53 protein-coding genes and 2 tRNA genes (2 of these 55 cut by a window edge) are annotated in these 57,671 nt (G+C 51.0%); 34 read left to right on the top strand and 21 right to left on the bottom strand.

Annotated elements, in window-relative coordinates; translation table 11 throughout:
* From AB8516_RS07770 to AB8516_RS07815, 10 genes are all read left to right on the top strand, one after another.
* Window positions 1–1,208, top strand: the 3' portion of a protein-coding gene (locus AB8516_RS07770) for a tetratricopeptide repeat protein (RefSeq protein ID WP_369159590.1). It extends 634 nt beyond the left edge of the window; the window shows 1,208 of its 1,842 coding nt (coding positions 635–1,842); the start codon falls outside the window, past its left edge; the stop codon is at window positions 1,206–1,208.
* Entirely contained in the window at window positions 1,205–4,039 is a 2,835-nt protein-coding gene (locus AB8516_RS07775) for a tetratricopeptide repeat protein (protein ID WP_369159592.1), read from the top strand. Before AB8516_RS07770 ends, AB8516_RS07775 begins: the two co-directional genes overlap by 4 nt.
* Window positions 4,026–4,673 (top strand): tetratricopeptide repeat protein, encoded by a 648-nt coding sequence (locus AB8516_RS07780; RefSeq protein WP_369159594.1) that lies wholly within the window; start codon window positions 4,026–4,028, stop codon window positions 4,671–4,673. Before AB8516_RS07775 ends, AB8516_RS07780 begins: the two co-directional genes overlap by 14 nt.
* Window positions 4,674–4,685: 12 nt before the next feature.
* Complete coding sequence (locus AB8516_RS07785; protein ID WP_369159596.1) at window positions 4,686–4,973, top strand: hypothetical protein; 288 nt, start codon at window positions 4,686–4,688, stop codon at window positions 4,971–4,973.
* A 131-nt stretch (window positions 4,974–5,104) separates the two neighbouring features.
* Window positions 5,105–5,758: a MotA/TolQ/ExbB proton channel family protein gene (locus AB8516_RS07790; protein WP_108292606.1), complete on the top strand. Its 654-nt coding sequence runs from the start codon at window positions 5,105–5,107 to the stop codon at window positions 5,756–5,758.
* On the top strand, window positions 5,755–6,273 hold the full coding sequence (locus AB8516_RS07795) for a biopolymer transporter ExbD (protein ID WP_108292608.1): 519 nt from the start codon (window positions 5,755–5,757) through the stop codon (window positions 6,271–6,273). The genes AB8516_RS07790 and AB8516_RS07795 overlap by 4 nt, the downstream gene beginning before the upstream one ends.
* Entirely contained in the window at window positions 6,270–6,782 is a 513-nt protein-coding gene (locus tag AB8516_RS07800) for a biopolymer transporter ExbD (RefSeq protein ID WP_108292610.1), read from the top strand. Before AB8516_RS07795 ends, AB8516_RS07800 begins: the two co-directional genes overlap by 4 nt.
* Entirely contained in the window at window positions 6,779–7,750 is a 972-nt protein-coding gene (locus AB8516_RS07805; RefSeq protein ID WP_108292612.1) for an AgmX/PglI C-terminal domain-containing protein, read from the top strand. Before AB8516_RS07800 ends, AB8516_RS07805 begins: the two co-directional genes overlap by 4 nt.
* A gap of 172 nt (window positions 7,751–7,922) precedes the next feature.
* Entirely contained in the window at window positions 7,923–8,915 is a 993-nt protein-coding gene (locus AB8516_RS07810) for an FAD:protein FMN transferase (RefSeq protein WP_369159600.1), read from the top strand.
* A gap of 443 nt (window positions 8,916–9,358) precedes the next feature.
* A complete protein-coding gene (locus tag AB8516_RS07815; protein ID WP_369159602.1) occupies window positions 9,359–9,967 on the top strand; it encodes a hypothetical protein in 609 nt (202 codons plus the stop codon).
* 87 nt (window positions 9,968–10,054) lie between these two features.
* Here AB8516_RS07815 and tgt read toward each other — a convergent pair whose 3' ends face one another.
* Both tgt and queA read right to left on the bottom strand, forming a co-directional pair.
* A complete protein-coding gene (gene tgt, locus AB8516_RS07820; RefSeq protein ID WP_369159604.1) occupies window positions 10,055–11,167 on the bottom strand; it encodes a tRNA guanosine(34) transglycosylase Tgt in 1,113 nt (370 codons plus the stop codon).
* A gap of 225 nt (window positions 11,168–11,392) precedes the next feature.
* Window positions 11,393–12,430: a tRNA preQ1(34) S-adenosylmethionine ribosyltransferase-isomerase QueA gene (queA, locus tag AB8516_RS07825; protein ID WP_369163243.1), complete on the bottom strand. Its 1,038-nt coding sequence runs from the start codon at window positions 12,428–12,430 to the stop codon at window positions 11,393–11,395.
* Window positions 12,431–12,616: 186 nt separating this feature from the next.
* Here queA and AB8516_RS07830 point away from each other — a divergent pair, with 186 nt between their 5' ends.
* The 7 genes from AB8516_RS07830 (at window position 12,617) to AB8516_RS07860 (ending at window position 21,663) form a co-directional block, all read left to right on the top strand.
* Window positions 12,617–13,483 carry an alpha/beta hydrolase gene (locus tag AB8516_RS07830; protein ID WP_108292618.1) on the top strand — a complete coding sequence of 289 codons (867 nt, stop codon included), beginning with the start codon at window positions 12,617–12,619 and terminating at the stop codon, window positions 13,481–13,483.
* A 25-nt stretch (window positions 13,484–13,508) separates the two neighbouring features.
* On the top strand, window positions 13,509–15,758 hold the full coding sequence (locus tag AB8516_RS07835) for an EAL domain-containing protein (protein ID WP_369159607.1): 2,250 nt from the start codon (window positions 13,509–13,511) through the stop codon (window positions 15,756–15,758).
* Window positions 15,759–15,794: 36 nt separating this feature from the next.
* Window positions 15,795–15,881 (top strand) — tRNA-Leu (locus AB8516_RS07840).
* Window positions 15,882–16,931: 1,050 nt separating this feature from the next.
* Window positions 16,932–17,606, top strand: coding sequence for a hypothetical protein (locus AB8516_RS07845; RefSeq protein WP_369159609.1), 675 nt, complete (start codon window positions 16,932–16,934; stop codon window positions 17,604–17,606).
* Between the two features lie 21 nt (window positions 17,607–17,627).
* The gene (locus AB8516_RS07850) at window positions 17,628–19,643 is read left to right on the top strand and encodes a vWA domain-containing protein (RefSeq protein ID WP_369159611.1); all 2,016 of its coding nucleotides are present in this window, start codon (window positions 17,628–17,630) and stop codon (window positions 19,641–19,643) included.
* 35 nt (window positions 19,644–19,678) lie between these two features.
* Window positions 19,679–20,452 carry an ABC transporter ATP-binding protein gene (locus AB8516_RS07855; RefSeq protein WP_369159613.1) on the top strand — a complete coding sequence of 258 codons (774 nt, stop codon included), beginning with the start codon at window positions 19,679–19,681 and terminating at the stop codon, window positions 20,450–20,452.
* Window positions 20,452–21,663 (top strand): ABC transporter permease, encoded by a 1,212-nt coding sequence (locus AB8516_RS07860; protein ID WP_369159615.1) that lies wholly within the window; start codon window positions 20,452–20,454, stop codon window positions 21,661–21,663. Before AB8516_RS07855 ends, AB8516_RS07860 begins: the two co-directional genes overlap by 1 nt.
* Window positions 21,664–21,795: 132 nt before the next feature.
* Here the strand turns inward: AB8516_RS07860 and AB8516_RS07865 are convergent, their stop codons facing one another.
* From AB8516_RS07865 to AB8516_RS07875, 3 genes are all read right to left on the bottom strand, one after another.
* Window positions 21,796–22,263 carry a VPLPA-CTERM sorting domain-containing protein gene (locus AB8516_RS07865; RefSeq protein ID WP_369159617.1) on the bottom strand — a complete coding sequence of 156 codons (468 nt, stop codon included), beginning with the start codon at window positions 22,261–22,263 and terminating at the stop codon, window positions 21,796–21,798.
* Window positions 22,264–22,627: 364 nt separating this feature from the next.
* Window positions 22,628–24,118, bottom strand: a complete 1,491-nt coding sequence (locus AB8516_RS07870; RefSeq protein WP_369159619.1) for an ExeA family protein — start codon at window positions 24,116–24,118, stop codon at window positions 22,628–22,630.
* 464 nt (window positions 24,119–24,582) lie between these two features.
* On the bottom strand, window positions 24,583–25,707 hold the full coding sequence (locus AB8516_RS07875; RefSeq protein ID WP_369159621.1) for a putative Ig domain-containing protein: 1,125 nt from the start codon (window positions 25,705–25,707) through the stop codon (window positions 24,583–24,585).
* A 440-nt stretch (window positions 25,708–26,147) separates the two neighbouring features.
* On the opposite strand from AB8516_RS07875, the gene AB8516_RS07880 reads away from it, so the two are divergent.
* The 4 genes from AB8516_RS07880 to asd are packed head-to-tail and all read left to right on the top strand — an operon-like array spanning window position 26,148 to window position 29,654.
* The gene (locus tag AB8516_RS07880; RefSeq protein ID WP_369159623.1) at window positions 26,148–27,323 is read left to right on the top strand and encodes an alanine--glyoxylate aminotransferase family protein; all 1,176 of its coding nucleotides are present in this window, start codon (window positions 26,148–26,150) and stop codon (window positions 27,321–27,323) included.
* Between the two features lie 6 nt (window positions 27,324–27,329).
* Entirely contained in the window at window positions 27,330–28,148 is an 819-nt protein-coding gene (locus AB8516_RS07885) for a sulfurtransferase (RefSeq protein WP_369159625.1), read from the top strand.
* A complete protein-coding gene (locus AB8516_RS07890; protein WP_108292640.1) occupies window positions 28,145–28,738 on the top strand; it encodes a hypothetical protein in 594 nt (197 codons plus the stop codon). Before AB8516_RS07885 ends, AB8516_RS07890 begins: the two co-directional genes overlap by 4 nt.
* A 4-nt stretch (window positions 28,739–28,742) precedes the next feature.
* Window positions 28,743–29,654 carry an archaetidylserine decarboxylase gene (gene asd, locus AB8516_RS07895; RefSeq protein WP_369159627.1) on the top strand — a complete coding sequence of 304 codons (912 nt, stop codon included), beginning with the start codon at window positions 28,743–28,745 and terminating at the stop codon, window positions 29,652–29,654.
* Window positions 29,655–29,677: 23 nt separating this feature from the next.
* Here the strand turns inward: asd and AB8516_RS07900 are convergent, their stop codons facing one another.
* The 6 genes from AB8516_RS07900 to efp form a co-directional block, all read right to left on the bottom strand.
* Window positions 29,678–30,520: an arsenite methyltransferase gene (locus AB8516_RS07900; protein WP_369159629.1), complete on the bottom strand. Its 843-nt coding sequence runs from the start codon at window positions 30,518–30,520 to the stop codon at window positions 29,678–29,680.
* Window positions 30,489–30,863 (bottom strand): ArsR/SmtB family transcription factor, encoded by a 375-nt coding sequence (locus tag AB8516_RS07905; RefSeq protein ID WP_369159631.1) that lies wholly within the window; start codon window positions 30,861–30,863, stop codon window positions 30,489–30,491. The genes AB8516_RS07900 and AB8516_RS07905 overlap by 32 nt, the downstream gene beginning before the upstream one ends.
* Window positions 30,864–30,998: 135 nt before the next feature.
* Window positions 30,999–31,568, bottom strand: a complete 570-nt coding sequence (locus tag AB8516_RS07910; protein WP_369159633.1) for a DUF882 domain-containing protein — start codon at window positions 31,566–31,568, stop codon at window positions 30,999–31,001.
* A 188-nt stretch (window positions 31,569–31,756) separates the two neighbouring features.
* Window positions 31,757–33,418, bottom strand: a complete 1,662-nt coding sequence (locus tag AB8516_RS07915; RefSeq protein WP_369159635.1) for a murein L,D-transpeptidase — start codon at window positions 33,416–33,418, stop codon at window positions 31,757–31,759.
* A gap of 329 nt (window positions 33,419–33,747) precedes the next feature.
* Window positions 33,748–34,731 carry an EF-P lysine aminoacylase EpmA gene (epmA, locus tag AB8516_RS07920; RefSeq protein ID WP_369159637.1) on the bottom strand — a complete coding sequence of 328 codons (984 nt, stop codon included), beginning with the start codon at window positions 34,729–34,731 and terminating at the stop codon, window positions 33,748–33,750.
* Between the two features lie 8 nt (window positions 34,732–34,739).
* Window positions 34,740–35,312: an elongation factor P gene (efp, locus tag AB8516_RS07925; RefSeq protein ID WP_108292650.1), complete on the bottom strand. Its 573-nt coding sequence runs from the start codon at window positions 35,310–35,312 to the stop codon at window positions 34,740–34,742.
* A gap of 70 nt (window positions 35,313–35,382) precedes the next feature.
* Here efp and epmB point away from each other — a divergent pair, with 70 nt between their 5' ends.
* The gene (epmB, locus tag AB8516_RS07930) at window positions 35,383–36,366 is read left to right on the top strand and encodes an EF-P beta-lysylation protein EpmB (protein WP_369159640.1); all 984 of its coding nucleotides are present in this window, start codon (window positions 35,383–35,385) and stop codon (window positions 36,364–36,366) included.
* A 4-nt stretch (window positions 36,367–36,370) separates the two neighbouring features.
* Here epmB and tsaD read toward each other — a convergent pair whose 3' ends face one another.
* Window positions 36,371–37,405: a tRNA (adenosine(37)-N6)-threonylcarbamoyltransferase complex transferase subunit TsaD gene (tsaD, locus tag AB8516_RS07935; protein ID WP_369159642.1), complete on the bottom strand. Its 1,035-nt coding sequence runs from the start codon at window positions 37,403–37,405 to the stop codon at window positions 36,371–36,373.
* A gap of 119 nt (window positions 37,406–37,524) precedes the next feature.
* Between tsaD and rpsU the strand changes: the two genes are divergently transcribed.
* The 5 genes from rpsU to AB8516_RS07960 all read left to right on the top strand — a co-directional run bounded on the left by rpsU (window position 37,525) and on the right by AB8516_RS07960 (window position 42,129).
* Window positions 37,525–37,740: a 30S ribosomal protein S21 gene (rpsU, locus tag AB8516_RS07940; protein WP_069120837.1), complete on the top strand. Its 216-nt coding sequence runs from the start codon at window positions 37,525–37,527 to the stop codon at window positions 37,738–37,740.
* Between the two features lie 33 nt (window positions 37,741–37,773).
* Window positions 37,774–38,217, top strand: a complete 444-nt coding sequence (locus AB8516_RS07945; protein ID WP_369159644.1) for a GatB/YqeY domain-containing protein — start codon at window positions 37,774–37,776, stop codon at window positions 38,215–38,217.
* Between the two features lie 67 nt (window positions 38,218–38,284).
* Window positions 38,285–40,033, top strand: a complete 1,749-nt coding sequence (gene dnaG / locus AB8516_RS07950; RefSeq protein ID WP_369159646.1) for a DNA primase — start codon at window positions 38,285–38,287, stop codon at window positions 40,031–40,033.
* 112 nt (window positions 40,034–40,145) lie between these two features.
* Window positions 40,146–41,978, top strand: a complete 1,833-nt coding sequence (gene rpoD / locus AB8516_RS07955) for an RNA polymerase sigma factor RpoD (RefSeq protein WP_369159648.1) — start codon at window positions 40,146–40,148, stop codon at window positions 41,976–41,978.
* A 74-nt stretch (window positions 41,979–42,052) separates the two neighbouring features.
* Window positions 42,053–42,129, top strand: a tRNA-Ile gene (locus tag AB8516_RS07960).
* A gap of 140 nt (window positions 42,130–42,269) precedes the next feature.
* Here the strand turns inward: AB8516_RS07960 and AB8516_RS07965 are convergent.
* Window positions 42,270–42,941, bottom strand: coding sequence for a rhodanese-like domain-containing protein (locus AB8516_RS07965; RefSeq protein WP_369159650.1), 672 nt, complete (start codon window positions 42,939–42,941; stop codon window positions 42,270–42,272).
* A 165-nt stretch (window positions 42,942–43,106) separates the two neighbouring features.
* On the opposite strand from AB8516_RS07965, the gene AB8516_RS07970 reads away from it, so the two are divergent.
* The 5 genes from AB8516_RS07970 (at window position 43,107) to AB8516_RS07990 (ending at window position 51,227) form a co-directional block, all read left to right on the top strand.
* Entirely contained in the window at window positions 43,107–45,113 is a 2,007-nt protein-coding gene (locus AB8516_RS07970) for a CHASE domain-containing protein (RefSeq protein WP_369159652.1), read from the top strand.
* A gap of 49 nt (window positions 45,114–45,162) precedes the next feature.
* Window positions 45,163–45,576 carry a response regulator gene (locus AB8516_RS07975; RefSeq protein WP_369159654.1) on the top strand — a complete coding sequence of 138 codons (414 nt, stop codon included), beginning with the start codon at window positions 45,163–45,165 and terminating at the stop codon, window positions 45,574–45,576.
* 596 nt (window positions 45,577–46,172) lie between these two features.
* Window positions 46,173–48,146 carry a TonB-dependent receptor plug domain-containing protein gene (locus AB8516_RS07980; protein ID WP_369159656.1) on the top strand — a complete coding sequence of 658 codons (1,974 nt, stop codon included), beginning with the start codon at window positions 46,173–46,175 and terminating at the stop codon, window positions 48,144–48,146.
* Window positions 48,147–48,333: 187 nt separating this feature from the next.
* Entirely contained in the window at window positions 48,334–48,876 is a 543-nt protein-coding gene (locus tag AB8516_RS07985) for a YfiR family protein (protein WP_369159658.1), read from the top strand.
* 2 nt (window positions 48,877–48,878) lie between these two features.
* A complete protein-coding gene (locus AB8516_RS07990; RefSeq protein ID WP_369159660.1) occupies window positions 48,879–51,227 on the top strand; it encodes an ATP-binding protein in 2,349 nt (782 codons plus the stop codon).
* Between the two features lie 139 nt (window positions 51,228–51,366).
* On the opposite strand, the gene AB8516_RS07995 is transcribed toward AB8516_RS07990, so the two are convergent.
* On the bottom strand, window positions 51,367–51,777 hold the full coding sequence (locus AB8516_RS07995; RefSeq protein ID WP_369159662.1) for a hypothetical protein: 411 nt from the start codon (window positions 51,775–51,777) through the stop codon (window positions 51,367–51,369).
* 315 nt (window positions 51,778–52,092) lie between these two features.
* Between AB8516_RS07995 and AB8516_RS08000 the strand changes: the two genes are divergently transcribed.
* Window positions 52,093–52,656 (top strand): TIGR04211 family SH3 domain-containing protein, encoded by a 564-nt coding sequence (locus tag AB8516_RS08000; protein WP_369159664.1) that lies wholly within the window; start codon window positions 52,093–52,095, stop codon window positions 52,654–52,656.
* Between the two features lie 30 nt (window positions 52,657–52,686).
* Here AB8516_RS08000 and AB8516_RS08005 read toward each other — a convergent pair whose 3' ends face one another.
* Complete coding sequence (locus AB8516_RS08005; protein ID WP_369159666.1) at window positions 52,687–53,628, bottom strand: sigma-54 interaction domain-containing protein; 942 nt, start codon at window positions 53,626–53,628, stop codon at window positions 52,687–52,689.
* A 133-nt stretch (window positions 53,629–53,761) separates the two neighbouring features.
* The gene (locus AB8516_RS08010) at window positions 53,762–54,673 is read right to left on the bottom strand and encodes a LysR family transcriptional regulator (protein WP_369159668.1); all 912 of its coding nucleotides are present in this window, start codon (window positions 54,671–54,673) and stop codon (window positions 53,762–53,764) included.
* A gap of 188 nt (window positions 54,674–54,861) precedes the next feature.
* Here AB8516_RS08010 and AB8516_RS08015 point away from each other — a divergent pair, with 188 nt between their 5' ends.
* On the top strand, window positions 54,862–55,200 hold the full coding sequence (locus AB8516_RS08015; protein ID WP_069119989.1) for a pentapeptide repeat-containing protein: 339 nt from the start codon (window positions 54,862–54,864) through the stop codon (window positions 55,198–55,200).
* Between the two features lie 75 nt (window positions 55,201–55,275).
* Here the strand turns inward: AB8516_RS08015 and tatC are convergent, their stop codons facing one another.
* From tatC to hisI, 5 genes are all read right to left on the bottom strand, one after another.
* Window positions 55,276–56,400 carry a twin-arginine translocase subunit TatC gene (gene tatC, locus AB8516_RS08020; RefSeq protein ID WP_108292680.1) on the bottom strand — a complete coding sequence of 375 codons (1,125 nt, stop codon included), beginning with the start codon at window positions 56,398–56,400 and terminating at the stop codon, window positions 55,276–55,278.
* Window positions 56,401–56,409: 9 nt separating this feature from the next.
* Window positions 56,410–56,748: a Sec-independent protein translocase protein TatB gene (gene tatB / locus AB8516_RS08025; protein WP_108292682.1), complete on the bottom strand. Its 339-nt coding sequence runs from the start codon at window positions 56,746–56,748 to the stop codon at window positions 56,410–56,412.
* A 38-nt stretch (window positions 56,749–56,786) separates the two neighbouring features.
* Window positions 56,787–57,032: a Sec-independent protein translocase subunit TatA gene (gene tatA / locus AB8516_RS08030; protein ID WP_108292684.1), complete on the bottom strand. Its 246-nt coding sequence runs from the start codon at window positions 57,030–57,032 to the stop codon at window positions 56,787–56,789.
* 153 nt (window positions 57,033–57,185) lie between these two features.
* A complete protein-coding gene (locus AB8516_RS08035) occupies window positions 57,186–57,503 on the bottom strand; it encodes a phosphoribosyl-ATP diphosphatase (RefSeq protein WP_108292686.1) in 318 nt (105 codons plus the stop codon).
* A 17-nt stretch (window positions 57,504–57,520) separates the two neighbouring features.
* On the bottom strand, window positions 57,521–57,671 hold the 3' end of the coding sequence (gene hisI, locus AB8516_RS08040) for a phosphoribosyl-AMP cyclohydrolase (protein ID WP_069119956.1). Its footprint extends 230 nt past the window's final position; only the last 151 of its 381 coding nucleotides appear in the window; the start codon falls outside the window, past its right edge; the stop codon is at window positions 57,521–57,523.

A 57,671-nucleotide genomic window follows, 5' to 3' on the forward strand; every position in this document is an offset into this window, starting at 1 on the left:
ATGACAATGAGGAAAAATCCATAAGGGACAGAGCAAATCTTGCCTTGGGTTACCTCTTCTTGGAGCTGCAGCAACCGGCAAATGCACAACAGGCGCTACAACGTGTCCGTCTCAACAGCCCAGCCAGCAGCCAGGCGTTGTTGGGTTTGGGATGGGCCTCACTCCAACTTGGTGAGCAGGAGCGGGCGCTGCCCCCCTGGCAACTCCTCGCTGAACGCAATGCCAGTGATCCAGCTGTGCTGGAGGCAAAGCTCGCTATTCCCTATGTACTCTCCCAACTGGCGGCCGAACAGCAGTCGTTGCAGGGTTATCGCGATGCCATCACAACCTATGACGCCTCTCTCACTCAACTGGATCAGCTGCTCAGCCAAGTAAGAGATGACGAGTTCCCTGACAATCTGCTAGTCGATAACGACACGGGAATCGATTCACCAAAGCGCTCGCTGTTGTCCTATCTTCTCTCCGGCAATGCCTTTCAGGAACGACTGCAGGACTACCGCGACTTGGGCCACATGGAGAATAATCTTCAGCAGTGGCGGGAAAAAATCAGTTTATATCGCACAATGCTCAGTAACCAATTGGTGGCATATAATCAGAAACTGCCTCGTGTTGATGAACACCTGAAAGGAGAGAATCTGAAACAGGTCGTTGACAGAAAAGAGCAGTTGAAGAGACTCTACGAACAGGTTGCAACAACAGAAGAACCGCCATTTGCCCTTGCCAATCGGCAGGAGAAAGCCTGGATTGAGCGAATCAATAAAATCAAACGGATCATTAAACAACACGACACTGGCGGACGGCTGGCGCCTCAAAAAGAGATGGCGCGTTTGATGGAAGGTATTCTCACCTGGCGGATAGCCACTGAACATCCCGCCAGAGTCTGGTCATTGAAGAAACAGATGATCGAGTTGGAACAAAACATTGAGACGGCACATCAAAAGGAGAGCGAACTAGCCAAGGCCCGCGCCGAGGCCGAGGGCCGATTCGATGCGTTCTCCAGCCGTATCGAACAACTCGAGAAGACTCTGCCGGGGCTTCATAGGCAGGTGAAGGCATTACGGCAAGACGAGACTGAGCTGTTGCGGGAGATGGCACTTGAAAGACTCGAACAACGGCGCAGCCTGATCAACAACTATCTTGTCCAGGCCAGATTCGGCGTCGCCAACCTGCTGGATATCAGCAGCGCAAGAGCAGGGGGGGAGAAATGAGGCTGTCACTCTCGATTTCTCTACTCGGCATCGCACTCTCTGGGTGTGCAAACCTGCCGATGTCAGGCAAATCGAAATCCGATGAACCCACCCTTGCGGATATTCAAAAGCAACCGATAAAGGTCGAAAAACAGGCACTCACCCCCACTGACCGTAACGAAGTTATAGAAAATTATCGTGCCATCCTGGAATTGAATCCCGATCAACGACTCAACAGTGAAGCGACCCGTCGTTTGGCGGACCTCGAACTGGAGCGCAGTGAAACCAAGCTGTTGCAATCAACGGACGAGCCTGTCCCCAGCGATGCAGAGTTATCCAAGTCGATCAAATTGTATGAATCCTTGTTGCGTAAGGATCCAAACTATGCCTCACGGGACCTGGTGCTGTATCAACTGGCCAGGGCATATGAGCTGAAAGGTGACATAAACACCATGATGCTGACCCTGCGCGCCCTGGTCACACAACACCCCGACAGCCCCTATTGGCAGGAAGCACAGTTCCGACGTGGCGAACATTTTTTCGTCGTACAGCAGTTCAACCGCGCCGAATCGGCATACAAAGCCATTCTTCAGCAACGCAAGGAGACACCCTACTACGATCGGGCGCTTTTCAAACATGGCTGGTCACTGTTCAAACAGCGAAATATCGAACAGGGACTCGATTCATTCACACAGCTACTTGATCGAAACCTGAAAGAGAAGCGGCAGATTGATGTCGGTAAACTCTCTCCTGCAGATCAGAAGCTGCTGAAAGAGACCATCAGAGTCATTAGCCTGACCTTCTCTGAACTCGGTGGCGCAAAGCGTATCAGCCGATATTTCGACAATAAGGGTCACCGGAACTATGAGTACATGATCTATCAGGGACTGGGTGACCTCTACCTTAAGCAGGAACGTATCCAGGATGCGGCAGACGCCTATCTGGCCTTCGTGGACCTCTCCCCGGACCATCCCCAGTCACCGCGCCTGTCAGTAAAGGTGGTCGACATCTATACCGAGAATGGCTTCCCGAGACGCGCCATCGAAAGTAAAAAATCATTTGTCCAACACTACGCCGTTGGGAGTGATGCCTGGAACAAACAGGATGGAAAGAATCAGGCCTGGTTGAATCAGCAATTGAGGAACTATCTGAAGGAGCTTGCTGAATACCACCATGCATTGGCCCAGGAATACAAAAAAAGCAAGGATAGGAAAATCGCTGCACAGCAGACAAAACAAGGCGCCGAAGCTGCCCGTTGGTATCGGTTGTACCTGGATACATTCTCCGATGATCCGACTGCGGGTAGCATCAGTTTCCTGCTCGGTGAACTGCTGTTCGAATTAAAAAAGTATCCTGAAGCCGTCATTGCCTATGAAGACAGCGCATACCGTCTGCCGGCCCATGACAAACAGGCTGAAGCGGGCTATGCCGCCCTCCTCGCCTACGCCGCTCAGAGTAAACAGCTGCCGGAAGACAAACGGGAGGCTTGGCGCCGGCAGGGTGTCGAGAGCGCCCTGAAATATTGCGACATCTTTCCCAAGGATCCACGCAGAGCCTCGGTATTGACAGAGGCGGCCGATCAATTGCTACAACTCAACCAGGTAGGACGCGCCCGGGGCGCCGCGCTACAGGTCGCCAATCAAACCCCGCCTGCCGCGAAAAAACTGCGGCGCACTGCCTGGACAATAGCCGCACATGCCGCGTTCGAGCAAAAGGATTACCCGGCTGCTGAAACCGCCTATCAACAGGCACTGAAGCTGCTACCCGGCAAGGCCAAGGAGAAAAAACTTCTTGAGGAGAGGCTGGCTGCAAGCATCTACCAACAGGGTGCGGCATTACGCTCCCAGGGCAATCACAAAGGGGCGGCTCAAGCCTTTATGCGTATCGGTAAGCAGGCACCGAAAGCAGAGATATTGTCCACTGCAGAATATGATGCCGCCGCCAGCCTGATCGCTGCAGGAGACTGGGCCGGTTCGGTTAAAATCCTCGAATCCTATAAGGCCAAATACCCGAAAAGCGAGTTGATACCGGAGGTCAACAGTAAACTGGCTGTCGCCTACATGGAGACCAAGCAACCACTTAAGGCGGCAGCGGAACTGGCGACTCTGTCCACCCAGGCATCATCCCCCGAATTACGCCGCGAGGCCGGCTGGCGCTCTGCGGAATTGTATAACAAAGCGGGCAAAGAGAAACAGGCGATTGCCGCTTACAAAAGCTATATCAAGGCCTTTCCGGCTCCGGTTGAACAAGCGATGGAGGGAGGACAAAAACTGGTTGAGCTTTACCATAAGAGAGGTGAAAAGGGTAAACGTGACTGGTGGCTGAAAGAATTGATCAAGATCGATGCAGGTGCTGGAAAGCAACGCAGTGACCGCACGCGCTACCTGGCGGCTCAAGCGTCTTTGCAACTTGCTGAGGCAAACATGAAGCGTTTCCAGGGTATTAAGCTGAAGGCGCCACTGGAGAAAAATCTGAAACGTAAAAAGCAACAAATGCAGACTGCCATCAGCGCCTATAAAAAGGCAATCAAGTATGGTGTGGCTGAGGTCACGACCAGTGCCACTTACAAAATCGGTGAAATGTACCGACAGTTCGGGACAGCCCTGATGGAGTCCGAAAGACCGAAGGGATTGAACACGGATGAATTGGAGCAATACGAGATCCTGCTGGAAGAGCAGGCCTTTCCGTTTGAAGAGAAAGCGATCTCGCTCTACGAATCAAATATCGAAAGAGTGTCCAGCGGCATCTATGACGAATGGGTAAAAAAGAGCTTCAATGCACTGGCAAAACTGTTACCCGGGCGCTATGCAAAACAGGAGAAGCGGGAGGCGTGGATCGATGCAATCAATTAGTATCCATCCACGCATACGGACAGGCATCAAACTTGTCTCGGGAATCTTCTGCATTATCCTGGTTCTTTCTGGTTGCAGTACCACCACTCCCGCGATTAAAGATGATACCAGCACTGCTAATAGCGAGACTCGTCCTCGCCAGCCGAGCAGCGCCGATCCACAACTGCAAAAGCGCTTCGATGCGGCTGTCGCACTGATGCGTCAGGATAAAGTCGACAAGGCGAAACTGAACCTGCAGGCACTGATCGATCAGAACCCGCGTTTGCCCGGCCCCTATATCAATCTGGGTATCATACAGCTGAATGAAGGTGAACCGGCCAAGGCCGCAGCATCTTTTACCACAGCCCTTGAACTAAAACCGGACAGCCTGCCTGCCCGCAATCAACTGGGTGTAGCACTCAGGATGCAGGGGAAGTTTCAGGAGGCAGAAAAGACCTATCACACGGCCCTGGAAATCGAACCCGATTACCTGCTCGCTCACCGTAATCTAGGGATTCTTTATGATCTCTACCTGAGCAAACCCGAACAGGCGCTGGAGCACTATAAGCGATGCCAGGCATTGGGTGATTCGAACGAAAAAGAGATTGCTGGCTGGATCCTGGATCTCGAACGACGCATTAACTCATCAAAATAGCGGAAAGCGGATATGATGAATAGGCTACATAAAAGAGTGATGATGATAGCAATGACTGTGTTGTTGCTGTCGTCACATAATCTGCATGCGGAACAGCGTCTCGACCTGGAGGGCACAGCCATCTTCGGCAACAAAGAGTCGCCGAATATACTCTATGTTGTGCCCTGGCGTTCGGCCAAGCGCCTCACCAATATGATGCCCCCAGAAACAGGTCGCAGAGATGAGCTGTTTGCTCCGCTGGACCGTGATGTATTTCGCAGACAGATCGATTGGTACCAGACATTTAGTGAAAAACCGTAAAGAATCTATTGCTTGGTGCCGCATGACTGAAACAACCCGACTTCTTGCATCAGATGTGTGTTTTTTATCCACCACTGGATGCATGTATTTACAGTAAACCGATATTCAGGTGTTAAACAACGGAGAATCCTATGGAGCTCATCGACCCCATCATCCGATTTTTTCAGGAAGGCGGACTCTTTATGTACCCTATCCTGCTGATCTTTGCAGGGGGCGTGGCGATAGCCATCGAACGCTGGGTCTTTCTCACCATACAGACCGGCAGCAACAAGCGCACCTGGAGAAGGGTCCTGCCCCATCTCAATGACGGCGACTTCAAGTCCGCCATGGAGACCGCCAACAAATCCAAGACCGCCATCGGCACCATGTTGACCTACGGCCTGGCACGGGCACGTACCGCAAGGCGCCGGGACGATGTCGAAGTGGCCATGGAGGAGGGATTGATGGAGGCGATCCCGCGGATGGAAAAACGCACCCACTATCTCAGCACACTCGCCAACATCGCTACCCTGCTCGGCCTGTTGGGCACCATCATCGGTCTGATTCAGGCCTTTACCGCCGTCTCCAACGCCGATCCCGCGGAGAAAGCGGACCTGCTGTCAGCAAGTATCTCGGTAGCCATGAACACCACCGCCTTCGGATTGATGGCGGCCATCCCCCTGTTGCTGGTCTATGCCCTGCTGCAGAGTAAGACCACCGCCATCGTCGACAGCCTGGAAATGGCCTCAGTGAAATTCCTCAATATCTTCAGCGAACAGGCATTCAGCACACGGAGCAAGGCATGAGAGAACGGCTGAGGCGCCATCGACACGGGGAAGAGCTGAACATTACAGCCTTCCTCAACCTGATGGTGATCCTGATTCCCTTTTTGTTGATCACCGCCGCGTTTTCCAGGTTTTCCATTATCGAGCTCTATCTGCCCCCGGCCAGTGAAGGCACCCTGAAGGCGATCAAAGAGCTTCAGCTGGAAGTGATCATCCGCCCCGACAGCCTCGAAGTTGCGGATCGGGAAGGCGGCCTGATCAGACGTCTGAAGAACACCCCGGATGGTTACGACGTAAAAGGTTTGAACGAGCTACTGGTTCAGATCAAGGTACGCTTTCAGGATAAACGCAACATCTTCATCCTATCGGAACCGAATACCAAATACGAAACCATGGTGCAGGTGATGGATGCCGTACGCATGACAGAGAACTTGGAAGCCGGAACCGTCGTTCAGTATGAATTGTTTCCCGATATTGCGTTGGGCGATGCCCCGCCGGTAGCCGCGCAGAAGCAGGACGAAGGTAACGCATCATGAAGATGTCACGCCGGGCAAAACGCATGGATCGTCATCATCGGCGAAACAAAGGCCATGCCGTACTCAACCTGGTCTCCCTGATGGATATCTTTACCATCCTGGTCTTCTTCCTGCTGGTCAATTCCGGTGAGGTTCAAGTGCTACCCAACGCAAAGGCATTGAGCCTGCCCGAGTCGGCGGCAAGCTTGAAACCCCGCGAGACCTTGGTGGTGATGGTCAATCACAATGAAATCCTGGTACAGGGCCACCGGGTCATGGATCTTGCACAACCCTTGCCCACCGGTACCACGCTGCCCGCCTTGAAGAGCGAACTGCAGCGTCATGCGGAGAGATCCAAAACGAGTAGCCTGGAACCCTTCAGAGGCAAGATCACCATCATGGGTGAGAAAACGATTCCCTATACCCTGCTGAAGCGTGTCATGGCAACCTGCGCCGAGTCTGAATATCCCAACGTATCCCTGGCGGTATTGAGAAAGAATGAAAAGCCCAATGGAGGACAGCCGCTGTGAGCGCCTCCTATCGACACTCCACCTATCTACCCTGGTACACGGCATCCGCCGACGAGCGGCGATTTCAGATCATTGCCCTGGTGGTACTCATCATTGCACTGCTTTCAGGCACCATTGTACCGATGATCGAGCTGCCGGAAAAAGAGCGCTTCAAGAAACAGACCCTGCCGCCCCGGTTGGCGAGACTGATCCTTGAGCAGAAGAAAGAGCCGCCGAAACCAAAGAAGATCGTCAAGAAGAAGCTGCCGGAACCCGAGAAGAAGAAACCGGAGAAGAAGAAGCCGGAAGAGAAGAAGAAACCCGAACCGCAAAAGCCGCCGGAAAAGCAGGTGGCGAAGAAAAAGCCGACTAAAGAGGACGCGCGTAAGAAAGCGGCAAGCGCGGGCCTGCTTGCCTTTGCCGATCAATTGGCGGACCTGCGCGAAGAACAGATCGAATCGAGTGTCAAGGGTGTACAGAAACTATCGACCACCGGTAAGAAGACATACCGCAGCCAACGTTCGATCATCTCGTCCGGTGTCGCCAGTGGAAGTGGCGGGATCAATACCGCAGCCCTGAGCAGTGAGACGGGAGGCGCCGGACTCTCGGGACGTCGAACGACCGAGGTGCAGAGTAGCGCCATCAGTGAGGAGACAAAAGCGGCGGCCCGTGGAAAGGGCAAAGGCAAGAATTTCAAAGGGAATCGTACCCGTGAAGAGATACAGGTGGTCTTCGATCAGAACAAAGGGGCTGTCTACGCGCTCTACAATCGCGCCTTGCGGAAAGACCCCACACTGCGCGGCAAGGTAGTGTTGGAGTTGACGATAACACCTGCCGGAAAGGTAACCAAGTGCGTCATACTTTCATCCGAGTTGAACGATACAAAACTGGAACGTAAGCTGGTGTCACGTATCAAGCTGTTTAAGTTTCCCGCCAAGGACGTAGATACCGCGGTGGTCTCCTATCCCATCGATTTTCTGCCCTCTTGATGCATCGATTATCCACCTGCAACAGCATTTCGCTTTGCAGGCGGTTGATGATTTCTGGTTTACTCAACAACCACTAGTCAAATGGCGAACGGGCTGAATAAAGCAAGCCGCAAACGAACGCTATTCACCGCAAAAAGCGCAAATATATCCGCTATGGAATTCCGAAAAAAATATGTGGAATATTCTTAATCACCTCCCGCTATTGATAGCGGTCTCCTGTTGCGCTCTGTTTCAACCGCTGCACGCAGCCTGGATCAGCGGAGAGGAGGCGATCATGGGTACCAAGGTTAACGTACAACTCTGGCACCTGGACAAGAGAGAGGGCGAAGCGGCGGTTCAAGCAGTCATTGAGGAGTTTCAACGCCTGGATCACAAACTGAGCCCCTATATCGAACACAGTGAACTGGCTATCGTCAATCGTGTGGCTGCAAGCAAACCTGTAGTGATTTCGGAGGAGTTCTACCGCCTTCTCGAGGCCTCCCTCGAATATTCTAAGCTGACCAAAGGCGCTTTCGATATCACCTTCGCCTCGATTGGGCACCGTTACGACTATCGTAAGGGAATAAAGCCAAACAATTCGACGATCGACCGTACCCTGCCCCTGATTGACTACCGCAATATTAGACTGGTCGCGGATAACCGCACGGTCTCGTTCGAGAAGCCAGGCGTGCGCATCGACCTCGGCGGCATCGCCAAAGGCTACGCCGTCGACCAGGGCATCGAACTGCTGCGGCAGAGAGGCATTGAACATGCACTGATCAGCGCCGGCGGAGACAGCCGCCTGCTGGGCGACCACCGTGGCAGGCCATGGCATATCGGCATCCAGGCGCCAAGGGATAAAGCACGCATGGCCGCCATGCTACCCCTTGTCGATAACGCCATCTCCACCTCAGGTGATTACGAACGCTTCTTCGAACGCGACGGCATACGCTACCACCATATCATCAGTCCCAAAACCGGACGTTCCGCCGACACCCTGCAAAGCGTCACCATCATCGGCCCCAATGCAACACGCACCGACGCCTTATCCACCAGCGTCTTCGTGCTTGGCGCTGAAAAAGGAATGGCGCTGATCAATCGTCTGCAGGATGTCGATGCCGTGATCATCGACAAAGATGGGAAGATGAATACTTCGGATGGCTTTGCAGATGCGGATTCACAATAAACCTTGCACCGGATTTATTGAATGATTTTCGCGAATCCTAAACATCATAGATAAAAGCACAGTTACGGATTACATATCACAACGCATTAACAAAAAGATGCATACCCTACACCTGACCCGAGTGATCGCCCTTACAGCAGGGACATAGAAAGAAATGTCAAAACTATGGATTCAGAAGAGCTTGTTGAGATAATGAGCGGAGAAGGAGAACAAATTCTGACTGAGGAGGAAGAAGCATGGTCGCAGGAACCAATCCTTCCGGTGTGTTTTTCTCACTATATCACTCAATTGAAATTGAGCCCGTAGGGTATGGCACTGTAATTACCTTATTTCAAGTTCCGCCAGATCCTAAATATTAGATTGAGCTTTGTAGCAGTGAAGATATAGAGGTACATCAAAATGCAATATAAAAACTCAGCACATAACGATGGGCTACACCGATCATGAAAAACATTACATTTTCTCTTTCTTTGATAGTCACTACATCGTTAATGTTTACCGCCTGTGGCGGTGATGTCGAACCACCTCATCGAAACCCTTCACAACAACAGTTCACCCAACCACCGCAAGCCATTTCGCTGCCACTGAAAAATCCGAGCTTCGAACAATCTGATCAATACCTAGAAGGCTGGGGCTTTTCCCAGCATGCGGGAGAACAGGCGTACGCAGTATCCATCGACACAGCTGACAGTACCGATGGCAAAAACAGCTACCGTATCGAACGCAAGCTGGTTCAGGCCTGGGGGATGATCTATCAATGGTTACCGCTTGATAATGCCACGGGAAAATCCATCATACTGACCGCCATGATCAAAAGCGAAAACCTGGGTCCGGATGGATTCGACATCAATCTGGTGTTTCGAAAAGCCAACCGAAAAGTCATTGGAAAGATCGGTACAGAAGCAATTACAGGCACCAATAACTGGCAACGGATTGTAGTTACAGGCGTTATCCCTGCCGATACGGCTCATTTGCAGATTACAGCAGTGTTAAATGACGCTGGTACTGCTTGGCTGGATGATGTTCGGGTTAGCATCACCGATGAGAATTGATGCCCAGCTGGGGTATCAACTCCAATTAGCTCTCGATAGTTATTAGTCTACCAAGCAATGTGTAGATGATGCATATACTAGGGCCTGTTAACACTCCCTCCACTTACCCCCCCGCTTTTCATAAAACAGCTGAGTAAATTCCTGTAGCGTCCCATTCTCGATCGCACCTCTCAGGTCGCGCATCAGCTTCTGATAGTAATAAAGATTGTGAATGGTATTCAGCCGCGCCCCTAGGATCTCGTTGCATTTATCCAGGTGGCGCAGATAAGCACGGCTGTAGTTTGTGCAGGTATAGCAATCGCACTCCGGATCCAGGGGGCTCTCGTCGTATTGATGGGCTGCATGACGGATGCGCACCACTCCCTGATGGGTGAACAGATGGCCGTTTCGCGCATTGCGGGTCGGCATCACGCAGTCGAACATATCGATGCCCCGGTGTACAGATTCGACAATATCCTCAGGGGTGCCGACGCCCATCAAGTAGCGTGGACTCTCTTTTGGCAGGCGATTACTGAGAAAATCGAGGATGCGCCAGCGATCCGCTTCGGGTTCGCCCACCGAGAGACCGCCGACCGCATAGCCGTCGAATCCGATATCCATCAATCCCTGCAGGGATCGATCGCGCAACTCATCGAACATCCCACCCTGGACGATACCGAACAGGGCCGACGGATTGTCACCGTGTGCGTCGCGACTGCGTGCCGCCCAACGCAGCGAGAGTTCCATCGACACCCTCGCCTCCTCTTCCGATGCCGGGTAGGGGGTACACTCATCGAAGATCATGACGATATCCGAGCCCAGCTCCCGTTGCACCTGCATCGACTCTTCAGGGCCCATGAAAACCTTGCTGCCGTCGATGGGCGAGCGGAAGGTGACCCCTTGCTCAGAGATCTTGCGCATCTCCCCCAGGCTGTAGACCTGAAATCCCCCCGAGTCGGTGAGAATCGGTCTCTCCCAGTGGGCAAAACCGTGCAGGTCGCCATGCTTGCGGATCACCTCGGTTCCTGGTCTGAGCATAAGGTGAAAGGTATTGCCAAGTATGATTTCAGCACCCAAATCAACCAGTTCCTCAGGGGTCATTGCCTTGACCGTTCCATAGGTGCCAACGGGCATGAATGCGGGGGTTTCGACACACCCTCTGTCAAACTGCAAACGACCACGCCGTGATAGCCCATCTGTCTGAAATAGCTCGAATTTCATAGCATTTTTTAATATCGCCCGGGCGGCGGTAATTCAGAGGCGAGCCGGATCACCGGACTTTGTTAAATTTTGTGATGGCATTGGGGTTTTCCCTAATCAATCTTGACAGTCCCATAATTATATTAGAAAATGTTTATGTGCTGATCATTTATCAGCATTTTTCACTCCTCCATCCTCCTTTGGTGGATATATTCAGCGCGGCACCCCTGCCGCGCTTTTTTTTTATCATCTTGATTCCCCTGCAGGTGTCAGGAACATCGCATCACCATAGCTGAAAAAACGGTAACGTTTTTCAATCGCATGCTGATAGGCCTTCATGATGCGATCATATCCGGCAAAGGCCGCCACCAGCATCAGCAAGGTGGACTGGGGCAGATGAAAGTTTGTGATCATTGCATCGACACTGCGAAACCGGTAACCCGGTTTGATGAAGAGTCGGGTATCACCCTGATAGGGCTCAATCGTTCCGTTACCCGAGGCCGCCTCAAGACTCCGCACGCATGTCGTGCCGACAGCCACCACACGCCCCCCCCTTTCGCGTGAGTCAACAACCTTTTGGCAGACTGCTTCGTCAACCTCAATATACTCCCTGTGCATGATATGCTCATCCAGGTTGCTAACCCTGACCGGCTGGAAGGTTCCGGCACCCACATGCAGGGTCACAGTCGCAAGATCGACCCCCATATCCTTGAGTCTATCCAACATTTCATGGTCGAAATGCAAACCCGCGGTGGGTGCGGCCACCGCACCGGGCTTCTGTGCAAAAACAGTTTGGTAACGCTCTACATCGACTGGTCTGTCACTACGATCGATATAAGGAGGCAATGGCATATGACCGTGCTTATCCATCACATGGTAGAAGTCGTCGGTCATGGTTCGAAGCAAATACAGATTGCCTTCTCGTCCCGTGACCTCCACTGTGTGATCACTGTCGACCAGTTTAATTCTAGAACCGGTCTTGGGTGTTTTACTGGTGCGAATATGTGCCATCGCCAATCCCGGCTCCAGGATACGTTCAATCAATATTTCGACCTTGCCACCGCTCAATTTATTTCCATAGAGCCGTGCGCGCATCACCCGCGTATCATTCAGCACCAACAGATCCCCAGGCTGTAGTAGTGAAGGAAGATCAGTGAACATCAGATCCTTCGGCCCCGTCTCCCCCTGTAACAATCCAAGCAGGCGACTTCCGCTACGTTGCGTATGCGGAAACTGAGCGATAAGCTCCTCGGGTAAGTGGTAATCAAAGTCGGATAGCTGCATAGCGCGCGGATAGTAGCACGTCACGTGAATGCGGTGAATCATTCACTTTTCCGCAATCTGGCATTATTATCAACCATTGGCCTTATTCTGAGTAAGGATTAGGGAGACATTCAGAGCCTCGGTCACAAACTTTGGCAATTGAAAACACCATCGAAATTGCCGGGTACATAGTTTTAGGGGATTAGGATGATCATATGCAGGTTTCAGGCTCCATGCCGTACATTTCAATGGTTGGCTGTCCTGGTCTTTTCTCTTCTGTCCGGTATAGCTCGTAGTGAAATTATCCACCTGCAAACGGACCGCGGTTTGACGATCAATGCGGAATACCTCGATACGACAAGCAGTGCCTCCCCAATACTGATACTGCATGGTTTTCTCCAGACTCGGGATTTCTTTACGGTACGCCGTATAGGTAATACCCTGCATGAAGCTGGTTACAAGGTACTGCTGCCGAATCTATCCTTGGGTATCAATAATCGACGGCAAAGTCTTGCTTGTGAAGCCGTTCATAACCACTCCATGCAACAGGACACGAATGAGATCGCCCTTTGGGTGGATTGGCTCTACGATCAGACAGATCGCCCTGTTACCCTAATCGGTCATAGCGCCGGCAGTTTGAACCTGGTTTCCTATCTCGATGCATATCCCGACTCTCCCGTTGAGAAGAGCCTGCTGATTAGCCTGATCGCATTCCTTCAAGGTCCTGTTGCAAAGGAGAATACGACAGAACGAATGCGTGCTGAAGCCGATCTGATTCTGAATGGAGTCCGAATAGAAAGATATCGGTTGGCATATTGTGACCACTACGCCACAACAGCAAAAGACTATCTTTCCTACCTTGCCTGGGACCCGAATCGAACACTAAAGGCGATTTCCGGTATGAAGGTAAAACCCACTATAATATTAGGTGGTGGTGACAACCGTCTGGGTCCGGACTGGAAACCGCAGTTGCAGTCACATCAGGCTCATATTATAGAAATTGATGGGGCTAACCACTTTTTTGATCATGCATATGAATTTGATCTGCTTGATGGCATTGAAAAATCATTATGAGGGATTATAAACAGAGCCACTGTCCATGACGTTCAGACCAAAACCGTTATCCCTCAGTCTCTTCACGATACTCTTCGTGATGCTTTTTCTAATCCTGCTATTTACTCTCGGTAACCTCACTTACAGGGAGTTTGAGCATTTGGATACTAAATTTCGCATCGCCAATGCACATAGTGCAGCAGCTGAAATCGAATCGGCATTATCCGAAGCCATCAGCCAGAGCAAAGAAAAGACCCGCCAGCTCGCGGCTTGGGAGGAAGTTGGGCAACAGCTCAACAACCCAACCTTTTACAGTTATTGGTACCAATACAGGGCAAAAAACATCGAATATGTATCGGCCTACACGCTCGATATTGCGATCTATGACCTCCATGGCAATGTACTCGCTCCCATGGACACATCAATACTGCCCCAGAAGATAGATACCGCTGGTATCGGTCACTACATTCAGGTTAATGATTTTGAGCCGCTAATAGTGGTTATCATCCCAGTGAAGGAATCGATCAGCGGAAAAAAACTGGGATATCTGGCCACTTTAAGCAACCTATTCCCAATTCTTAAAGGCTTCAGCCACTTCAACTATATTGATCGAAGCAGTATCAGCGTTACCATCGATAAGATCGATATGATATCGAGCCAATCACTGTTGGAGAACATCGATTACAGGCTTACCAGCGACCCCTATGCACAAGCCATCAAGCCGGTTGTCAAGCAATCCTTGCTACAGCTGGCCGGTACCGCACTGATACTGACACTGTTGATCTTTCCATTGGCTGCCTGGCTTGTGAATCGTCCGATACTACAAATATCGCAACAGATCGATCAGTTGCAAAGCTCACCTCGAACAGCTGTTAAACAACAAGCAGTAAGACCACTGTTCATTAAGGAGTTGGATAAGATACAGACATCACTGTACGCCTACCACAACAGATTAAATCAGGCGAATTCTTACCTGGATCAGAAGACTCAAGAGTTGGATGATATCGTACAACATGATCCATTGACTGGCGTGATGAACCGCCGCGCCTTCGATAGTTACTGGAGGGAAGTAACCGATGTGTTCAAGCACAGTGCTGATGAAATCTGTCTGATACTGTTCGATATCAACCACTTCAAGGCACTGAACGACACTTATGGTCATCATACTGGTGACGAAGTATTAATCGCCGTCGCACAAACACTGAAGCAAATATTGCACAGTCGTGATCAGCTGTTCAGACTCAGTGGCGATGAATTTGCGACCATTCTCATGGGTATCCCGTCCCGCAAAGCCATGCAGATTGCCAAACAATGTCATCTAGCCGTCATCAACTATCCCTTCGACAAGCTCGGCATCAATGAACCTGTGCGGATAAGTATTGGCGTGGCGGACATAAAAGCGGAGAAAGGTGAAAACATCAATGCCCTGCATTGGCAGGCGGATATTGCGATACATTTTGCCAAGCGCCCCGGCTATTCCAGTATTATCCGCTTCAAACCGGAGTTGGCGGAAAACGCTCGCGGCCTCTTTTCCAATCGTACTCACATTGCCGTCTACGAGGCTGTCACCCGTGGTACCGGACTTGTCATGCACTACCAACCGATTGTGGATTTGGAAAACGGCAAGCCCCAATATTACGAAGCCCTGGTGCGAATTGTTCATGACGGGCAACTGATCATGCCCTCTCACATATTCCCGCTCGTCGAAGCACGAAGTCTTGATCTGGACCTTGATTTCCATGTTATTGAAAAGGCGATCAGCGACCTCCGGGAGGGCAGAATCCCTGTCAATACGGGGGTTTCACTCAATATTTCTGCGCCCGCCATCGTAGAGCATGAGCTGCTGCAACAGTTGGCGGCATTCAAGCCGTTCATGGCCGATTACAAATTACTGATAGAGATCACTGAAACCGCTCTCATCACTCAGCTCCAAACAGCCAGAAAGAACTTGGAAATCCTGCGTAACATGGGCTTTAGTATCGCCCTGGATGACTTCGGCAGCGGATACTCATCGCTGCGTTATCTGGGTGCCATGCCGGTTGATGTGGTCAAGTTTGATATCACCCTCACGCGGCTGGTCGACGATAGGGCGGATAACCTTATCCTAAACCACCTGGCAAAGATGATATCCGAGTCCGGGCACTTACTGGTGGCGGAGGGTATTGAATCGGCCCAGATCGCGGAACAGCTCGCCAAGCTGGGATTCCGCTATGGCCAGGGCTACTATTTCGGTCGGCCCGCACGGGCGATAGGGAAGACCGGCTCCTCCAAAGATTCCATCAATTATTCTGCATAGCCTGGAAAAATTAGGTATACTTTGCGGTTTCACGAAGCCGGGGTGGCGGAATTGGTAGACGCAGTGGATTCAAAATCCACCGGTAGCAATACCATGCGGGTTCAAGTCCCGCCCCCGGTACCATCTAAGAAAGAACTTTAACTTTCCAAGTAAATTCTTGACCCCTAGTGGTGAAATGGCGCAGTCCCGATAACTGCTCTACCACATTGTAAATAACTGTACACACCGTTTGCTCTCAGATAGTTCAATGCCTATAAATTGTAGAGGTATTGTGTATTTATTTGAGCATCGATTTAGGAAATAATTTCCTTTTGAGAGAAGACAGGATTTTATAACTGTGCGGGGATGTGTATTCCAGGGACCGGTGTAAAACCTCTGCCTCAATATCTTGGGAATCACTATTACAGCATGAAATCTTATTTAGATAAGCGAATTGGTATGGGGCCGATTCCCTCCGAACCCAAGTACTATCTCAAGAAAGAGCAGGTCAATGGACTCGCTGTCCTAAGGAAATTCGGTTGGCGAATCGTCTGTATCAGACGACCATCCGTATTTGATACCACTACAATTCTATTGAACAAACACACCAACAAGTTGGGAGTTCTCGGCAGTGACGGCATACTCCGATTGACGAACAATATTAAGATTCGAGATAACAGCAAAAAAAAGAGGACGACTGATCGTAAAAAAACGCAACCCTTGCAGTTCCGCAAAACCCTTAGATAGCTAAAGAGAGTCTACCGAATAACGGCACTGCCGCTTGGTGGATCCTAAACCATGGATTCGACAGAACAGGCCTTGGCAGAGGCGCTTTGTCCCCTTGCGTAAATCATACTCCATCCAACAGCCATTAATGATAATCATTTTTATTTATGCAGGCAATCGTGAGCGGCTGCCGTCAAACCATTGTGAGATCCGATCTCGATGACACAGGATTCAAATCCGGCCTTGGCACTCGACGCAACTTTGTAAGGCGAGCCCATTTATCGGCTTTTCCACCTATCGCATATATAGATTTTAGGTGTCTGTTCTGTTCAAATGTTATGGCTGTAATTCAAGAATGGTTGAATGGATGGCGACGGCATCCAGGCCAGCCTAAAAATCAGATAATAAGAGAGTATGACAAGTCCGGATTCCAAACTACCCGATGAGTATACCCAGGACGCGGAGACCATGACGAGCTCCGACAAGCTGCGTGTGGCGTTAGAGATAGCCATTGCTGCGCTGATACTCGTTGCTATCTACTACTTCTTTGCACCGGAAGAAGAGATCGATCTGGCGCCTCCTCTGGAGGAGAGTCAGATCGACCCCATCATTAGGGCTCAGATCGACTCAGCCACGGAACAGACTGCCCCGGTTGATGATGAGGTCGATACCGCTGAAAAAGCTGAAATCGTGGATCACCCTTCACCCTCGGAAAACACTGCAATTGAAGCAGAATCTGCTGCAATTGAGTTCGCCGAAGGGGGATCAGCCCGCGCATTGATATCAAGCTTACGCTCTGGTGAAACCGCCTTAAATCCAGAACAAATCCTTAGCCAGGCGACTGCATACCAGAATGAAGGCAAATTGACAGACGCATATCTATTGCTCTTTTATGCCGCACGAGAAGGGGATGCTGCAGCGGCCTTTTCACTGGCCAGTCTGCATGATCCAAACCATTTTAATGATGGCAACCCCTTACTTGAAAATCCTGATCCATATCAAGCACATAAATGGTATTCAGCAGCAGCTGACAAGGGTTTGACCAAAGCCGATGAGCGGCTCAGAATATTGAGAAAGACCACTGAAGAGCAAGCGAAAAAAGGGGACCTTGCAGCTAAGCGACTCTTACTCAACTGGCGGTAGCCCTTATTCAAGGATAAAACGATGGCCACTCTCAAATCGATCCTGACTCTGTTGATTGTTTTACTCTCCCCTTCCCTTCTCCTTGGTGCCGCGCAGCAACACCCCCTGCTCATGGATGGTAAGGAGGCTCTCTACCAGCGTGTGCTGAGTAAGCCAGGAGCTCATTTTTATAAGGAAATACAAAAGGCTAAGGGTGATCCCGCAACACCATTCAGCGCCTTCTATGTGTATGACCGAAAAATAGAGAATAGCACCACCTGGCTACTACTTGGCCATAATCGGTATGGCGAAATAGCCGGCTGGATAGCGGAAAATGACACCATTCCCTGGAATCAAGGGCTGACTGTTGCATTTCGTGATCCAATAGGTAACGACCGGGTCCTGCTCTTCAATGAAAAAGAGCAGTTGAAAACCGTGCTCAAGAGTAATGACAAGGAGAAATATCGACAACTCTATCAGGCTGCCGAGTCGGGTGAACTTGATGACAAATCACCGGTGATCGCCATCCAGCCAAGGACGCATATCGATATCTTGAAGGATTTCTACCTGGTGCCCATCCGAGATCACGAAGATATCTATATCGGAAATGAGCAGGCACGCATGCTGCAAGTATCCAGCGTACCGCTACTGCCTGCGATAACAAGTGAACAGGCACAAGCTCCCGAAAAAAAGAAAGAAGAGGCCCGCAACAAGATCAAGCCTTTCCGCTCCGCCGTAGTATTCGTCATTGACTCCACCCTCTCGATGGATCCCTATATCGACCGGACACGTGAAGCGGTGCGCAAAATATATGACACCATCACCGAAGAGGACCTGACTGGCGATGTGAGCTTTGGCTTGATTGCGTTTCGCGACAATCCACAGGCCGTTCCTGCACTGGATTACTTGACACAAACCTATGTCAATCTTCAACAGGGACAGGATGCAGATGGCTTTTTCAACCAGGTCTCGTCCCTTAAAGCCGCTTCAGTATCCAGCCGCGATTTCAATGAAGACAGCTTTGCCGGTGTCAACGAGGCTGTAGCAGGTATAGATTGGCAGGGGCAGGATGCCCGCTATGTTGTTCTGATCACAGATGCAGGCCCCCGAGAAGCAGGTGATCCGCTCTCCGGCACCGGCATGTCGAGCGCATCGCTTCGCCAGCTGGCCCAGGACAAAGGTATAGCACTCTCTGTCTTGCATCTTTTAACGCCAAGTATCATGGCGGATCACACACAAGCAGAAGAGACCTATCGCGATCTCTCATATTATCCAGGCATCGGCAGTTTCTACTTCGGTGTCGAAACAGGTGATGTTGAACGATTCGGCAGAGTTCTGGATGCCCTGGCCAAGCAGATCACCGAACAGGTCAAACTGGCCGCCCTGGCGGCGGCCGGGAAGAGTATGGCTATGGAACGCCAGGCCAGGAAAAACCAGGCAACACAAGATGAAGAAACCGATCAGTTGGCCCAATTCCAGGCAAAGGTCGCCAAACTGGGCTATGCCCTGCGTATGCGTTATCTTCAACAAAAAGACAAACAGCAGATCCCCAGTGTGTTCGATGCCTGGCTGGTCGATCGGGATATCAACGAGCCACAGAGACAAACCCTTGATGTACGCGTACTTTTGACTCGCGATCAACTCAGCGATCTGCACAGCATCATGCACCAGGTTCTCATTACAGCCGAAGAGGGCCTGCTATCTCCACGCACTTTTCTCAACGATCTGAAGAGTCTTGCCGCCACAATCGCCCGGGACCCGGAACAACTTGGAACAACAACGCGAGTGACCGGTGCGCGCGAAGGCAACCTGGCAGACATGGGTTTTATGCGGGAATATATTGAGGACCTACCGTACACCGGTGAAGTCATGAATCTCTCTTTAGAGAATTGGCAGGACTGGCCGGCCCGGGACCAGATCAGATTCATCAATCGCTTGGAAGAGAAGATAAACTACTACCAGGTATTGCATGATCATACAGACCTATGGGTTTCACTGGACGGAGGACCGATATCCGGTGACTCCGTCTTCCCGATCGCCTTGGAAATGTTGCCCTAGTTCTCCTTCATCGTGGAACTGGAGGAGTACCCGATTTGACGACCACTGTAATCCACCCGGGCGCAATGCTGACCGGTGAAAAGGTACTCATCTATCATTTGCGTGATGTAGAGAAGACTCGAGAAGCCGAAGGTAGTGCATTCCGTCTACGCGTACCGAGCCTGCAGATCGCACTGGGAGAGAAAATAGCGCTCATTGGTGAAAGTGGCTGTGGCAAGAGCACCCTGCTGGATATGCTCTCGATGACACTGAAACCGAGCAATATCGGGTCATTTCGTTTCAGACCTGAGCGGGGCGCAGAACCGGTCGATATTTCAGCGCTATGGCAGAAGAATCAACTCAACAAACTGGGTGATCTCCGTCGTTTGCGGATCGGTTATGTCATGCAGACAGGGGGGCTGCTACCCTATCTGACGGTTCGGGAAAATATCAATCTCTCCCGTCGCCTGCTCGATATGCAGGATGATGGATTGGTCGACGAGCTGGCGAATGACCTGGGTATACACAGACATCTGAACAAGCTGCCTCATATGCTCTCTGTCGGTGAACGTCAACGTGTTGCCATTGGTCGCGCCCTGGCTCATCGGCCGGCCATCGTAATTGCCGACGAACCCACTGCATCGCTTGATCCCATTGCAGCCGAACGCATAATGTCACTGTTCATCGAACTTGTGGATGAACTTCATATCACTGTCATTCTGGCCAGTCATGCATGGCGTCACATCAACCGGTTGGGACTCCGTCACCTGGAACACCACACTCATAGAGAGGCAGATGGATCGATGACTGAAACTGTTGTGAGTGGCTGATGCGTCATCGATTTAAGGATATCATCTGGCTGGCCGGTCGTGATTACCGCAACGAATGGCAAATGTCGAGCTTCTTCATCATCGCCCTGGCAGCAGTGCTTGGGCCGATGATGATCCTGTATGGTCTAAAATTCGGCATCGTCGGCAGCATGCTCAACAGCCTTATAGAGGACCCGCGCAACAGGGAAGTACGTCCTATCGGCAGTGGCCGCTATGACAGCGCCTGGATCGAACAACTGCAAGCCAGGGAGGAGATCGACTTTATTGTGCCGCGTACCCGCGCCATCGCCGCCACCATCGACCTGAAGAGCCAAGCAGCGAAGCGCATCGTCTCAGTTGAGATGATCCCAACGGGTCTGGGCGATCCACTTTTGAAGGCACGAACAATCCCAAAGAGCCTGCAACAGATTGTGCTCTCGGAAAAGGCAGCACAACGGCTTAAGGTAAAGCCGGGTGACGAGATCAATGGCAGTCTGTCACGCCGATACAAGGGACGTAGTGAAAGGGTGCACGTTACACTCCAGGTAGTCGATGTAGCGAGACACGCCAGCTTTACCCGTGACGGCGCCTTCACCAATCTGAACCTGTTGGAGGCTGCGGAGGACTTCCGCGATGGTCGCGCGGTCCCGGCTTTCGGTTGGAGCGGCACAAAGGCTCCGAACGACGAGCGCACCTATCCCAGCTTCCGCCTCTATACACGCTCCATCTATGACGTCGCACCAATCAGTGATGCACTGCAAAAATTGGGGATCGAAGTGAATACCCGGGCAGCCGACATCGACATCGTGCGCAGTATGGATCAGAATCTGAGCCTGGTTTTCTGGTTGATCGCACTCATCGGACTTATTGGTTTCTCATTCTCTTTGGGCGCCAGTCTGTGGGCAAATGTCGACCGAAAGCGAAAAGAGTTAAGCGTCCTTCGACTGGTCGGTTTCCGTACTGGGGAGATAATCTGGTTCCCGGTTTTACAATCGGCATTTACCGCCTTCTTCGGATGGCTGACAGCATCACTGATCTATCTGGCTGTCAGTTTCACTATCAACGGATTATTCATGACACAGACCGAGGATGGTGAGACAATTTGCAGATTGTTACCTAACCACTTTCTTGTTGCCCTACTTCTGACACTGGGATCATCAATTGTTGCCGCATCACTTGCAGGTTACCGTGCAGCAAGCGTGGAACCATCGGAAGGGTTGAGAGAGATTTAGAGGTCCACCTCAAATTGCAGTAACCCTATACCCGCCACCATATTTAGTAATGTAATAGGGAAGTACGAACAAAGGCCCGTAAAGATCTCTCACCACGGGCCTGTTGAATAGTTTTTTGTGCATTATGGAGCATTAGATTTTCCGCCTTGCACTGAAAGCGATGAACCCAAGCAATGCAGAACCGAACAACCAAGCCGCCGCAGGAAGCGGTACGGCCGATATTGTAAGGTCGTAGTCGGAGTAAATTTTGCTATCGAGCGCATTCAAGGCGAAACCTGAGAGTGTAAATACGTAACTGCCCTTAGCCAAGCTCAAACTTTCCGAAAACACCGGTCCAAGATGAAAATCCATACCATCATTCGTGTTTGTCAGCAACATATCATCTGCCGCCATCCCGGTATGAGATCCAGAAAAGATAAGTGATAGTCCGGAAGTAGCAATATCAAAGTGAATAACGTCCGTAAAGATACCGGAATATGGCGACGGATTGTAAGTGTCTCCATTCTCTGTAAATGTACCGGCATCAATGACTGTTCCGCCAAACACACTCGTTGAAACAATGCCGGCCATCAATACCAATGTGCAGAATAACCTTTTCATGATCCTCGTCCTTTAGTCAGTGAAATAAACTCCTAAATCTCATCATAGATTGTAATAGCTAGTTTGCGACTTAAACAACATAAAAATTCTAACAACTGCACAAAAAGACCACATTTTACAATTATTTTACAACTGCAATTTAGACCGCACATTAATCTTCCAGTGTTTAATTAATTGTTCGAGATATTAACTGGCAATGGAACCAAATATGGCAGGTTATGCCACAGATCAACATCCGACCGGCCTGCACCACTTTTTACATCAAAAAAACACAGTTAGGGATGAAGAAATAAACATTGATCAATAAATAATATTTTAAGTGAAGTTAAACCAATAGTTAAAAATCAAATACCATCGATTGAGTTTAGCTTGTCGCAAGCCGAAAAATGAAGAGTATCAGCAACACAAAACTTACTACAATAAATGCAAGAAATATTTTTCTTTTTGTACTTTTCATGTCTACGCTGCCTCTTTGATCACTTACCCATTGAGGCACAGGTTCATTGAACATATCCGGGCACCCATCAATTGTTATAGAAGGCAGCTCATCGGCAGCATCTGAAGAGATTTGTATCTTACGTTTGTCATTAACTGACATCCACCAGACACCACCCCACTGATGTTCACTATTGGAATCGCGTGATTCGCACCTCTTCTGCCTTGAATTTTGTTCGAACTCAGCTTTTGATATTTCACCTGATGAATGTGCGGCTTGATTCATTGCCCCATTGTATACGGATGGTAGGCCAGGATTATCCCACTCGATCCATTCCGTATCAGGCATATCCAAATCTTCCAATGAGAGGTCGAATTCATCGAACTCCTGCTCCCCTTCGTGAACAAAGATTGCAGCATCATGTATTGCCGTAGAATCGTTAGTGGCTGGTTGTCTTATGGATGACCCGACCATCTTACCGGAGCATGGCTCAACTGTCGGTGTATTGCCGCGTTTGCAAGGGAGTGTAGAGACAGCTTGAAACGGTTTTACGGGTATATACCTCTCTTTTAAAAAATCAATTGTTTCATTTGAATGCAGTCTCAATCGACCCTCCTCGATTAACAACTCTGCAACCAACAATACATCATCAATACTTATCTGATGTCTGTTTTCCAATGCGGCGGCCAACAACAAACGACTCATTAAATGATTTATGAGTCGTGGTAGTCCCTGAGTGACATCATAGATAATTGAATAGACTGATCTCTCAATGATGGGGTCATGCCTCCACCCCACCCGGTGAAGTCTGTGTTTTATATAACCTTCAGTCTGCTCAGCAGTCATGGTTTCAAGCTCGCACACCGCAGAAACCCTTTGCTGAATTTGTTCTATACCTGCTCCACCAACCGACTCCCGTAACTCGGGATTGCCTATCAGGACCAACTGAAGAACCGAGTGCCACTCCCGTTGCAGATCGGACAATAGCTTCAACTCTGCCGGTGAATTCGATGTAAGAATGTGAGCCTCATCAAGAAACAATATCAATCGCTTGTCTGTATAGTGCAGGTCATTCAGACGCTGATGAATGGAAGACAGCAATGTCGCTCTATTATATTCCTCTGCCGGCATACCTGATTCAAGCGCTACCTTCCTAAGCAACTCTTCCGCTGACAACTGCCCCATCATTATATTGATGGCAATACACTTATTTGGATCAAGCTTTGAGATAACATCTCTGCATAAGATTGTTTTACCCGATCCGGGAGGCCCGGTTAACAAGAGAACACCTTCACCCCGCTTCAGTGCATATGTTATGCAATCAGCGGTTCGCTCATAATTGCTGTGGGCATAGCAGAATTGTTCGTCAGCGCATAAACGGAAGGGTGTCTCATTAAATCCATATAATGATTCGTACATCTTTGTCACTCAACTTCATGATTGCCCACTGTCACAACCAAGTATTTTAGTCTCAGCAAGACAAGCGATAACGTCGGACACTGGCAGGAAAATCAGTGTTGACGGATAAGGGCAGTAGTCACGACTGTAATCAATAAAAAAATAACAGCGTTTTTTTGTAAGGGTTCGATAATGTCAGACCGAATGGATAGCGCTGAGTCGCCAGACCAATTCATGACTCAGGCGACATAATGTCAGAAAAAAATCCATTTTACACTCCTAAACCACTAAGTTACTGGGGAACATTTTGCAGGTCACTCGATACTTTCTCTTGCACAACACCAATGCACCCGGCAACTATTCCCAGACAAGAAGAATATAACACCAACTGTTAAATAAAAAAAACCTGCTGCAGATCAATCATGCAGCAGGTTTTACTAGAATGTAATCTGTGACGTAGCAAATTGCTACGATCTAATTTTTGGTCAATTCACAGCAGTCTTCATTACGATATTCGAATAACTACTCATGTTATTCTGCTGATCGTATACGGATACCGCCACATAGTAATCTCCAAGATCCAGGTTATCTAACACGTAGGTAGTCCTATCACCTTCATTGATGTCAGCAACCATCTGAAGATTATTTCTCGTGGTACCAACATAGACACAAAATCCTTGAATCTCTGACAGGTTGAGGGCCGAACCGTCAGTACGGGTTGTCGGCGCGACCCATCTCAGCGAAATTGAACCGGTCGCCGGCGCTGTGGTATCCGAATTTACGGTAACTGCAAATGCATTCAAGCTGTCCTCATCGGTGCCATCTGAAACAGTAATGACAATATTGTTGTAGTCACCTACATCATCAGCTGTTGGAGAACCGCTTAAGGTACCTGTCTGGTTGTTGAATTGGGCCCAGGCAGGCAGATTTGTGACGGAGAAAGTCAGATTGTCATTGTCACTGTCCGTTGCGCTTGGCGTGAAGGAGTAGGACTCACCTGCATTCACACTGTTAGTCGGATTGCCTGTGATTACAGGTGCCTGGTTGTCTGACTGCTGCGCATCTGTACAACGGCTGTTGGACGTAAAAAATTGTACCGGGGTGGCCTGAGTATATCGTGCTTGAACCGTGAAGCAGTGCTGAACGCTGAGGTCAAGGCCCTGAACGGTTGCCGTAGTGCCTGCTGTATTGCTCAGGTCCTTTGAATTCTCGCCATCGATGAATATGTTGTATCCGCCTTGCGGAACGTCATTGGCCTGACTCCAACTAAGGACGACATTGTCACCGGACACCGCTGCGGTTGTTAAAGACGCGGCACCGAACACCTCGGCAGGCTCACGGGTATTGGTCGTCGGTGCAGGCCTTACAGGTGTTGATGTGACAGGTGTCGACGTTACAGGTGGCGTTGTGGTAGTGGTCGGCTCATCAATCGATGCAGCGCCGTTTTTCGGAGGCGGTATGACGATTGTTTCGTTACCACTGGAGACAGCTGTTTCCTGATCAGGTATGTTGGCTACCTGATCAGACTCGGTCACAGCACTTCCACCACCGCATGCACTGAGAATGATACTCAATGTTATTGCTGAAAAAGCCGCCTGGTGTAATCTCATTTCGATGCCTCAGTATTGTAATTCCTGGAATAGATTACGGCAGACCCATGGATGACCTGAGGAACTGGATCACAGATCAACATGACCTTATTCACAATACCGGACAGCTAATTACAACCAATTGATTTAATTAAAAATATATATTCAGTTTAATCCCAAATCCGTGTGGCTGGATTGCTCAAAAAATAGCCAAATGACTCTCTTTTCGAGTTTGACATTACCAAGCAAAATAATCAGGATAGGCACAATAAAAAACTGAGCTCGTTTGATAAGTCAACATCCTGCCAAAACAGCAATCAACAATCCAAATATAACCACCGCAACCCGTGCAAGGACCAATTACCGCAACCTTGCCAGGGGGGTATCACTTGATGCCAAATGGATTCGACACTTATACTCAGCAGCGTTTTTTTAAATTCGATAACAATAGGCAACGCAGTATGACGACTCCAAGTTTCAACCCACCCATCCGTACGCTCATGGGCCCCGGCCCTTCCGATGTACACCCCCGCATACTCGAGGCACTGTCACGCCCGACCATCGGCCATCTGGATCCGGTATTTGTCGAGATGATGGAGCAGACCAAAGGATTGCTTCAATATGCGTTCCAGACCGAGAACCAGCTGACAATGCCGGTTTCGGCACCAGGATCGGCAGGCATGGAGACCTGTTTTGTCAACCTGGTCGAACCTGGCGACAAGGTCATCGTATGCCAAAATGGTGTTTTCGGCGGCCGTATGAAAGAGAATGTTGAACGTTGCGGCGGAACTCCGATCATGGTCGAGGATGAGTGGGGCAAAGCTGTCGATCTGACAAAGGTCGAAGCAGCTCTCGAACAAAACAGCGATGCTGCGATTCTTGCCTTTGTCCACGCCGAGACCTCAACCGGCGCCCGTTCAGATACCAAGGAACTGGTGGAACTTGCTCATCGCCATGACTGCCTTACGATTGTGGACAGTGTCACTTCCCTCGGCGGTTGTGAACTGAAAGTCGATGAATGGGGAATCGATTCAATCTATTCAGGGACTCAGAAATGCCTCTCCTGTACACCGGGCATCGCACCCGTCAGCTTCAACGAACGTGCCTTGGAAAAGGTACGTAACCGCAGCAGCAAGGTACAGAGTTGGTTTCTCGACCTGAATCTGGTGATGGGATACTGGGGTAGTGGCCAAAAGCGAGCCTATCATCATACCGCGCCGGTAAATGCACTGTATGGCTTACATGAAGCACTCTGCATACTCCAGGATGAGGGATTGGAAAACGCCTGGATGCGACATAACAAGATGCACAATGCTTTGAAGGCTGGCCTCGAAGCAATGGGTCTTACTTTTATCGTGGACGAAGCGCATCGGCTGCCCCAGCTGAATGCGGTTTCCATTCCCGAAGGCGTCGACGATGCAACTGTGAGAAGCCGCTTACTCAGTGAGTACAACCTGGAGATCGGTGCCGGCCTGGGCGCCTTGGCTGGCAAGGTTTGGCGTATCGGACTGATGGGGCATAGTGCCCGAGCGGAAAATATCCTGTTGTGTGTGGGCGCTTTGGAGGCCGTTCTGAGCGATATGAACGCACCGATAAATACAGGTGTTGCCCTGGGCCGCGTCCAGCAAGCGCTCTAATTCTTAGTGATAGCCGAAGTCCCACTGCTGCTCGAGCCCGAGCAGCTGCAAAACCTGCTTGGAGTGGAGAGCTTGGTGGTCATCGATTTATGCAAAGAGACCACCTATGCCCAACTCCATATTCCAGGAGCGGTACATCTGGCCTACAGCCGGATTGTGGCCAGCAACCATCCCGTGCATGGCTTGCTTCCGGATACCGATACAGTGGCACGGACACTCTCTGACCATGGCATCGACAACGACAGCCATGTCGTAGCCTATGATGATGAGGGCGGCGGCAATGCCTCACGCTTGTTGTGGACGCTGGAAGCGATGGGACATGGGCACTATTCGCTGTTGAACGGAGGACTGCACGCCTGGGCTAATGAGGGTCATGCCTGCAGTCGCGAATTATCACCGTCCGCAACAGCCGATTTCACCGCTGTACCCTGTACGGATACAGTCGCCACCGCCGACTATATAACCGAACGTCTTGGTGAGCCTGACTTCGCCCTCTGGGACGCGCGCAGCTGGAATGAATATTCCGGTATCTCACGCTTCTCCAGGCATCCGGGGCATATTCCGGGAGCGGTCAACCTCGACTGGTTGGAGGTCATGGATCGCGATCGAAACCTGCGCTTAAAAGCGGACGAGGCACTGCAGACACGGCTCAACCAATTGGGACTGGAGCAAGATAAAGAGATCGTCGCTTACTGCCAGACTCACCATCGCTCATCTCTCGCCTGGTTCGTTCTGCGCCATCTGGGTTACCAGCACTGCAGGGGCTACCCGGGTTCATGGTCAGAATGGGGTAACAATGACGATACACCTAAAGCCATGCCATGAGACGGCCATCCAGTAAACAGCGCCGGGCAGTCATACTGATTCTGGCTCTGATCACATTTTCAGTCGCCTACTATGCTGGCCATACACAAAAGCAACATACCAGGACATTACCCCAAATCGACGGTGTTTTGATCAATCCCCCACTCCCGGTACCGCCAGTCGATCTCTACAACCAGCAGGGTGAACCCTTTTCCCTCAGCGATCTGCAAGGTCATTGGAACCTGTTGATGCTTGATCCCGGTCCAGGAACAACCTCTTCAATCGCACTCACCAGACTGATTCAGGTACATAATCGCTTGGCGGCGGATCCTGATCTGCAACAGCAGATTCACTATTTCTACCTGCCCGGAAACAAGATTGAAGAAAAGGCGATATCGTTCGCATCGCTGTCAGACAACTTCCAGGCCTTGCACGGAGACAAGCAAAAAGTGGACATCGCCTTTACCGCCTTCGGCGGCGCCGACAACAAAACGGAATATACACTCTACCTGATTGGGCCGGACGCAAAACTGCGTGCCCTGTTTACCCGGAATAACAATACGGCTACTATCGCTGAAGATCTCAATAACCTGATCGATGCAGTGCAGTAACGCTATGAATCAATCCGATACAGCTAAGGACACCAGTAAAAAGATTGCGCAATCCTTGTTCGTGGGTCTGCAATATCTGTTACCGCACCATCTGCTCTCCTCCTTGATGCACAGCATTGCCCGTATCGAGCTGAAACCGGTGAAAGATCTTCTCATCCGTCAGGCGATCAAATGGTACAAGGTTGATATGCAGGAGGCGTTGGAGAGCGATCCTGCCCAATACAGGAGTTTCAACGATTTCTTCACCCGTGCATTGCGTCCCGATGCACGGCCGGTTGCCCAATCGGACAATCAGGTCGCCTCACCTGCTGACGGGACACTCAGTCAGTCGGGCGATATCGAGGCGGGATTCCTGTTTCAGGCAAAGGAACACGACTACTCGCTACTCGAGCTGCTGGGCGGCGATGCAGAGATGAACCGTCTGTTCGAAGACGGCAACTTCGCAACAATCTACCTTTCTCCGCGCGACTATCACCGCCTGCACATGCCTGCCAGCGGAAAATTGAAGCGTATGCTCCACGTCCCCGGACGTCTGTTCAGCGTCAATGCAACCACCTGCGAGAAGGTACCCAGACTGTTTGCCAGGAATGAACGGGTGATCTCTCTTTTCGAGACCGATTTCGGCCCCATGGCGATAATCCTTGTCGGTGCTATTTTTGTCTCCAGCATCGAGACTGTCTGGGCCGGCACCATCACCCCCCTCCAACAACGGGTAAACAGTTGGGACTACGAACCCTCCGCCGCACCTGCCAGTATCGAGCTGGAAAAAGGCGAGGAGATGGGGCGCTTCAATATGGGATCCACCGTGATTCTGCTGTTCGCCAAGGATGCCATCGAGTGGCATGACGATTTCATTGCGGACAACCCCGTTAGAATGGGCGAAGCGATCGCCACTGCTACCGGTGGGGAGTCATAGCCCCATAATCACCTGTAACGCATTCACGGCCTGGTCGCCTCGATCGTTGCCGAAACCACATACTCCTCGATCCCGCGTCCCGGTGCCCAATCGCGGATGAATTCGCGGGATTCGTCCTTGGGTTCGATCTTGATATCTGTAAACCCTGCCGCGTCCATAATATCCTCCAACTCCTCGATCAACGACGCATTACCCATGCATCCGGAGACCAGTTGAGGATCGTTTCTCATCTCTTGCGGTATTTCCACGGTTGCCACCACATCGGAGATGGCCAGGCGTCCCCCTGGTTTGAGTATCCTGAAGGCCTCCCGAAACACTCGATCCTTATCCGGTGAAAGATTAATGACACAATTGGAGATGATCACATCCGCACAGCCGTCTGCAATCGGCAGGGCCTCGATTTCACCCAATCTGAACTCGACATTACTATATTTGCCGCGTAAGGCGTTATTACGCGCCTTGGATAACATATCCGGCGTCATATCCACACCGATCACATGACCCGCATCACCCACTTCGGCGGCTGCCAGGAAGCAGTCAAATCCGCCGCCGGAGCCCAGATCGACCACCACTTCGCCCGGCTGCAAGGCGGCGATCGCCTTCGGATTGCCACATCCCAAGCCCATATCGGCGCCACTCGGCACCTTGGCAAGATCGTCCTGGCTATAACCCAGGCGGCTTGAGATCAGGGTGTTGATCGCCGTGTCGTCCGAGACACCGCAACAACTCGATTCGATGCCGCAGCAACCATTCGAATTGCTGGCCACCGCCACTTGCGCGTAGGCCTTGCGCACCTCCTGGCGATGGCTATCCTGGAGATCGGTCAATGATACTTCAGGTGCACTGTTGTTTGTTAAATCTGGCATCACGCTCTCCACTATTCTCTAATTCTGTTTGCGGAATGAAAAATTCCGATAGTTTGTCCAAAACCCCTGGATCGATCCAGCAATTGACACGCTTACCCTGTCGCTCCATCTCAATCAAACCCGCATAGTGGAGTGCTTTCAAATGGTGCGACAGGGTGGAAGGCGCAATCTGCATACCCTCGCCCAGCTGCCCGACACTGAAGCTGATCGCCTGCTCCAGATCACAGCGGGTGCCAGGCTGACAGCAGCGACTCAATCGCTGAAAAATAAGCAAACGGTGGGGGTTACCCAATGCTTTAAACATCTCCGCAAGCTGCTTGTCATTAGATCTAATCTTCGACATATTTCGAAATATAAAACAATATCTACGGAATTACAAATCACAGCCCGGAATAGACCATCACCCGTTTCAGCACAAGACGGGAACCGGTGATCTATTTACAGGCTTCTGAATTGATTTGAATGAATACCGGCAGACTCACGACCAGGAACGGAAACGCCCGGTGTCGAGATGGATGAAATTGGATTTTGGATAGTAACCGACACCACCCGCCTTCATTGCGACGGCACAATCCCGCAGTGTTTTAAGATCGCAGCCACAGAGCCGGATATCGATTGCCCTACCCTGCATATGCAGGCTCCGCTTCGCCACTCCTCCGCTCTTGTTGCGCAGCATCTCGTTTGTTTTCGGCGAGCGGTAGGCGGAGATGATTTCGAATTCACCATGAGTGCCAACAACCTGCTGCAGCTGGTAGACCATGTCCAGAAGCGCCCTATCCATGCTGGTTGACTCCCCGCTGCGGTGATCTCTGAGTAAACGGTCAAGAATCCGGAGATTATCGACCTGGTAATCTCCATCGCGCCAATAGGTAACCGTTTCTCTCTCCCCCGTATGGGTATGACGAAACGCCAGCGTGCGGTTCTCACTCGCGGCGAGCGCCAACAAGGGCGACGATATCAACAGGCCTGTCATTGATGCGCAGTTACGCAGAAAGCGACGTCTGCTGAAACTGGGATTGTCGTTGGTAGTCATCAGCGTTGGCAACATGGATGCGGCTAACCTTGGATGGGAAACGTAACACTATTGTCGGCAGTGACCGACCAAAATCCACGCGCAGGTTAACAAATTCAGGCAGGGTAAAGCCAACCCTGTGACTCGAATCACATGAATGTGAGTCAGGATGCCTTAGCTGTGGGGTATGGGGCCGGGACAGATCGGATTAGTGTTAACGGGCCCTAGAGCGAGGGATTCTCCGCCCTGCTCTCATGATGAGCGGTTAGATGCTCAACCCCTTCACCCATCACCAGCATTAATGCGGTATCTCTTTGATAGATGTCGGGTCGAAAATGGATATCTCCCGCAGTATCCACCCAACTGGTGAAGTAGGTAAGGTAGACCGGCATCGGTTTGGCGAGCGGAGCCATCTGGGTTTCACCGCTGCGCAGGGCTTGCTGCAACCAGATATTCTGCGGCTGCTCTGCGTACTCTACCAGCAGTTGAGCCAACTGATCAGCTGCCTCAACCCTGACACACCCAGAGCTGTAGGCCCGATTCGGCCGCTCAAACAGGCCACGGGCAGGGGTGTCATGGAGATAGATCTGGTGAGCATTGGGCATATGAAATTTTATCCGTCCAAGACTGTTGCTGTTGCCCGCATCCTGTCTCAAGACAAAGGGAAAATTGTTTTCATGATAGCTTGCCCAATCGATACCGACCGGATCGATCTCACCCCATTCTCCATCTGAACGCACATAGACGCGAAACTGTTTACGCGCCAGATACTCATTGTCCTGCTGTAGCTGCGGCAGTATATCCTGCACCGCGATGCTACGGGGCACTGTCCACAATGGATTCATGACCAGATGTGTCACTTTGCTGCTGAACGAGGGCGTTTGTCGCTCCTGCCTACCGTTCACCGTGCGCTTGTGAAATACGACCTGGTCCCGATTCATGAGAGAAATCTCAAATCCCGCTGTATTGACCATCAGGTGCTGCGGCTCCAGTTCATGAGGCAGCCAGCGCCAGCGCTCAAGATTCGCCCGTAATTGTGCGATGCGTGTCTCCACCGGATCATTTAGGGCTCGCAGGGTGGCAGACCCCACAATGCCATCCGGCACCAATCCAAGTCGCCGCTGGAATCGTTTAACCGCCTTCGCCAGGTTGGTATCGAAATAGTTTGGATCGGGTATCTCTTCAGCTGTCCGGCTCGATTCCCCTTGTAACCGCTGCCGGAGGAGTGCAACTGCAGGATCCGAATCACCCAGCCGTAAACTGTCATCGAGGTGGAGGGTTGGCCAGCCCCCTTCGGCTTGGATGTCGCGATACTTCACAAGCGCATCCTTCAGCTGCAGATAGGCGCTGTTGGTTGGTCGAAGGGTGTTGAGTAATTGTTCCAGTGCACCACCGGATAGTGCAGACGACAAGGCATCGACCGGATCGAAACTCTCGTTTGGAAACATCCAGAAAGGATCGAGGGACTGTGCATCATATCGCCCCAATCGCAGATCTCTGGCCAGCCTGAGATAACCGTCACTGAGCAGCAGCTCTCGATTGACCATGACTTCAGGTGACGGGTCGAAGACCAACCCACGCAGATGATCCAGATGGTAATCATCGGTATTCAAACCATCCAGCTCCGCTGATGCCAGCCAACGAAAGAGGTGTCTACCCTGCTCAGTCAGTTCGCCTTCATGATGCCAAATGAATCGATGTCGCTGCTTGTCATAAAGACGCTCAATCTGTGGCCAATCGATTACCAGCCCCCCCTCCAGCGCTGATTCAATCGGCACCACAAGCGACTCAGCTGCTGGACTGATAGCGATAACACCGGCCGCTTCGCCTCGGCTGAAAAACAGACAGAGAAGAATGCCAATCCAGTACCTGCTTTTATCTTTCAATATACTCCTGAACATTCGAAGCCATTGCTCGTATGGGCAGTAGAGTAGTCGATGAAATAACGATCACACCATGCCCTGAAGTACCCGCAGCCGAAGACTCAAGCCATCGCCTGCCTCTATGCTTAAGCTTAGGTCCGGTATCGGAGATAAGACAGGTTTACCCCCTACAATTCATGGTTAGAGTCTAATCAGGCAAGACCAGACAATGGGTAAAAAATAGTTAAATCTGCAGAAAGAGATCAATATGGGAAACAACTTCCCACACATTGAATAGCGAACGATGCCAAGCATCTGTCCGCTCAGTGTGCGGGTTGATCATCGTGATAATTTCAAGACCGGCCGATATCGAATGTAACCACCTGGCGTATGTCGTGCGTGCCGGTCAAAACCATCAGCAGGCGATCCAGGCCCAAGGCAACGCCCGAACACTCCGGCATCCCTGCCTCCAGCGCATCAAGCAGGGCTTCATCCATCGGCACTTCCGCTTGCCGGGAAGATCCACGCCGGCGATTGTCCGCATTGAATCGCTTTCGCTGCAGACCGGCACTGGTCAGTTCCTGAAACCCGTTGGCAATCTCCATTCCGCCTATATAGAGTTCGAAGCGTTCCGCTACCGGATATCTATCCTCCCGCACCTGCGCCAAGGCTGCCTGACTCGCGGGATAGTCATACAGGAAAGTCATTCCGCACTGACCCAGCTGGGGTTCAATCAAATGACTCAGCAGCAGGTCGAGCCAGCCGTCACAACCCTCTATGGCAAGCTGGTCCGCACCGGAAATACCCTGTTCTACGGCACATTGCCGCAACTGATCGAGATCGGCCGCATGGGGATTCATTCCGAGCCGACGCTCGAATGCTTCGGCATAGGTCAGTTTTTCGATCGACAGCGGCCGCGCTGTCAATCTGTTGATCAGATTGGCCACCTCATCCATCAGCTGATGATAATCGAGACCCGGTCGATACCACTCCAGAAGTGAAAACTCCGGATTGTGGCGCCGGCCAAGCTCACCGTTACGGAACACCTTACAGATCTGGTAGATCGGACCGCTGCCAGCCGCCAACAACCGCTTCATGGGGAACTCAGGGGAGGTATGCAGATAAAGATCGAGACCCTGAACCGCCTCGGGGCCGGTATAACGGGTATTGAAACTCTCTATTGCAGGGTCCGTTGCGGCAAAGCGCGAACAGACCGGTGTCTCCACCTCAACCACACCGATCTGATCAAAGAATCGACGGATATGGCTCAGCATCTCCGCCCTGGCCCGTATAATCTGGATGGAGGCGGAAGGTCGCCAATCGTCCTTTTGGGCCATTAAACCGGTCAGTCTTCCTTGGCGCGTGAGACATACTCACCGCTGCGGGTATCCACCTTGATTGCCTCGCCGATCTGGACAAACAGCGGCACACGCACCACGGCACCGGTCTCTAAGGTGGCCGGCTTGCCGCCACTCCCTGAGGTGTCCCCTTTCAGTCCCGGATCGGTGTCGGTGATGTTCAGGATCACGAATTTAGGCGGTTCGACAATAATCGGGGCGCCATTCCACAGGGTCACCAGACAGACGTCCTCCTCCTTCAGCCATTTGGCACTCTCCGCCACTGCAGCCTGATCGGCGCTTACCTGTTCGTAACTATCAGGATCCATGAAGTGCCAGAACTCGCCATCATTGTAGAGATACTGCATTTCAGACTCATGCACATCGGCCCCTTCAACCGATTCACCCGATTTGAAGGTTTTTTCCAACACCCGGCCAGTCTTCAGATTGCGTATCTTGACCCGATTGAAGGCCTGACCTTTGCCAGGCTTTACGAATTCGTTTTCAATAATGGAGCAGGGATCCCCATCCAGCATGATTTTCAGGCCACCCTTAAACTCATTGGTGCTATAACTAGCCATGACATCCTCACGAAACATATCAATTGCGGCGCACATCATACCTGAGACTGAGTCCTGTGTGCAGGCGTCAGTGTGGCGAAAAGCCCTCGCCGACGGTTTCACCGACGTACCCAGTCTGCTCGAATATCTACAGATCGAACCGTCGGCGGTGTCCGATCACATCCGGGCCAGTAGGCAATTCTCACTGCGGGTACCCAAGGTCTTCGCCGCACTGATGCGCAAGGGCGATCCTGATGATCCTCTACTGCTGCAAGTTCTCCCACATGCCAGCGAGATGGACCTGGCCGACGGATTCAGCACCGACCCGGTCGGTGATCACATGGCCGGGCATAGCCCCGGGCTGTTGCAGAAGTATCATGGCCGTATCCTGATCATCACCACCGGGGCATGCGCGGTCCATTGCCGTTACTGCTTTCGCCGACACTACCCCTATTCCGACGCTACGGCCACCAACAGTCAATGGCGCCAGGTCATCGACTATCTTGTGGCCAATCCCGAGGTTGAGGAGGTCATCCTGAGCGGCGGAGACCCATTGATGATCAGTGACGATAAACTCGGGCGATGGTTGGCGCAGCTTGAATCGTTGCCACAGATCAAACGCTTGCGCATTCACACCCGCTTACCGGTGGTCCTGCCCCAACGTATCACAGGTGAATTGCTTAGCGTCTTGAAGCGTTGCGCCATCAAAAAGGTAGTGGTAATCCACGCCAATCACCCCAATGAGCTGTCGCCCGCTGTCGCGGAGGGAGTGAAAAAAGTGGCGGCGTCGGGCGTCACCCTATTGAATCAGTCGGTCTTGCTGAAAGGCGTGAACGATCACGGCGATACCCTGGTCAGGCTCAGCAATCGCCTTTTTGAGATCGGTGTTCTGCCCTATTACCTGCACCTGCTCGACCGGGTTGAGGGCGCCGCCCATTTTGAGCTGGAGAAGGCAGCCATCCTGAAACTGCAGCAACAGCTGCTGACCGAACTGCCAGGCTATCTGATGCCGAGAATGGTGCGTGAGACAGCAGGAGAGTTGTATAAGACACCCATTCAGGATTGCACAATTTAGGGCCTCACCCCCCACCACCCAGCGACTCCATGGGCCAGCGGGAGCGGACCGAAAACCTAAGCGCCTCGGATTCCCCGGCCAAAAGGCGCCGGCAGCCGGCATAAGCGATCATGGCCCCGTTATCAGTGCAAAACTTGGGACGGGGATAGTAGGCAGCCCCTTCTTCACCCGCCATCATCGCATCGATCCGCTGACGTAATCGTCGATTGGCGCTGACCCCGCCGGCCAGCACCAGCGTCTTGATACCACACTGCCTGACAGCCCTGCGACACTTGAGCAAAAGGGTGTCGACCACCGCCTCTTCAAAGGCGCGTGCTATATCGGCCCTGGTCTGAGCCGATAGGGCTCCCCCCTCCTCACGCTCTGCCCGCTGGATGGTATTCAGGGCAAAGGTCTTCAAACCACTGAAACTGAAGTCGAGGCCGGGTCTGTCGATCATCGGCCGGGGAAAATGAAACTGCTCAGGATCGCCCTGCTCAGCCAGTTTCGCCAGTTCCGGTCCCCCGGGATAGGGTAATCCCAAGAGCTTAGCGGTCTTATCGAAGGCCTCGCCGGCCGCATCGTCCAGAGTATCCCCGAGCAGTCGGTATCGACCCATACCTTCCACCTCCACCAACTGGGTGTGTCCACCGGATACCAGCATTGCGATGAAGGGAAAGGCCGGAGGATCAGGCTCAAGCATGGGCGCCAGGAGATGGCCCTCCATATGGTGCACACCAATCGCCGGGATACCCCAGGACCAGGCCATGCTCCGCCCCACCGATGCACCTACCAGCAAGGCGCCCACCAGACCCGGACCTGCGGTGTAGGCCACACCGTCCAGTGAAGCAGCCTCGATCCCGGCATCCTGAAACAACTGCCGGACCAACGGTAAAAGCTTGCGCACATGGTCCCTGGATGCCAATTCAGGCACCACCCCACCATAATCTGCATGCAGATCGACCTGGCTGTGCAGGGCATGAGCCAGCAGACCCATTTCACTGTCGTAAACGGCCACACCGGTCTCATCACAGGATGTTTCTATACCTAATACCCGCATATTTGTACCACTTTTTGCTGTAGAATAGCCCTATACCTTTGCAAACCGGGGTGGCTATGAGTAGAATCTCCGCCTTTCGACCGGTCGAGAAGCTTAACAGATTCGAGGAAACAACATCGATGCCGAACGTACGCGTTAAAGAGAACGAACCTTTTGAAGTCGCCATGCGCCGTTTCAAGCGCTCCTGTGAGAAGGCCGGGGTGCTCGCTGAAGTCCGCCGCCGGGAATTCTATGAAAAGCCCACTTGGGAACGCAAACGCAAGGCAGCAGCAGCCGTTAAACGCAACCTGAAAAAGGTTTCCCGCGAAAGCCGCCGTTTCGAACGCCAGTATTGATCATCCCCCCCTGCCCCGCAGGAGCCTGCCAGGATGCTTAAAGAACAGATCTTAGATGACGTCAAGGCCGCCATGAAGGCCAAAGAGAAGTCACGTCTGGGCACTTTGCGTCTGATCACCGCCGCGATCAAGCAGCGCGAGGTCGATGAACGTACCGAACTGGATGATACTCAAGTATTGGCAATCCTGGAAAAGATGATCAAGCAGCGGCGCGACTCCATCAAGCAGTATGAAAGTGCAGGCCGCCAGGAGCTGGCAGAGCAGGAAAAGAGCGAGATTGCCATAATCGAGACCTATATGCCCGCAGGTCTGAGCGATGATGAAATTTCGGCAATGGTCGACAATGCAATCGCCGAAACCAATGCCTCGGGCATGCAGGACATGGGCAAGATCATGGGGCTGCTCAAACCTCAGATGCAAGGCCGGGCCGATATGGGCAAGGTCAGCGGCCTGGTAAAACAAAAACTGGCAGGCTGACTCACATCAGGCCATTATCAGCTATTCTTGCCCCATGGCCGATTCCCTTTAAGGCCAGTAGGAAAACATGGCCGGTAAGATCCCCACACAGTTTATCGATGACCTTTTGAACCGCATCGACGTTGTCGATGTCATCAATCGGCGCATACCGCTTAAAAAGGCAGGCCGCGACTTTCAGGCGCGTTGTCCCTTCCACGACGAAAAGACCCCTTCATTCACTGTCAGCCAACAAAAGCAGTTCTACCACTGTTTCGGCTGTGGCGCCCATGGATCAGCCATCGGTTTTCTCATGGAGTATGAAAATCTCGGTTTTGTCGAGGCCGTGGAAGAGCTGGCTCACACTGCGGGCCTCGAGGTACCCCGGGAGGCCGGTTCCGACCAAGGCCCAGACCTGCGTCCGCTGTATGACTTGATGGAGGATGCAGCCCGCTTCTACCGCCATCAACTCAAAAACCATCCCAATGCCGAACTGGCAATCGACTATCTCAAGTCACGCTGCTTGAGCGGTGAAATCGCCGCCGCCTTCGGTATCGGTTATGCGCCTCCAGGTTGGGATAATCTGCTTACCACACTTGGCAAGGATACTTCCTCCGTCTCCAGACTGCTGGAGTGTGGATTGACTCAAGAGGGGGAAAGCAAGGGTTACGACCGCTTCCGAGACCGCATCATCTTTCCCATCCGGGACCGGCGGGGACGCACCATCGGCTTCGGCGGCCGCACCATCGGAGATGAAAAACCGAAATACCTGAACTCACCTGAAACCGCATTGTTTCATAAAGGACGGGAACTCTATGGCCTGTATGAGGCGCGCAAGGCAAACGCCAAGATTACACGACTACTGGTGGTGGAGGGCTATATGGATGTGGCCGCACTGGCCCAGCATGGCATCCTCAATGCCGTTGCAACCCTCGGTACGGCCACCACTCATGACCATCTGGAATTGATCTTTCGCACCTGTCCCGAGGTAGTATTCTGTTTTGACGGTGACCGTGCCGGTCGGGATGCGGCCTGGAAAGCACTGCAGACCAGCCTGCCTCTGATGCGGGATGGACGAGAAGTCAAATTCCTCTTTTTACCCCAAGGCGAGGACCCGGACACCCAGATACGCAAAGAGGGTGCCGATGCCTTCAATGTACGCATGGAGCAGGCCCAACCTCTGTCGAAATTTCTCTTCCAACAACTTACCGATCAGGTACAGATGGAGAGTATCGATGGTCGCGCAAAACTTGCCCAGCTGGCGTCCCCCCTTCTGGAAAAGCTCCCATCCGGGGTGTTTCGCCGCATGATGTTTCAGCATCTGGAAGAGGTGGTGGGTATCAGAGACGGCCATCTCGACAAAGGCGTTCAGCAAAAAGGCCAAAATCGCCAAAGGAGTGTGGTGCCTAGTGAAAAGCAGCAACGCCCTACCCCGATTCGAATGGCCATTGCATTACTGCTCGACAACCCCCATCTATACACCATTGCAGACAGCGTTGAAAAAGATTGGCAAAAGTGGGACGCACCCGGCATAAGCATTCTCAAACAGTTACTTGAAATAATCCGTTCCCAACCTACGCTTAACAAAGCAGCTTTGTTGGAACGATGGCGAGATACGGAGCACTTCAATCACCTCAACAAATTAGCCAATTACGGGTTTGATCTGCCGGGCATGGATCAGGAGGCTGAATTACGTGATGCACTCCTCAAATTAAATGCGCAGTTTCATAAAAATTCCCGACCGCAACCGGGGAATCTACGTCCCAGCGAACTGTCTGATGATCTGCTCAATGAGCTGAAACGCCGCTATCCCGGCACCCTCAGCCAGGATGAGCAGTAAGAAACAGGGGTCTTCAGAGAAAGACCAATGGCTGGTACAAGTATATGAAAGTGTGCTAATATGGTGAGTTCAGTCTCAGTGTTGTACACCTCGTCTGACTACAAGGTAAAAGATGAACCAGGAACAGCAGCAATCTCAACTAAAGCAACTGATTGCAAAGGGTAAGGAACAGGGATTCCTCACCTACGCGGAAGTTAATGACCACCTTCCTGAGGGCATAGTAGAGCCTGAACAGATCGAGGATATCGTCCGCATGATCAACGACATGGGCATCACGGTCCATGAATCGGCGCCCGATCTTGAAGACAACACCCTCAGCGACTCGGTCGTCTCCGCCGATGAAGATGCCGCCGAGGCGGCAGCTGCCGCCCTGGCCAGCGTCGATAGCGAATTTGGCCGCACTACTGACCCTGTACGCATGTATATGCGTGAAATGGGCACTGTCGAACTGCTGACCCGTGAAGGCGAACTGCGCATCGCCAAGCGCATTGAGGAGGGCCTGCATCAGGTCTCCGCCGCATTGTCCACCTTCCCCACCACCGTCGACCTGCTGTGCACGCTGCTGGAGAAGATTGAACCCGGCGAATCACGGCTTGCCGACATCACCAGCGGCTTCATCGATCCCAACGAACCCGATGAGATCCCCACACCGGTGCAACCGCAGGATGCCAGTAACAACAATAATTCCAGTGATGACGACGATGACAGCAGCGACGATCCGGAAAACACCGGCCCAGACCCCGAAGAGGTCGCGGCAAAGGGAAAAGAGCTTCGCAAGCGTTATAACTCGCTGTGCTCCGCGCTGAAGAAACAGGGCCGTGCCAGCGCCAAGTCGCAAAAGGCCCAGGATGCGGTTTCAGAGACATTCCTTGAATTCAAGCTGGTACCCATCACCTTCAATCTGCTCGTCTCCACGTTAAGAGACACTATCGAGCGCATCCGCAATCAGGAACGCATCATCATGAACCTTTGCGTCGACAAGGCACGCATGCCCCGCAAAGAGTTTATCGCCTCGTTTCCTGACAATGAGACCAACCTCGATTGGATAATCGACCAGATCAATAAAGGCAAGCCCCATTCGGAAGCCCTCAAAGAGTATGCCGACGAGATCATTCGTGCGCAAAAGCGCCTTGTCGGCATTGAGAGCGACTGCCTGTTGACCATTGGTGAAATCAAAGAGACCAATCGCAAGATGTCGATCGGCGAGGCCAAGGCACGCCGCGCCAAGAAAGAGATGGTGGAAGCAAACCTGCGCCTGGTCATCTCCATTGCGAAGAAATACACCAACCGCGGACTGCAGTTTCTCGACCTCATCCAGGAAGGCAATATCGGCCTGATGAAGGCAGTGGACAAGTTCGAATATCGCCGCGGTTACAAATTTTCAACCTATGCGACCTGGTGGATTCGTCAGGCCATTACCCGTTCTATCGCCGATCAGGCGCGCACCATCCGTATACCGGTGCATATGATAGAGACCATCAACAAACTGAACCGCATCTCCCGGCAGATGATTCAGGAGATGGGCCGCGAAGCCACACCGGAAGAGCTGGCAGAACGCATGGATATGCCGGAAGACAAGATTCGCAAGGTACTCAAGATAGCCAAGGAACCGATCTCCATGGAGACACCGATCGGTGACGATGAGGATTCCCACCTGGGTGATTTTATCGAGGATTCCGGCGTGGTCTCCCCCATCGAATCAGCCACCGCGGAAGGCCTGGGCGAAGCGACGCAAAACATGCTGGCCGGATTGACCAGCCGGGAAGCGAAAGTGCTGCGCATGCGCTTCGGCATCGACATGAACACCGACCACACCCTCGAAGAGGTTGGCAAACAGTTCGATGTCACCAGGGAACGTATCCGCCAGATCGAAGCCAAGGCACTGCGCAAACTGCGCCACCCTTCGCGCTCAGATCGCCTCCGCAGCTTCCTCGACAGCGATTAATTACAGGAGCCCAGCGCAACGACAGCAAAAACTGCTGTTTTTGCGCCGGGATCTGATACAATCCCGCCGATTCCGGGCCCATAGCTCAGTTGGTTAGAGCAGGGGACTCATAATCCCTTGGTCCTAGGTTCGAGTCCTAGTGGGCCCACCAATAAAATTGATTACATTGATACCGGTTTCTCTGTTGAGATAAACCTTTTCAAATCCTAATTTGTAACTCTGACTCTGAACTCGTTCGGCCGTGGCTGCCGTAATTCGGTAATCTGATTTGGTATGGCACCTACCAGCGATTCATTGATCCACCAATTCCCCTTCAGGCGTGACAACGGGTAACCCGAACACCTGCCATAGTTGCATACCACCACGGTAGTAATACAGCTTTTCCGCAGGATAGCCGATGCTGAGCAAGCCGCGGATCGCCGTGGGTGACTGACCGCACCAAGGCCCGTTACACCACAACACCAAGGTTTTGGCTTCAGTGAAATCCCAGTTCTTGTCTCTCTTTTTAGCGCCGAACAGTATCAGTGACTCCTCCAAGGTGATCTCGTCCGCGCCCTGATCTGGATTTAGGTGTGTAAAGGGGACATTGATCGACCCTGGAATGGTGCCGCGTTCATGCCAGTCAGTGGTCCTGGCATCGATCAACAGGCCACTGCCCTCACCCAGTGCTGTTTTCATGAAAGCGATCAGCTCAACCTCACCGATGGTATTGACGCCGCTCGTCACTTCTATCGGTTGTGCACAAAAGGGAGGGCATGGTCGTGAAGTGCGGGCAAAATCGAACTCAAGCAGGGCGTCGGTATCCTGGTTGCGGCGTATCAACAACTCCTTGCCGGCATGTTTGACACTGAACTCCCCTATCTCGGGAGTAATCATGACCTCTAAAGTATCTGCACCAGATATGGCCGATATCGATGCCGCAAACAGGCTTAAAATTAAAACAGAAATCTTGTTATTTCCCATAGGGATCATCCTGTCGATCTGAATTTCAATGGAGATTATATCAATTCACAGATCAAAACAGTTGAATAGCTTAAGTGAATCAAATTTGACCTCTCGACGACAGCTCACTAGGCTCAGAGGTTAGTATCGATTGCTAACGGTAAAAAACTCGATATACCAACCAAGATGGCAACAGCGAACGAAATCAAACATCTCGTTGAAAAGTTGAACGCTGCCACCGTACGCATCAAACAGCGCCTTACCGAGCGGTACCTTGCACAAATCCCGACTCAGCCGAAGACCAAGAGGGGATCCGACCCAAAATCGATCTGGTGGGGTTATTTTCCGGTAGTGCTGGTAGCCATACTGGGACTTACAATAACCATAATGCTGTTCGTGCAATCAATGCGATGGGAAAAAAATCAGGTTGAAATCGCGTTCAGAGAGGCCTCTCAGGACAGAATCCTGGTGATCCAGCGTGAAATCAAACACTCACTGCGCATTGTTCTCGACATTGCCAGTTTTTTTGAAGCTTCCGAAATCGTCGGTCGGCGCGAATTTCGAAAATTCGTCGGCCCGGCATTGAAGAACCAGGCCGGAATAAAAACTCTGGAATGGGTCCCTGTCGTTACTGACGAGATGCGTCAGACATTCATCGAAGAAGCCCGGCAGAGTTTTCCTCCATTTGAAATCCTGGAAATGGATGACTCCGGCATGCTCAACAAAAGTCCGCGTCGGCTGTTCTACTACCCGATTCTCTACATACAACCCTATCAGTACAATAAACAGCTGCTCGGTCTCAACATGGGGACCGACCCAACCGCCTCCAATCTGTTCAGTGAAGCGGAAATCACGCGTGAAATCCAGGTTTCTCCCGGCATTTACCTTAATGACGATGGAGAAAGAAAGACCGGAATCATGGTTGCCGCCCCTGTCTTCTTCAATGCTGACAATGCAAACGAAGAGCCCCCCCAGGCGAACTCATCAATTAGAGGATTTGCCATTGGTGTGTTCTATATCGGTGAGATCATCGAACGCGCATTGGAGAGTCTCCTTCCCGGCGGGATAGACATCCACTTCTACCAAAGCGATGAGGATGAGGAAGGACGCCTACTCTATAGCCACCATACCCGATTGCGAGACAGTTCAACGGTTACTGATAGTGACATTAACCAAGAAATCTCCTACGCTCAGGAGATAAATGTCGGAACTCAGCAATGGAAAATAGTATGCAACAGCGCATCGGGCAAGTTCACGGCAGACACGTGGAGCAGTTGGGTCATCTTCTTTGGGAGTCTGGCCTTCACTCTGCTGTTTACGATCTATATCGCAACACTCGTCGGACGAGCGAGACAGGTCAGGCTGGAAGTCGAGGAGAGAACAGCACAACTATGGGAAGTGGTGCAGGCACTGAATCAGGAGGTAATCGAGCGCAAATCGGCTGAGCAAGAGTTACAGAGGCTTAATGAAACCCTGGAACACCATATCGCCAACCGCACGGCAGAGGCTGAGCGCAGAGCTCAATACCTCGAACAGTTCGCCTATGTCACATCGCATGACCTGAAGGCGCCTTTACGTGCGGTATCGAATCTTGCCCAATGGATCGAGGAGGACATCCATGACAAACTGGACGATGCGGCTAAAGAGCAACTTGCCCTGCTCCGTGATCGCGTCAAAAGAATGCATGATCTCATAGAGGGATTGCTAGAGTACTCAAGGGTCGGCCGGAGTTCCGACCCGGAGAGCCTGGTGGACACCCAGGAGCTGGTAGAGGAAATTATCGATTCCCTCTCCACTTCTGATAGATTTTCTATCAAGATCAAAGGCAAGATGCCAACTCTGAATACTGATCGCCTGCAGCTTGTACAAGTCCTTTCCAATCTGATCAGCAACAGCCTGATGCATCATGGTGGAAAGAAGGGGAAGATACGGATCAAGTGTGACGATTTAGATCAATTTTACCAATTTTCAGTTTGTGATGATGGGCAAGGTATTGCGCCGCAATACCACAAAAAGATTTTCCTGATGTTCCAAACACTGGAATCAAGTGATTTGGAAAGCAGTACCGGCATTGGCCTGGCACTGGTAAAAAAGATTGTCGAAGAGCATGGAGGCACCATAAAATTAACATCGGAACCCGGGGAAGGAGCATGCTTTTATTTTACCTGGCCAAAAGTCAGCCCGTCCGAGTAAGCTGAGATTGAGATCCTATTCCACATACTGAGAAACAAGTATCCTGATCATGCTGAACCAAGATGAAACAATCCTGCTGATAGAAGATGACCGAGTCGACATCATGACGGTTCAGCGCGCCTTGCAAAAAAACAATATCAGCAATCCTCTACTGATCGCCAGAACAGGACTAGAAGCCCTCGACATGCTGCGCGGTACAAATGGCGTCAAGAAAATCACCCCCTTACCGGCACTCACACTGCTGGATCTCAATCTTCCCAAAATGAGCGGATTCGAGTTTTTACAGGAACTGCGCAACGACCCAGAACTCAATTCACTGCGTATCATTGTGCTGACATCATCCAACGAACCGAAAGACCGTGCAGCTGCGTTTGAGTTTGAGGTTGACGATTACATCGTCAAACCTCATTCATTTGATGAATTTACACGCGCTGTAGCCACCATCCTTGCACTCTGGGAGTAAACAGGCGACTGTTTTTCGCGGCAGATAGAAAACACACCATATTTTGGGACTCAGCAAGTGTAAACGCTAAATAATGCTATTATTCGGCTATGGGGCAGACAGGTTGGCGCACTCCTTAAACAGGCATCCGATCAAAGGCTTGATGCTGTCATCAACCATTCCTCTCATAAGCATATCTCACTGATCGAGCAATGGTTTTTTTGGGAATGCGCTAACTTCAATCCGGCTTTGTATCCATTTTTTATCAGTATTTTATAATTGCTTTTTGTAAAGAATACGCAGAGAAGACAAACCGACAATAATCAAGGATGTATCATGATCAGACAATCCACAGCAGAATGGGGCTGTCCCATATATTCGCCATATATCCGACCATATTTAAAGCAAAACAATGGATATCGGAAAATCTGCTCCCAGACAAATATCCTCTCTAGTCATCCAGGCCTGATAAGCCTGGAAAAGGATTTTAATTCCCGCCGCATATGATCAATACCAAGCTTATCCCAATTGTTGTCGGTCTTATATTAAGCACCACTGCTCAGGCTATGCGTGATCAGCAATTAGACCATTTCCTCTCCTTAAGTTTGGAACAGCTGATGGAATTGGAGATAACAATCTCAACCGATACCAAGCAAACCGTTTCGCAGGCACCCGCTGCAGTATCCGTTATCACTGTGGAAGACATCGAGGCAACTGGCGCCACCAACCTTGTGGAGATCCTGGAGAGCGTCCCTGGTATACATGTGAGAGCCAGTCAGTTTGCATTCAGGCCATTGATACAATTTCGCGGTACCAACGCCAATCAGACCTTGCTGATGATCAATGGCACTTCGATGCGGGACCTGATGTGGGGATTCGGTATTTTCTGGAAAGGCATACCGAGCAGTATCATCGACAGAGTGGAAATAATACGTGGCCCCGGGTCTGCCCTATTCGGCGCTGATGCCTCTGCAGGCGTTATTAATGTCATAACGAAAACCGCAGGAAAGATAAACCACAATGAAATGGGCCTGAGGAGCGGTAGTTTCAATTCCAACACCGGGTGGTTGCAATATGGAAGCAGCTGGTACGGATTTGACATCGGTCTCACCATCAACCTGGCCACTACCGATGGACACGACCCGTTTGTTGCGGCAGATGGCCAGACACAACAGGATGCTGCACTGGGCAGTATGGTCTCCCTTGCACCGGACAATGCCCAATTCGGCTGGAAGAATCAGGATATCAGACTCTCAGTCGCGAAAGACGATTGGCAATTGCGTGTAGACTACATGAAGCATAGCGACCTGAAGATTGGTCTGACAGGGGCAGGTGTTCTGGATCCTCTGACAACAGCGGAAGACAGCCGATTCAACCTCGATCTGCTCTATAACGATCCTGATTTCAGCAACGACTGGGGAATTGATGCGGAATTGCGATACCAGGACCTGGATTACACCTCAGGCGATGGTTTTCAGGAACGTCCGCCCGGTGCATTCAACGGCGATTACCCGCAAGGGGTTATCAATCGAATGCAATCAGCTGAGCGCAGGCTCAGTTTCGAGGCCAGCGGTCTCTTCACAGGGGTCGATAAACATGCGCTACGACTTGGTCTGGGCTATACCTGGCAAGACCTCTATTTGGTCAAGCAACTGATAAATATGGGAATTGGGCCAGATGGCAATCCACTGCCGCCAGGCAGTCCGCTTGTCGATGTCTCAAACACACCGTATGCTTTCGCCCCTGAAAAGACACGCTCGATTCGGTATCTGTTTCTACAGGATGTTTGGTCATTCAGTGACAACTGGCAATTAACCGCAGGTGTCAGATATGACGACTACTCCGATTTCGGCGATACACTGAATCCTCGACTGGCTCTTGTATGGCAGGTTTCAGATAGGTTCACTACGAAATTGCTTTATGGAAGGGCATTTCGCCCGCCATCCTTTCAGGAGTTGTTCGCTGAAACATCATTCTCAAGACCGAATCCCGACCTGGATCCGGAACGATCTGAAACAGTTGAGCTGATCCTGTCCTACATTCCAAATAACGATCTCAATATCGGGATGAATCTCTATAATCTGCGGCAGTCCGATTTCATCCGCGCCACAACCTTGCCCGGAGAGAGTGGCCGGCGATTCCAAAACACCGGTAATCACACAATTCAAGGTATTGAACTGGAGGCGAAATGGCAAGCTGCAAAGACTCTGAGATTCTCAGCAAACTATTCAATACGCAATCCTGACAATAACCTATTTCGTGCCATTGATGAGCCGAAACAAGATGCCTATGCGCGGGTTGACTGGAATTTCCGCCCAGATTGGAACCTGAACATGCAGACAAACTGGATCGGTGAAAGGGAACGACGCAGCAATGACCCAAGATCATCACTCGATGACTATACCCTCACCGATACGACACTGCGATACACCGGGCTGAACGCCTGGGAGTTCGCATTTTCGATCCGCAACCTATTCGATGAGGACGCAAGGGAATACACGGCACCTTCAGTAACCGATGACCTGATACTGCCAGAACGAAGTTTATATGCTGAGATCAAATATAAGCTCCATAGCGGACGGTATGAGTAATACTGGATTAGTGATATGGAATTGTTTTTTGGCAATAAGATAATTATTCAAACCGTTGTTTCGGAAGTAATTATTCTGATTATTAGCATAGAGCTATTTAATCAAAAAATTAATGGTTATGTATATTTTTCACCATGGATAATGGACTAATCTGCCATACTGGCTCATGTGAACTGGATAGACTGAAGTGACGACAAGGCTGTTGACTCTTATAACACTCCTAGCACTTGGTTGTATAAATTTTGCGGCATTCGCAGAGCAACAACAAGGTGAAGAGAATTTACTGAAGGCAGCCTTTATTTTTAACTTCGCGAAATTCGCTCGCTGGCCAGATGGAATATGGTCGGAGGACAGGCCGTCATTAAAAATATGTTCCATTGGTTATGATGAATTGGCAAATACCCTCATCCGACTCAACGGCAAGACACTCAGAGAACATCCTGTACAAATCATGCAAAAACAGGAAACAGACCAATTGGATGTTTGTCATGTCCTGTATCTGGCCAATTCACTCAAGTACGAAGCGATTGAGATAACGGATTTACTTCAGGTTAAACCAATACTGACTGTCAGTGAAATACCGGGCTTTGCCGAATCAGGTGGAATGATCGAGCTCTACCAAAGAGACGGCCGGATACGATTCAAAGTCAACCTGCGTATTACCCGTGAGGCCGGATTGGATCTCAGCTCACGTCTGCTTAAACTGGCTATTGTTGTCGGCGGACCGTAATTATGTATCTATTACGAAATGCCTCAATAAAGCACAAGCTTGAAGCCATCATTCTGGTAACGACAGCATCTGTTCTGCTGCTCAGTTTATTATTATTCATGATAGTTGAGATAAACTCCGCCCGAGGAGAAACTGCGACCCGCCTGCAATCTCTTGCCATATTACTCGGTGCAAACAGCAGTGCTGCCATCACCTTCGATGATCAAAGTACCGCTAAAGATATATTGTCCACACTGTCAACACAAAAGGATGTTGTTGAAGCCACTATTTTTCTCAATAACGGCGAGTCCTTTGCCAGATACCAATCAGAGAATTACAAATCCACCTTGGATTTCAGTGATAACAGATCAGGGATTGGTTCCTATTTTAAGCTGGTTGCAATCAAAGAAAAGATCTTACTCGATGGCGAGAATATTGGTTATCTGCATATTGTCGGCGATATGAGTAGGGCCCATTCCCTCCTGCTTCATCAATCACTTATGGTTCTGGGTGTATTCATTGTCTCTATGCTGTTCGCATTCTGGCTCTCCAATCGTTTTCAAAGAGTGATCTCAAGGCCTGTACAACAACTGCTTCGCACCATGAAGAAGATCGCAGTCAAGAGAGATTTTTCCCACCGTGCAAAACGGCTGAGTAACGATGAATTGGGAAGTTTGGTCGATGGCTTTAATGCCATGCTTGACCGCATTCAGAGGCATGACAGTAAACTATCGGCATATCATCAGGATTTAGAACGCCAGGTGACCGAGAGAACACATCAGTTGAATACTGCAAAGAATGAAGCTGAGGCCGCCAGCCAGGCTAAGAGTGACTTTCTGGCCACCATGAGCCACGAGATTCGCACACCGATGAGCGGTGTCATTGGTTTCGGGCATTTATTGAAAAAAACAACTTTGAATGATCAGCAGAGAGAGTACGCAGACATTATCATCAGTTCTGCTCAAGGCTTACTTGAAATCATCGATGACATACTCAACTTTTCCAAGATGGAGGCTGGCAAAGTCACCCTGGAGTACAGTAATTTCGTCATGGAAAACCTGGCCCATGGTGTTGAGATACTATTTGCCCCCAAGGCCCTGGAGAAAGGTATCATCCTCACATCATCCGTTGCTGATGATGTACCACCACTACTCTATGGAGACCCTGCCAAAATACGCCAGGTACTCATCAACCTGGTCGGCAATGCAATAAAGTTCACCGACGAGGGTAGCATCAGCATCAAGATAGATAAAGAAGATCAACAGGGCGATGAGGTTACAATTCTCATCACTGTCAGTGATACGGGTATCGGTATCAGCCAACAACAGCAGTCCCAGCTTTTCCAACCTTTTCAACAGTGTGATGGCTCAATCACGCGTAATTATGGAGGAACCGGTCTCGGCTTGGTTATTGCTCAACGCCTTGTTGATCTAATGGAGGGTGAAATAACATTAACCAGCAAGCCTGACGAAGGATCGACTTTCGTTACCCGTATTCATCTGAATACGGCAAAGAAGGCAGAAGGCATTGAGCAATTACCAGACATACCCAATATTACGGCAAATCTGCTTGTACCACCGGATGGTATCGACAACACAGACTCGCTTTTCGATAAGTTGACTATTCTTGTTGTTGATGACAGTAATGTGAACCTGACATTGGCTAAGGCACTGCTACTCAAAAAAGGTGCGCAAGTAGTTGCGGCAACAAGCGCATTAGAGGCCCTGGAAGCAATCGACAGCCGGGAATTCAATCTCATCCTCATGGATTTGGAAATGCCTAAAATGAGTGGCATTGAGGCAACCAGAAAAATTCGTGAGACACATGATTCAAGACAGCTACCGATCGTTGCCGTTACAGCTCATGTGTTGCCTCAAAAAAAAGAGGATGTATTCGATGCAGGAATGGATGACTTGCTGACAAAACCCTATCTACCTGATCAGCTTTATAGAATCGTGAGTAAATGGACAGGGCACCTGTACAATCCGGCAGATGAGCAATTGCCCCATTCAAAGATCGACGGCGATTCAGCCATCTATGACCAACAGACGGCACTGGCCAGTGTCGCAAATGACAATAAGACTGCAGAACTGATACTTGATGAATTCCTTGAAATGCTACCAGGCTGTGAAGCCGCTTTGAAAGAGGCCTGTTCTGCAGGGGACCATACGGCCCTATACCAAACAGCCCACAAGCTGGAAGGTTCGGCCAGCACGAGTGGTGCCTCTTCAATATACGAGGAAGCAGTCACCCTGAGAACGGCATTAAAACAAAAATCAGTACAATCGGATCAGATCGACCGATGTGTCACCGCATTATTAGAGCAAACAGACCAATTCAGGCAATACTTTTCTAATAAGGTAAAACATTGATTGATCCATACGATGTACAACGCAAGGTATTCATTCCCAATATTCTGATACCAACAAATCTTTCAGCACACCAATATCCCGACATCAGCCGGGATTTTGGTGGGATTGATATGGACAAGAAACTGCGCGGCTACAGAGATCAATCCCAGTGATATCTGTTGTGGCGATGTGAAGAGTATTCATCATGATAGGCAATATAGCGGTCAATGCCATTACGCATATACTCTCTGATCAAGCGGCTGTTCTTGTCCAATTTACGCGTCAAATGGTTATACTCGCTGCGAGATAAGTAACCATCGTCCCGATACTCCCGTGATAAGCGGCGTATCTTACGATACCGCTTTTTGAGCTGCTTTGCTTCTTTGTGAGTCAGTCTGTCTCTGTCAATACCACGCTCGATTCTGTGATATTGCCGATCCATTCGCTTTTCGATCTTGTGCACCTTTTTATGGTCGCAATAATCTCCCCTGTGTGAACCTCCGGCATATGACGGTGCCGCCATAACAAGGCTAAGCGATACAGCAATCAGTGTAGTACGAACTAAATTCATGGTAGTTTCTCCCGTGATCAATATCTGTCAAGACTCAACTACAGAATATGCCGCCGATGCTGAACGAAAACTGAATGGGGCACTTGTTACCGCCAGATCGAAAAAGTGCCAATTCGACACTGGCAAGAAGCCACTCTATTGGTTATCCTCAGACCCGTTATCTCGACGTGTAGCGGGAACGGGATTGAATCAAGAATCTCGCACCACCCCCACATATATTTTCATTGCTCGCCGTCGCTTCGAGGGATGGATTGAATGAAGTGCATTAGAAATTGTATTTTTGGACTGTGCCTGATTGGCTGCAATCACACCGCAATGGCGGAAACCAGGTATGTTACGGATGAATTGCAACTCTCCCTGTTTGAGCTGATAAATTCCAAGGGCAAACTTCTGCAACGTCTGAATAGCGGCGCTGAACTTGAACTATTGCAACAAGAGGGCCTGTTCGCCAAGGTCCGCACAAAGGATGGTACTGAAGGCTGGACCAAGGCCGGCTTCCTTATCGAACGGAAGCCGGCACGCACCCAACTGATCGAACTCCAGCAACAACATCAAGCACTGACTTCGAGTCTGGAACAAAGTGAATCCGATCTGAAGAAAACCCGGAACGAGCTTGAGAATCTTAAACAGCAGGAACAGCAGGCCAACACTGAACTGCAGGATCAGTTGGCGAATACGGAAGGAGTCATCGCCGCGTTGGATAGGATACAGCAGGAAAATGAGGTGCTTCGCAATAGCCAAAGCCAGATGCATTCCGCCATACCATTGAACTGGGGATTGATTGCAGCCGGTATCAGTTTTGTGCTGGGAATTACTGCGGGCATCGCATTGTTCGACTATCGCAGTCGAAAACGCCACGGCGGTTATCGTATCTATTAGCTGCCACGCTCCAGGCAGCCGACCAGCCGTTCAACACTCGATGGCGTATTTTTTCATCCGATAAAGCAGTGTATCGCGACTGAGCCCCAGCATTCTTGCCGCTTTACTGCGGTTACCGAAGGTTTTATTCAATGCCTGTTCGATCAAGCTGGCCTCAAGCTCATCCATATTGAGACCCTGATCAGGCAACTGAAAGGTTCCGTCAGCCGATGCATGTTGGCTTGGGGTTGCGCGAAACTCTTGGGGCAGATTTTCCGTTTCGACTTTACGGCCGGAGAACAGGATCAACATACGCTCGGAGAAATTCCTGAGTTCTCGTACATTGCCAGGCCAATGATAACTGTTCAGCAATTTCATCACTGCCTTACTGTAGACCGGTGGACGAAGCTTGTAATTTGCCGCCAGTTCAGCGGTCAGACCTGAGAGGAGCAGATTCACATCACCCGGTCGCTGCCGCAAAGGTGGCAATTCGAGGGGCACGACATGCAGGCGGTAGTAGAGATCCCTGCGAAAGCCACCGTCATCGATCAACCGGCTCAGGTCACGGTTGGTTGCAGCGATTACCCGTACATCGACGCATTGGTTATTCGCCCTACCGACGGTTTGACACTCCCCTGTCTCCAAAAAGCGTAATAATTTCGCCTGAACCGCCAGCGGCAACTCGCCGATCTCGTCCAGAAAAAGGGTACCGCCATTGGCCGCCTGTACTTTTCCGATACTGTCGGTGGAAGCACCGGTGAAAGCACCCTTGCGGTGACCAAAAAGCTCGCTTTCGGCCAGTTGCGTCGGCAGTGCCGCACAGTTGACAGTTACGAAGGGTTTGTCGCGCCGTCGACTGTTCCGATGCAGCGCCTGTGCCAGTAACTCTTTACCAGTCCCGCTCTCACCGGAAACCAATACTGTGGCATCCGTCACTGATACAATGCGCATTGCCCTTAGCAAGGACTGAAATTCAGGGGCCTTTCCTAACATAACCGTCTCCATAGCTGTTCCACGACATTGTAAAACAGTTTTCCCATTGAGGAAAACAGGTTGGGAACCCCCTTCCCTCCAACGGTGCATCCTGAAACTCCCTGACTGTTGACCGTTTGGCATCTGGGGCCTGTTAGTTAAACACCTCTTTCACAATCTCAAGGAATCTTTTCGCCTGTGGTGACAGAAACTTACCACGGCGCAATACGATCCCGTAGCTGCGATCAGGAAAGTACTCACCCAGCGGAATGGTCGAGATCTGCTCTTCGCCTGTAAGACAGACATCCGTCACGATGGATATACCCAGACCGATCTCGACATATTTTTTTATCACTTCCCAACCACCGGCCTCTAGTGTGACGTTGTAGTTGGCATTATGCTGCTTGAATACCAGATCCACCATTCTCCATGTACTCAGATGGTGGGGTGGCAGGATAAGCCCATAGGGACTTATATCATGTAGCTGAATCGACTCCTTTTTTGCCAGGGGGTGGTCAAGCGGCGTAATCAAAACCGGTGCATAATTGACCACAGGCTGGTAGGTCACATCGTCAGGAATTTCCAACATCGAGCCTATCGCCAGATCCGTCTCATCCGCTCTCAACATGGCCATGCCATCGCGCCCTGTCACATTGTGCAGTTTCACCCTGATCCCCGGGTAGCGTTCGGCAAATCGACGAATGGGTTCAGGCAGGATATACAGAATGGTTGATTCGCCCGCAGCGATATTCAGTTCACCGCTCTCGAGTTTTCCACAAGAGGCGGCAAAGGTCTCCTGCAGTTTATCCATCCCCTCCACCAAGGGCTGGGAAAGCTTATAAAGGGTCTCCCCCTCCGGCGTCAGCTTGATTTTCGGCCCTCTACGCTCGAACAGAACCGTTTCCAATTCACGCTCAAGTGCCTGGATCTGCAGTGAAACTGTCGGCTGACTCAAATAGAGTCTCTCCGCTGCCTCACTGATCGACCCTGTCTGTGCCGCATGGCAAAAGGCACGCAGTTGCTTCAACCGGTTTTGCTTATAATGAATCTGTGGTGTTCCAGCCATGTCAGCCATCCAGTAGTATTAAGTAAATCAATACTAGATGTAAGAGCTACCAATGGCAATAATAAATAAATAGCGCTATTTATCGGATCGACTCGCAATATGACCCGAGATTTCGCTATTCTTAACCGCTGGACCGGAATGGAAAGATTGTTCCAACACTATCTACAGGTAAATAAACAGAGGTATCCATGCAGAAGCCCCAGCTGAAACAGGACCCCATGTATCAACTTCTTAAAGAGGGGAAAGTCCAGGAGTTCAATCAACGACGAGCCGCCGGTGAGACGTGCGACCTGCGGAATGCCGATTTAAGAGGCATCGATTTAAGGGACATGGATGCGCGAGACCTGGATATGTCCGGCGCCTATCTGCGCCATGCAGACCTGCGGGGACTTAATCTCAGCGAAACCAATCTTGAAGGTGCAAGCATAAACAGCGCAAAGATTTCGGGCACCTATTTCGCATCGACACTCTCTGCCGAGGAGATCACACTTTCACTGGTGCACGGTACGCGCCTGCGCAATCGTTGATCCGCCAATTATCAAGCCGGATTCTTGGCTGATTCACTCTGAATCGAGAACCGGAAAGCGGACGATCAAGGGCAGTCAGTGGTCTGAGTCGATTTGGGCAAGGATGTTCCTTGCCACCAGGCGTTGATCCGCATTACCCTCCTCAAGTAGTTCATACAGCAGTTCCCTGGCCTTTTCCACTTCCCCGCTGTCTCTGTATTCCTGCACTTGCCGGAGTTTACTCTCGCCACTGTCGATCTCTGTCTCGGCCTCTTCCTGTTCATCCGTCTCGATGGCGTCCAGCTCTGCCTCCATCTCCTCATCGGTAAGGGGCACGAAACGGTCCGGATCCACATAGTCGCCTGCGGGATCGATATCCCTGCCGACCACATCATCCTGCTGCTTCCCGTGATACTCCTCCCCGTCTGGTGCGGCCGATGCGGCCACCGCCTCATCAGGCAGATTATCGGTGTGCTCCTTGGGACGGTTGACAAAACCTTTAGAAAAGATGAGGCCCAATTCGAACAATACCCACATGGGCAGGGCCAGCAAGGTCTGTGAGATGACATCCGGCGGAGTCAGAAACATACCGACCACAAAGGCCCCAACGATCACAAATGGGCGTTTGTGGCGCAGCTTTTCCGGTGTGGTGATGCCCATCCAGACAAGAATAATGGTTGCAATCGGCACCTCGAATGCGACCCCGAAGGCAAAGAAGAGGGTCATCACAAAATCGAGATAACTACCCATATCGGTCGCCACTTCGACGCCATCGGGCGCGGTGCCGGCCAAAAACGTAAATACCAAAGGAAAGACGACAAAATAGGCAAAGGCCATTCCGAGATAGAAGAGCAAAGTGCTGGAGACCAGTAGCGGCATGACCAGCTTCTTTTCATGGCGATAGAGACCAGGGGCCACAAAGGCCCAAAACTGATAGAGGATAAAGGGTACCGCAATGAATATCGCCAGCTGCAGACTCAATTTAAAGGGTATCAGAAAGGGATCGATGGGCTTGGTGGAGATCATCGTACTGCCTTCCGGCAGTGCTGCGCGCATCGGACCCGCGATGGCGCTGTAGAGGTCATTGGCGAAAGGGAACAGCACCAGGAATACTGCCAGCACGACCAGCACCATGCGCAACACACGATCGCGCAATTCGATCAGATGGGAGACCAGGGGCTGTTCCTTGGTTGTGGTATCGGGGGTGTTCTGCGCCGACATCTCTATTGCTTAGCTTTTATTGTCGGACTCTTGTTGGCTTTCGAGAGCATCCTGACTCTGTTTTACCTGCGTGGCTGTTTCTTGTTTGATCTCATTGAGATCCTTCCGGGTCTCCTCAACGATCTCATGGACCGGATTGGCGAGAGTTGCCTGTTTCTCGATGACCTCCCGCAGCTCTTCCGCCTTGATCTCTTTATCGATATCAGCCTTCACATTGGCAATGAACCGGCGCCCACGGCCAAGCCACAAACCCGCCGTGCGGGCAACCTTGGGCAGACGTTCAGGACCGATCACTATCAATGCCACAAGGGCGATGATTGTCAGTTCCCAGAAACCAACGTCAAACATGGTATTTTCTCATCAATCCAGAGTGCGAAACCGGGTTTTCAGCTCTTGTCACTCTCCTTGGAGGTGACTTCACCATCGACTACTGTGCCCGACTCCGATTTCTCAATCTGCTCATTGGCCTTATTCTCTTCCTGTTTTTCACCGTCCTTCATCGCGCCTTTGAATCCCTTGATGGCCCCGCCCAGGTCGGAACCGATATTTTTCAACCGCTTGGTGCCGAACAACAGCAGGACTATGGCAAGAACAATCAACAGTTGCCAGATACTGATACCACCAAAACCCATAATCTTCTCCACTCACCGGCATTGCCGGCATATAATTTAACCCGAATCAAGGCTTCAGGTTGTTATGTGTTCATCATATCCGCCCTCAGGGGCGATATATTGTCTGATCAAGACTGGGATCATACCCCAGATAACGACCTTCTGTCTCCAGAGCTATTCGACCCGTTGCGCCTTCTCCTCAAGCCCCGAAAGACCGAAACGACGCTCAAGCTCCTGCAGCACATGCGCTGGGCTCAATCCCTGGTGAGCCAGTAACACCAGGGTATGAAACCAAAGATCGGCGGTCTCATAGACAATCTTCTCCGGGTCACCGTCCTTGGCCGCCATGACTGTTTCGGTCGCCTCTTCGCCGACCTTCTTCAGGATGGCATCGAGCCCTTTGGCATACAATTTCGCCACATAGGAGCTGTCGGGCTCGGCCTGCTTTCGCTGTTCCAGAATCTCAGCCAACTGTTGCAGTACGTCACTCATGAAACACCCTCATACGATTAATCATATATTTCACGGGGATCTTTGAGTATCGGTTCCACCTCCACCCAGACATCATCCTGAAGTTCGCGATAAAAACAGTTATGCCTGCCAGTATGACAAGCAATACCGCCTTTCTGCTCCACTTCCAGCAGAATCACATCGCCATCG

The organism is Candidatus Thiodiazotropha sp. LNASS1 (assembly GCF_964212655.1).
In the GTDB taxonomy this organism is placed as follows: domain Bacteria; phylum Pseudomonadota; class Gammaproteobacteria; order Chromatiales; family Chromatiaceae; genus Thiodiazotropha.

Coding starts and splice junctions, on each gene's coding strand:
- AB8516_RS07775 (WP_369159592.1), top strand. CDS start 1,205: ATGAGGCTGTCACTCTCGATTTCTCTACTCGGCATCGCACTCTCTGGG.
- AB8516_RS07780 (WP_369159594.1), top strand. CDS start 4,026: ATGCAATCAATTAGTATCCATCCACGCATACGGACAGGCATCAAACTT.
- AB8516_RS07785 (WP_369159596.1), top strand. CDS start 4,686: ATGATGAATAGGCTACATAAAAGAGTGATGATGATAGCAATGACTGTG.
- AB8516_RS07790 (WP_108292606.1), top strand. CDS start 5,105: ATGGAGCTCATCGACCCCATCATCCGATTTTTTCAGGAAGGCGGACTC.
- AB8516_RS07795 (WP_108292608.1), top strand. CDS start 5,755: ATGAGAGAACGGCTGAGGCGCCATCGACACGGGGAAGAGCTGAACATT.
- AB8516_RS07800 (WP_108292610.1), top strand. CDS start 6,270: ATGAAGATGTCACGCCGGGCAAAACGCATGGATCGTCATCATCGGCGA.
- AB8516_RS07810 (WP_369159600.1), top strand. CDS start 7,923: ATGTGGAATATTCTTAATCACCTCCCGCTATTGATAGCGGTCTCCTGT.
- AB8516_RS07815 (WP_369159602.1), top strand. CDS start 9,359: ATGAAAAACATTACATTTTCTCTTTCTTTGATAGTCACTACATCGTTA.
- tgt (WP_369159604.1), bottom strand. CDS start 11,167: ATGAAATTCGAGCTATTTCAGACAGATGGGCTATCACGGCGTGGTCGT.
- queA (WP_369163243.1), bottom strand. CDS start 12,430: ATGCAGCTATCCGACTTTGATTACCACTTACCCGAGGAGCTTATCGCT.
- AB8516_RS07830 (WP_108292618.1), top strand. CDS start 12,617: ATGATCATATGCAGGTTTCAGGCTCCATGCCGTACATTTCAATGGTTG.
- AB8516_RS07835 (WP_369159607.1), top strand. CDS start 13,509: ATGACGTTCAGACCAAAACCGTTATCCCTCAGTCTCTTCACGATACTC.
- AB8516_RS07845 (WP_369159609.1), top strand. CDS start 16,932: ATGACGAGCTCCGACAAGCTGCGTGTGGCGTTAGAGATAGCCATTGCT.
- AB8516_RS07850 (WP_369159611.1), top strand. CDS start 17,628: ATGGCCACTCTCAAATCGATCCTGACTCTGTTGATTGTTTTACTCTCC.
- AB8516_RS07860 (WP_369159615.1), top strand. CDS start 20,452: ATGCGTCATCGATTTAAGGATATCATCTGGCTGGCCGGTCGTGATTAC.
- AB8516_RS07865 (WP_369159617.1), bottom strand. CDS start 22,263: ATGAAAAGGTTATTCTGCACATTGGTATTGATGGCCGGCATTGTTTCA.
- AB8516_RS07870 (WP_369159619.1), bottom strand. CDS start 24,118: ATGTACGAATCATTATATGGATTTAATGAGACACCCTTCCGTTTATGC.
- AB8516_RS07875 (WP_369159621.1), bottom strand. CDS start 25,707: ATGAGATTACACCAGGCGGCTTTTTCAGCAATAACATTGAGTATCATT.
- AB8516_RS07880 (WP_369159623.1), top strand. CDS start 26,148: ATGACGACTCCAAGTTTCAACCCACCCATCCGTACGCTCATGGGCCCC.
- AB8516_RS07890 (WP_108292640.1), top strand. CDS start 28,145: ATGAGACGGCCATCCAGTAAACAGCGCCGGGCAGTCATACTGATTCTG.
- asd (WP_369159627.1), top strand. CDS start 28,743: ATGAATCAATCCGATACAGCTAAGGACACCAGTAAAAAGATTGCGCAA.
- AB8516_RS07900 (WP_369159629.1), bottom strand. CDS start 30,520: ATGCCAGATTTAACAAACAACAGTGCACCTGAAGTATCATTGACCGAT.
- AB8516_RS07905 (WP_369159631.1), bottom strand. CDS start 30,863: ATGTCGAAGATTAGATCTAATGACAAGCAGCTTGCGGAGATGTTTAAA.
- AB8516_RS07910 (WP_369159633.1), bottom strand. CDS start 31,568: ATGTTGCCAACGCTGATGACTACCAACGACAATCCCAGTTTCAGCAGA.
- epmA (WP_369159637.1), bottom strand. CDS start 34,731: ATGGCCCAAAAGGACGATTGGCGACCTTCCGCCTCCATCCAGATTATA.
- efp (WP_108292650.1), bottom strand. CDS start 35,312: ATGGCTAGTTATAGCACCAATGAGTTTAAGGGTGGCCTGAAAATCATG.
- tsaD (WP_369159642.1), bottom strand. CDS start 37,405: ATGCGGGTATTAGGTATAGAAACATCCTGTGATGAGACCGGTGTGGCC.
- rpsU (WP_069120837.1), top strand. CDS start 37,525: ATGCCGAACGTACGCGTTAAAGAGAACGAACCTTTTGAAGTCGCCATG.
- AB8516_RS07945 (WP_369159644.1), top strand. CDS start 37,774: ATGCTTAAAGAACAGATCTTAGATGACGTCAAGGCCGCCATGAAGGCC.
- dnaG (WP_369159646.1), top strand. CDS start 38,285: ATGGCCGGTAAGATCCCCACACAGTTTATCGATGACCTTTTGAACCGC.
- rpoD (WP_369159648.1), top strand. CDS start 40,146: ATGAACCAGGAACAGCAGCAATCTCAACTAAAGCAACTGATTGCAAAG.
- AB8516_RS07965 (WP_369159650.1), bottom strand. CDS start 42,941: ATGGGAAATAACAAGATTTCTGTTTTAATTTTAAGCCTGTTTGCGGCA.
- AB8516_RS07970 (WP_369159652.1), top strand. CDS start 43,107: ATGGCAACAGCGAACGAAATCAAACATCTCGTTGAAAAGTTGAACGCT.
- AB8516_RS07975 (WP_369159654.1), top strand. CDS start 45,163: ATGCTGAACCAAGATGAAACAATCCTGCTGATAGAAGATGACCGAGTC.
- AB8516_RS07980 (WP_369159656.1), top strand. CDS start 46,173: ATGGAATTGGAGATAACAATCTCAACCGATACCAAGCAAACCGTTTCG.
- AB8516_RS07990 (WP_369159660.1), top strand. CDS start 48,879: ATGTATCTATTACGAAATGCCTCAATAAAGCACAAGCTTGAAGCCATC.
- AB8516_RS07995 (WP_369159662.1), bottom strand. CDS start 51,777: ATGAATTTAGTTCGTACTACACTGATTGCTGTATCGCTTAGCCTTGTT.
- AB8516_RS08000 (WP_369159664.1), top strand. CDS start 52,093: ATGGCGGAAACCAGGTATGTTACGGATGAATTGCAACTCTCCCTGTTT.
- AB8516_RS08005 (WP_369159666.1), bottom strand. CDS start 53,628: ATGTTAGGAAAGGCCCCTGAATTTCAGTCCTTGCTAAGGGCAATGCGC.
- AB8516_RS08010 (WP_369159668.1), bottom strand. CDS start 54,673: ATGGCTGGAACACCACAGATTCATTATAAGCAAAACCGGTTGAAGCAA.
- AB8516_RS08015 (WP_069119989.1), top strand. CDS start 54,862: ATGCAGAAGCCCCAGCTGAAACAGGACCCCATGTATCAACTTCTTAAA.
- tatC (WP_108292680.1), bottom strand. CDS start 56,400: ATGTCGGCGCAGAACACCCCCGATACCACAACCAAGGAACAGCCCCTG.
- tatB (WP_108292682.1), bottom strand. CDS start 56,748: ATGTTTGACGTTGGTTTCTGGGAACTGACAATCATCGCCCTTGTGGCA.
- tatA (WP_108292684.1), bottom strand. CDS start 57,032: ATGGGTTTTGGTGGTATCAGTATCTGGCAACTGTTGATTGTTCTTGCC.
- AB8516_RS08035 (WP_108292686.1), bottom strand. CDS start 57,503: ATGAGTGACGTACTGCAACAGTTGGCTGAGATTCTGGAACAGCGAAAG.